Origin of the sequence: Paraburkholderia aspalathi (assembly GCF_900116445.1) — a bacterium.
Taxonomy (GTDB): domain Bacteria; phylum Pseudomonadota; class Gammaproteobacteria; order Burkholderiales; family Burkholderiaceae; genus Paraburkholderia; species Paraburkholderia aspalathi.
Map to the genome: position 1 here is coordinate 1 of NZ_FPBH01000034.1, position 57,671 is coordinate 57,671.

Annotated in this window: 46 protein-coding genes (1 of these 46 running past the window's edge); 24 read left to right on the forward strand and 22 right to left on the reverse strand. The window is 62.4% G+C overall.

Annotation, left to right across the window (positions count from 1 at the left end; all coding sequences use genetic code 11):
• Positions 1–473 precede the first annotated feature (473 nt).
• From bioA to bioB, 4 genes are read left to right on the forward strand one after another with little or no spacing between them, the layout of a single operon-like run.
• The gene (gene bioA / locus BM438_RS36365; RefSeq protein ID WP_093644744.1) at positions 474–1,823 is read left to right on the forward strand and encodes an adenosylmethionine--8-amino-7-oxononanoate transaminase; all 1,350 of its coding nucleotides are present in this window, start codon (positions 474–476) and stop codon (positions 1,821–1,823) included.
• Positions 1,823–3,007, forward strand: a complete 1,185-nt coding sequence (gene bioF / locus BM438_RS36370) for an 8-amino-7-oxononanoate synthase (protein WP_093644746.1) — start codon at positions 1,823–1,825, stop codon at positions 3,005–3,007. Before bioA ends, bioF begins: the two co-directional genes overlap by 1 nt.
• Positions 3,004–3,735 carry a dethiobiotin synthase gene (gene bioD, locus BM438_RS36375; protein WP_093644748.1) on the forward strand — a complete coding sequence of 244 codons (732 nt, stop codon included), beginning with the start codon at positions 3,004–3,006 and terminating at the stop codon, positions 3,733–3,735. The genes bioF and bioD overlap by 4 nt, the downstream gene beginning before the upstream one ends.
• 34 nt (positions 3,736–3,769) lie before the next feature.
• Entirely contained in the window at positions 3,770–4,861 is a 1,092-nt protein-coding gene (gene bioB, locus BM438_RS36380) for a biotin synthase BioB (protein ID WP_093644750.1), read from the forward strand.
• Positions 4,862–4,955: 94 nt separating this feature from the next.
• On the opposite strand, the gene BM438_RS36385 is transcribed toward bioB, so the two are convergent.
• Together BM438_RS36385 and BM438_RS36390 are read right to left on the reverse strand one after the other, a co-directional pair.
• Positions 4,956–5,981: a sulfate ABC transporter substrate-binding protein gene (locus tag BM438_RS36385; protein ID WP_093644752.1), complete on the reverse strand. Its 1,026-nt coding sequence runs from the start codon at positions 5,979–5,981 to the stop codon at positions 4,956–4,958.
• Positions 5,982–6,127: 146 nt separating this feature from the next.
• Complete coding sequence (locus tag BM438_RS36390; RefSeq protein WP_093644754.1) at positions 6,128–6,730, reverse strand: RBBP9/YdeN family alpha/beta hydrolase; 603 nt, start codon at positions 6,728–6,730, stop codon at positions 6,128–6,130.
• Between the two features lie 292 nt (positions 6,731–7,022).
• Between BM438_RS36390 and BM438_RS36395 the strand changes: the two genes are divergently transcribed.
• From BM438_RS36395 to BM438_RS36420, 6 genes are all read left to right on the forward strand, one after another.
• Complete coding sequence (locus BM438_RS36395; RefSeq protein WP_093644756.1) at positions 7,023–7,964, forward strand: 2-hydroxyacid dehydrogenase; 942 nt, start codon at positions 7,023–7,025, stop codon at positions 7,962–7,964.
• Positions 7,965–8,040: 76 nt separating this feature from the next.
• Positions 8,041–8,967 (forward strand): hydroxymethylglutaryl-CoA lyase, encoded by a 927-nt coding sequence (locus BM438_RS36400; RefSeq protein ID WP_093644758.1) that lies wholly within the window; start codon positions 8,041–8,043, stop codon positions 8,965–8,967.
• Between the two features lie 42 nt (positions 8,968–9,009).
• Positions 9,010–9,531, forward strand: a complete 522-nt coding sequence (locus BM438_RS36405; RefSeq protein WP_093644760.1) for a YbaK/EbsC family protein — start codon at positions 9,010–9,012, stop codon at positions 9,529–9,531.
• Positions 9,532–9,535: 4 nt separating this feature from the next.
• Positions 9,536–9,763 carry a DUF1289 domain-containing protein gene (locus BM438_RS36410; protein ID WP_054037809.1) on the forward strand — a complete coding sequence of 76 codons (228 nt, stop codon included), beginning with the start codon at positions 9,536–9,538 and terminating at the stop codon, positions 9,761–9,763.
• Positions 9,760–10,245: a MaoC family dehydratase gene (locus tag BM438_RS36415; protein ID WP_093644762.1), complete on the forward strand. Its 486-nt coding sequence runs from the start codon at positions 9,760–9,762 to the stop codon at positions 10,243–10,245. The genes BM438_RS36410 and BM438_RS36415 overlap by 4 nt, the downstream gene beginning before the upstream one ends.
• Positions 10,242–11,162, forward strand: coding sequence for an MBL fold metallo-hydrolase (locus tag BM438_RS36420; protein WP_093644764.1), 921 nt, complete (start codon positions 10,242–10,244; stop codon positions 11,160–11,162). The genes BM438_RS36415 and BM438_RS36420 overlap by 4 nt, the downstream gene beginning before the upstream one ends.
• A 333-nt stretch (positions 11,163–11,495) precedes the next feature.
• Here the strand turns inward: BM438_RS36420 and BM438_RS36425 are convergent, their stop codons facing one another.
• Positions 11,496–12,395: a DMT family transporter gene (locus BM438_RS36425; RefSeq protein WP_093644766.1), complete on the reverse strand. Its 900-nt coding sequence runs from the start codon at positions 12,393–12,395 to the stop codon at positions 11,496–11,498.
• 114 nt (positions 12,396–12,509) lie between these two features.
• Here BM438_RS36425 and BM438_RS36430 point away from each other — a divergent pair, with 114 nt between their 5' ends.
• Positions 12,510–12,980 (forward strand): Lrp/AsnC family transcriptional regulator, encoded by a 471-nt coding sequence (locus tag BM438_RS36430; protein ID WP_093644768.1) that lies wholly within the window; start codon positions 12,510–12,512, stop codon positions 12,978–12,980.
• Positions 12,981–13,019: 39 nt separating this feature from the next.
• Here the strand turns inward: BM438_RS36430 and BM438_RS36435 are convergent, their stop codons facing one another.
• Positions 13,020–13,910, reverse strand: a complete 891-nt coding sequence (locus tag BM438_RS36435; protein ID WP_093644769.1) for an alpha/beta fold hydrolase — start codon at positions 13,908–13,910, stop codon at positions 13,020–13,022.
• Between the two features lie 323 nt (positions 13,911–14,233).
• On the opposite strand from BM438_RS36435, the gene BM438_RS36440 reads away from it, so the two are divergent.
• A complete protein-coding gene (locus BM438_RS36440; protein WP_093644771.1) occupies positions 14,234–15,193 on the forward strand; it encodes an NAD(P)H-dependent flavin oxidoreductase in 960 nt (319 codons plus the stop codon).
• Between the two features lie 60 nt (positions 15,194–15,253).
• Here BM438_RS36440 and icmF read toward each other — a convergent pair whose 3' ends face one another.
• The 8 genes from icmF to BM438_RS36480 all read right to left on the reverse strand — a co-directional run bounded on the left by icmF (position 15,254) and on the right by BM438_RS36480 (position 27,877).
• Positions 15,254–18,814 (reverse strand): fused isobutyryl-CoA mutase/GTPase IcmF, encoded by a 3,561-nt coding sequence (gene icmF, locus BM438_RS36445; protein ID WP_093644773.1) that lies wholly within the window; start codon positions 18,812–18,814, stop codon positions 15,254–15,256.
• A 78-nt stretch (positions 18,815–18,892) separates the two neighbouring features.
• Positions 18,893–19,831 carry a LysR family transcriptional regulator gene (locus BM438_RS36450; RefSeq protein ID WP_093644775.1) on the reverse strand — a complete coding sequence of 313 codons (939 nt, stop codon included), beginning with the start codon at positions 19,829–19,831 and terminating at the stop codon, positions 18,893–18,895.
• Between the two features lie 332 nt (positions 19,832–20,163).
• Complete coding sequence (gene gmtX, locus BM438_RS36455) at positions 20,164–20,826, reverse strand: gamma-mobile-trio protein GmtX (protein WP_093644777.1); 663 nt, start codon at positions 20,824–20,826, stop codon at positions 20,164–20,166.
• Positions 20,823–23,408 carry a gamma-mobile-trio integrase GmtZ gene (gene gmtZ / locus BM438_RS36460; RefSeq protein ID WP_093644779.1) on the reverse strand — a complete coding sequence of 862 codons (2,586 nt, stop codon included), beginning with the start codon at positions 23,406–23,408 and terminating at the stop codon, positions 20,823–20,825. Before gmtZ ends, gmtX begins: the two co-directional genes overlap by 4 nt.
• 8 nt (positions 23,409–23,416) lie before the next feature.
• A complete protein-coding gene (gene gmtY, locus BM438_RS36465) occupies positions 23,417–24,817 on the reverse strand; it encodes a gamma-mobile-trio recombinase GmtY (protein ID WP_093644781.1) in 1,401 nt (466 codons plus the stop codon).
• Entirely contained in the window at positions 24,817–25,116 is a 300-nt protein-coding gene (locus BM438_RS36470) for a hypothetical protein (protein WP_093644783.1), read from the reverse strand. Before BM438_RS36470 ends, gmtY begins: the two co-directional genes overlap by 1 nt.
• Before the next feature lie 563 nt (positions 25,117–25,679).
• Entirely contained in the window at positions 25,680–26,768 is a 1,089-nt protein-coding gene (locus BM438_RS36475) for a porin (protein ID WP_093644785.1), read from the reverse strand.
• A 563-nt stretch (positions 26,769–27,331) separates the two neighbouring features.
• Positions 27,332–27,877 carry a hypothetical protein gene (locus BM438_RS36480; protein WP_093644887.1) on the reverse strand — a complete coding sequence of 182 codons (546 nt, stop codon included), beginning with the start codon at positions 27,875–27,877 and terminating at the stop codon, positions 27,332–27,334.
• Positions 27,878–28,435: 558 nt separating this feature from the next.
• On the opposite strand from BM438_RS36480, the gene BM438_RS36485 reads away from it, so the two are divergent.
• The 9 genes from BM438_RS36485 (at position 28,436) to BM438_RS36525 (ending at position 40,641) form a co-directional block, all read left to right on the forward strand.
• Positions 28,436–29,464, forward strand: coding sequence for a bile acid:sodium symporter family protein (locus tag BM438_RS36485; RefSeq protein WP_093644787.1), 1,029 nt, complete (start codon positions 28,436–28,438; stop codon positions 29,462–29,464).
• A gap of 276 nt (positions 29,465–29,740) precedes the next feature.
• Positions 29,741–31,594: an EAL domain-containing protein gene (locus BM438_RS36490; RefSeq protein WP_054037824.1), complete on the forward strand. Its 1,854-nt coding sequence runs from the start codon at positions 29,741–29,743 to the stop codon at positions 31,592–31,594.
• A 200-nt stretch (positions 31,595–31,794) separates the two neighbouring features.
• Positions 31,795–32,781 carry a LacI family DNA-binding transcriptional regulator gene (locus BM438_RS36495; protein WP_093644789.1) on the forward strand — a complete coding sequence of 329 codons (987 nt, stop codon included), beginning with the start codon at positions 31,795–31,797 and terminating at the stop codon, positions 32,779–32,781.
• Complete coding sequence (locus BM438_RS36500; RefSeq protein WP_054037828.1) at positions 32,778–34,052, forward strand: AGE family epimerase/isomerase; 1,275 nt, start codon at positions 32,778–32,780, stop codon at positions 34,050–34,052. Before BM438_RS36495 ends, BM438_RS36500 begins: the two co-directional genes overlap by 4 nt.
• A 5-nt stretch (positions 34,053–34,057) precedes the next feature.
• Positions 34,058–34,975: a carbohydrate kinase family protein gene (locus BM438_RS36505; RefSeq protein WP_093644791.1), complete on the forward strand. Its 918-nt coding sequence runs from the start codon at positions 34,058–34,060 to the stop codon at positions 34,973–34,975.
• A gap of 134 nt (positions 34,976–35,109) precedes the next feature.
• Positions 35,110–35,340, forward strand: a complete 231-nt coding sequence (locus BM438_RS36510) for a hypothetical protein (RefSeq protein ID WP_093644793.1) — start codon at positions 35,110–35,112, stop codon at positions 35,338–35,340.
• 61 nt (positions 35,341–35,401) lie between these two features.
• On the forward strand, positions 35,402–35,647 hold the full coding sequence (locus BM438_RS36515) for a hypothetical protein (RefSeq protein WP_093644795.1): 246 nt from the start codon (positions 35,402–35,404) through the stop codon (positions 35,645–35,647).
• Between the two features lie 195 nt (positions 35,648–35,842).
• Entirely contained in the window at positions 35,843–36,826 is a 984-nt protein-coding gene (locus BM438_RS36520; protein WP_093644797.1) for an ion channel, read from the forward strand.
• Positions 36,827–37,053: 227 nt separating this feature from the next.
• Positions 37,054–40,641, forward strand: a complete 3,588-nt coding sequence (locus BM438_RS36525; RefSeq protein ID WP_093644799.1) for an indolepyruvate ferredoxin oxidoreductase family protein — start codon at positions 37,054–37,056, stop codon at positions 40,639–40,641.
• A gap of 81 nt (positions 40,642–40,722) precedes the next feature.
• Here BM438_RS36525 and BM438_RS36530 read toward each other — a convergent pair whose 3' ends face one another.
• Together BM438_RS36530 and BM438_RS36535 are read right to left on the reverse strand one after the other, a co-directional pair.
• Positions 40,723–41,424, reverse strand: a complete 702-nt coding sequence (locus BM438_RS36530; protein ID WP_093644801.1) for a copper homeostasis protein CutC — start codon at positions 41,422–41,424, stop codon at positions 40,723–40,725.
• A 77-nt stretch (positions 41,425–41,501) separates the two neighbouring features.
• Positions 41,502–42,770, reverse strand: a complete 1,269-nt coding sequence (locus BM438_RS36535; protein ID WP_093644803.1) for a sensor domain-containing phosphodiesterase — start codon at positions 42,768–42,770, stop codon at positions 41,502–41,504.
• A gap of 383 nt (positions 42,771–43,153) precedes the next feature.
• On the opposite strand from BM438_RS36535, the gene BM438_RS36540 reads away from it, so the two are divergent.
• Positions 43,154–44,809 (forward strand): Na+/H+ antiporter, encoded by a 1,656-nt coding sequence (locus BM438_RS36540; protein ID WP_093644805.1) that lies wholly within the window; start codon positions 43,154–43,156, stop codon positions 44,807–44,809.
• Between the two features lie 92 nt (positions 44,810–44,901).
• Here the strand turns inward: BM438_RS36540 and BM438_RS36545 are convergent, their stop codons facing one another.
• The 6 genes from BM438_RS36545 to BM438_RS36570 all read right to left on the reverse strand — a co-directional run bounded on the left by BM438_RS36545 (position 44,902) and on the right by BM438_RS36570 (position 52,427).
• A complete protein-coding gene (locus BM438_RS36545) occupies positions 44,902–46,209 on the reverse strand; it encodes a solute carrier family 23 protein (protein ID WP_054037841.1) in 1,308 nt (435 codons plus the stop codon).
• Between the two features lie 127 nt (positions 46,210–46,336).
• Entirely contained in the window at positions 46,337–47,902 is a 1,566-nt protein-coding gene (locus tag BM438_RS36550; RefSeq protein ID WP_093644807.1) for a methyl-accepting chemotaxis protein, read from the reverse strand.
• A gap of 465 nt (positions 47,903–48,367) precedes the next feature.
• A complete protein-coding gene (locus BM438_RS36555; RefSeq protein ID WP_093644809.1) occupies positions 48,368–49,879 on the reverse strand; it encodes a sensor domain-containing diguanylate cyclase in 1,512 nt (503 codons plus the stop codon).
• A gap of 207 nt (positions 49,880–50,086) precedes the next feature.
• Positions 50,087–50,788, reverse strand: a complete 702-nt coding sequence (locus tag BM438_RS36560) for an NAD(P)H-binding protein (RefSeq protein WP_093644811.1) — start codon at positions 50,786–50,788, stop codon at positions 50,087–50,089.
• 134 nt (positions 50,789–50,922) lie between these two features.
• A complete protein-coding gene (locus BM438_RS36565; RefSeq protein ID WP_093644813.1) occupies positions 50,923–51,798 on the reverse strand; it encodes an SDR family NAD(P)-dependent oxidoreductase in 876 nt (291 codons plus the stop codon).
• Between the two features lie 56 nt (positions 51,799–51,854).
• Positions 51,855–52,427, reverse strand: a complete 573-nt coding sequence (locus BM438_RS36570; RefSeq protein ID WP_093644815.1) for a TetR/AcrR family transcriptional regulator — start codon at positions 52,425–52,427, stop codon at positions 51,855–51,857.
• A 516-nt stretch (positions 52,428–52,943) separates the two neighbouring features.
• Between BM438_RS36570 and BM438_RS36575 the strand changes: the two genes are divergently transcribed.
• Positions 52,944–54,617 (forward strand): methyl-accepting chemotaxis protein, encoded by a 1,674-nt coding sequence (locus BM438_RS36575; RefSeq protein WP_244179537.1) that lies wholly within the window; start codon positions 52,944–52,946, stop codon positions 54,615–54,617.
• Between the two features lie 84 nt (positions 54,618–54,701).
• Here BM438_RS36575 and BM438_RS36580 read toward each other — a convergent pair whose 3' ends face one another.
• Both BM438_RS36580 and BM438_RS36585 read right to left on the reverse strand, forming a co-directional pair.
• Positions 54,702–56,912 carry a xanthine dehydrogenase family protein molybdopterin-binding subunit gene (locus BM438_RS36580; protein WP_093644819.1) on the reverse strand — a complete coding sequence of 737 codons (2,211 nt, stop codon included), beginning with the start codon at positions 56,910–56,912 and terminating at the stop codon, positions 54,702–54,704.
• Between the two features lie 2 nt (positions 56,913–56,914).
• Entirely contained in the window at positions 56,915–57,376 is a 462-nt protein-coding gene (locus BM438_RS36585) for a (2Fe-2S)-binding protein (protein WP_093644821.1), read from the reverse strand.
• A gap of 186 nt (positions 57,377–57,562) precedes the next feature.
• Between BM438_RS36585 and BM438_RS36590 the strand changes: the two genes are divergently transcribed.
• Positions 57,563–57,671: the beginning of an AraC family transcriptional regulator gene (locus tag BM438_RS36590; protein ID WP_093644889.1), read on the forward strand. The gene runs 836 nt beyond the window's last position; the window shows 109 of its 945 coding nt (coding positions 1–109); the start codon lies at positions 57,563–57,565; its stop codon lies beyond the right edge, outside the window.

Genomic DNA, 57,671 nt, shown 5'->3' on the forward strand with positions numbered 1-57,671 from the left:
CCCACTTAGCAGGGGCTTCTAGCCGCTTTCTTTGCGGCGGCAAAGAAAGTAAGTGCCGCCCCGCACAGGGGCAACGCTAATAGACCACTAACAATTCAAGGAAAGGCCAAAGCCCTAATAACACGGCCAACAAGCGCCAAGCAGACCAAAACCCTCGCCAAAAATCCGCCGAGCAGGCACCAAACCCCAAATCCCCGCCCATAAAGCGCAACTACTTTGACGTCGTCAACTCCCCCCATCAGCGGCCTTCAAACCAAAACAGAAACCACCTGCCGCGAACAGCACCCAACCCCATCGCCGAAGGCAAAAACCACCCCTCACCCCCTAGTGCACAGCGAGAAATAAACCGCTAATCTCGACCCCGCAAGCCTCCCCAAAGGCCGCACGCAGCGCAAGAAACAACCGCGCCGCGACTGAAATGGCCCTAAAAAAGCCAGCCGTGCAACGGCAAAAAAAGCACCTCGGAGTACCTTTTGGAAAAGTCAGCATCCCCTGAAGACTGGATCACCCGCAGCCTGCGTGCCGTCTGGCACCCCTGCACCCAGATGAAACACCACGAACGTCTGCCGCTCATCCCGGTCGCGCGTGGGCAAGGCGCGTGGCTCTACGACCGCGCAAACAACCGTTATCTGGACGCGATCAGCTCCTGGTGGGTCAACCTGTTCGGCCACGCCAACCCGCGCATCAACGCGGCATTGAAAGATCAGCTCGATACCCTCGAACACGCAATGCTCGCCGGCTGCACGCACGAGCCAGCCATCGAACTCGCGGAGCGCCTCGGCGCGCTCACCAACAACACGCTCGGTCACGCGTTCTTCGCATCAGACGGCGCATCGGCCGTTGAAATCGCGCTGAAGATGAGCTTCCACTCGTGGCGCAATCGCGGCTTCGCGGACAAGCAGGAATTCGTCTGCATCGCCAATAGCTATCACGGCGAAACCATCGGCGCGCTCGGCGTCACCGATGTCGCGCTCTTCAAAGACGCCTACGATCCGCTCATCCGCAACGCGCATGTCGTCGCCTCGCCCGATGCACGCCTCGCACAAGCAGGCGAAACCGCCGCCGACGTCGCGCGCCGCGCGCTCGATCAGGTTCGCTCGTTGTTCGAAGCACGCGCGACGAAAATCTCGGCGCTGATCGTCGAGCCGCTCGTGCAATGCGCGGCCGGCATGGCAATGCACGACGCCTCGTATATCGCCGGTTTGCGCGCGCTGTGCGATCAGTACGGCGTGCATCTGATCGCCGATGAAATCGCTGTGGGTTGCGGTCGCACCGGTACGTTCTTCGCGTGCGAACAGGCCGGCATCTGGCCGGACTTCCTGTGTCTGTCGAAAGGGATCAGCGGCGGCTATCTGCCGCTCTCGATCGTGTTGTCGCGCGATGAAATCTTCGACGCCTTCTATCACGACGATACCGCGCGCGGTTTTCTGCACTCGCATTCGTACACGGGCAATCCGCTCGCCTGCCGCGCGGCGCTCGCCACGCTCGATCTGTTCGCGAGCGACAACGTGCTCGCCGCAAACGTACAGAAATCCGCCAGGCTGAAGGCCGCGCTCGCGCCGCTCGCCGAACATAAGCACGTGCGCAATCTGCGTCAGTGCGGCACGATCTTCGCGTTCGATGCCGTGATCGATGACGCTCAGCAAGCCAAAACATTCTCACGCCGTTTCTTCGAAAACGCGTTGCAGCGCGAACTGCTGCTCCGCCCTATTTCGACCACGGTGTATCTGATGCCCCCCTACATCCTCGACGACGAAGAAATCGCGCTGCTCGCCTCGCGCACACGCGAAACTTTTGAAGCCACGCTCGCGGAGACCCGCTAATGCATCTGCTCGACACACTCACCGAAGGTCTCCAGGAGATCGACGAGCGCGGTCTGCGCCGCCGTCGTCGTACCGCCGACACGCCGTGCGCCGCACACATGACGGTCGACGGCCGCGCGATCATCGGCTTCGCCAGCAACGACTATCTCGGCCTCGCCGCGCATCCGAAACTGATCGCCGCTATTGCTGAAGGCGCGGAACGCTACGGCGCCGGCAGCGGCGGTTCCCATCTGCTCGGCGGCCACTCGCGCGCACACGCGCAACTCGAAGACGATCTGGCCGAATTCGTCGGCGGCTTCGTCGACAATGCGCGCGCGCTCTACTTCAGCACCGGCTACATGGCGAATCTCGCGACGCTCACCGCGCTCGCGGGCCGCGGCACGACGCTCTTCTCCGACGCGTTGAATCACGCGTCGCTGATCGACGGCGCGCGCTTGTCTCGCGCTGACGTGCAGATCTATCCGCACTGCGATACGGAAGCGTTGAGCGCGATGCTCGCTGCCTCGGATGCCGACGTCAAAGTGATCGTCTCCGATACGGTCTTCAGCATGGACGGCGACATCGCGCCCCTGGCGCGTCTGCTTGAACTTGCTGAGCAGCACGGCGCATGGCTGATCGTCGACGACGCGCACGGTTTCGGCGTGCTCGGCCCGCAAGGCCGTGGCGCGATTGCAGAAGCCGCGCTGCGCTCGCCGAATCTGATTTCGATTGGCACGCTCGGCAAGGCCGCGGGTGTGTCGGGCGCATTCGTCGTCGCTCACGGAACTGTGATTGAGTGGCTCGTGCAGCGCGCGCGTCCGTACATCTTCACGACCGCGTCGGTACCCGCTGCGGCACATGCGGTGTCGGCGAGTCTGCGCATCATCGGTGGCGAGGAAGGCGATGCGCGCCGTGCGCATCTCAAGAAACTGATCGAACGCACGCGCGCGATGCTCAAAGCGACGCCGTGGCTGCCGGTCGATTCGCACACTGCCGTGCAGCCGCTGATCATCGGCGCGAACGATGCCACGCTCGACATCGCGGCCACGCTCGATCGTGCAGGTCTCTGGGTGCCGGCGATCCGTCCGCCGACCGTGCCCGCGGGTACGTCGCGGCTGCGTATTTCGCTTTCCGCCGCGCATTCGCAAGCGGATCTGGATCGGCTCGAAGCAGGCTTGCAACAACTCGGGGCGAAGGCGGCATGAGTAGCTCGAGTCAAAGCGCCCTGTCTCTATTCGTCACCGGTACAGATACGGAAATCGGCAAGACCTTCGTCTCCGCTGCGTTGCTGCGCGGTTTCGTCCGTGAAGGCCTGCAAGCCGCCGCGATGAAGCCGATCGCCGCGGGCGCGTTCGAAGTGAACGGCGTGCTGCACAACGAAGACGCCGATCAACTCGACGCCGCGTCGAGCGTTCTGCTGCCGCCGGAGATTCGCACGCCGTATCTGCTGAAGGAACCGGCCGCGCCACACATCGCCGCCGCGCTGGAAAACGTCACGTTCGATATCGACCACATCGTCGATTGCCATGCGCAGGCTTTGAAGCAAGCCGAGATCGTCGTGGTGGAAGGCGTGGGCGGTTTTCGCGTGCCGCTGACTGCAACGCAAGATACCGCCGACCTCGCCGTCGCGCTGAAGCTGCCGGTCGTGCTGGTGGTCGGCATGCGCCTCGGCTGCATCAGCCATGCACTGCTCACCGCCGAAGCGATCGCCGCGCGTGGCTTGACGCTCGCCGGCTGGGTGGCGAACCGTGTCGATCCGGACATGACGTTCCCAGACGAAAACATCGCTTCGATTCGCGAGCATCTTGCGCGTGAATACGACGCCCCCTTGCTCGGCATCGTGCCGCATTTGAGCCCGGCTTCGCCCGAGCTTGCGGCGGATCAACTCGACATCAACCGACTCCTGCAGACGCTGCGCCACGCGCAGCGCTGAAAACCCATTACATCCATCCATGAGGATTGACGACATGACGCAACTGAACATCGCTCCGACGCCAGCCGACACGGCCGCCGCCCATAACAACGCTGCAGCAGGCACCAAGCCGATGGCCAAGTGGCGCGTCGCCGACATCGTCGCGCTGTACGAACTGCCGTTCAACGACCTGATGTTCCGCGCGCAACAAACCCATCGCGAACACTTCGACGCCAACACCGTGCAACTGTCGACGCTGCTGTCGATCAAGACCGGCGGTTGCGAAGAAGATTGCGCGTACTGTCCGCAGTCGGTGCATCACGACACGGGCCTGCAAGCCGACAAGCTGATGCCGGTCGATGAAGTATTGGCCGCCGCCAAGGTCGCCAAGGAAAACGGCGCGACGCGCTTCTGCATGGGCGCGGCGTGGCGCAATCCGAAGGACCGTCACCTCGAGCCGATCAAGGACATGATTCGCGGCGTGAAGGCGATGGGCCTCGAAACCTGCGTGACGCTCGGCATGCTGGAAACGCATCAGGCGCAAGGTCTGCGCGAAGCCGGCCTCGATTACTACAACCACAACCTCGACACGTCGCCGGAGTTTTACGGCCAGATCATTTCGACGCGCACGTATCAGGACCGTCTCGATACGCTGGAACGCGTACGTGATGCAGGCATCAACGTATGCTGCGGCGGGATTGTCGGTTTGGGCGAATCGCGCCGCGAGCGCGCCGGCCTGATCGCGCAATTGGCGAACATGGAGCCGTATCCGGAATCGGTGCCTATCAACAACCTGGTGCAAGTGGAAGGCACGCCGCTGACCGGCACCGAAGCGATCGATCCGTTCGAGTTCGTCCGCACGATCGCAGTTGCGCGTATCACGATGCCGCGCGCGATGGTGCGTCTGTCGGCAGGCCGCGAGCAGATGGACGAAGCGTTGCAGGCGCTGTGCTTCCTCGCCGGTGCGAACTCGATTTTCTACGGCGACCAGTTGCTGACCACCAGCAACCCGCAAGCCGAAGCGGACCGCAAGCTGCTCGAACGCCTTGGCATTCGCGCAGAAGCAGCGCAGCAGATGCCGTTGGATCAGAGCGGCTGTGAGCATGGCTGCGCACATGAGCAAAACGCGCACACTGCGCCGAACTAAAGAACTACGCGTACCAAGCGCGCGCGATAAATCGCACGCAATGAAAAAAGGCCACCTCGTTTCCGAGGTGGCCTTTTGACTTTCAGGCAAAGATTTACTTCTTGTCGACGATGATCTGATCGAACGTCCCGCCGTCGGAGAAATGCGTTTGCTGTGCTTTCTGCCAGCTACCGAACATCTCTTCGACGGTGAAGGTCTTGATCGGCTTGAACTCGCCCGCATGCTTCGCGAGCACGTTCTTGTCACGCGGACGCAAGTGGTGTTGCGCAATGATTTCCTGCGCAGCCGGCGACCACAGATAGTCGAGATACGCCTGCGCTTCCTTGCGCGTGCCACGCTTGTCGACCACCTTGTCGACGATCGACACCGGCGGCGCAGCCAGCAGGCTCACCGACGGATACACCGCTTCGAAATTGCCTGCGCCCACGCCCGTGTCGATCAACGACACTTCGTTTTCGAATGTCACCAGCACGTCGCCGATACCGCGTTGCGTGAAAGTCGTCGTCGCACCGCGGCCGCCTGTGTCGAGAATCGGCACGTTCTTGAAGATGGCCTTTTCGAAGTCGATCGCCTGCGCATCGGTGCCGCCGTGCTGCTTGCGATAACCCCATGCGGCTAGATACGCGTAGCGGCCGTTACCCGAAGTCTTCGGATTCGCGATTACCACTTGCACACCGGGTTTGGCGAGGTCGTCCCAGTCCTTGATGTGCTTCGGATTGCCCTTGCGCACGAGGAACACCATCGTCGTGGTGTACGGGGCGCTGTCGTCCGGCAGGCGCGCACGCCAGTTGGCGGGCACCAGTTGGCCCTTTTCGGCGAGCAGGTCGATGTCGTTCGGCTGGTTCATCGTCACGACGTCAGCCTGCAGTCCTTGCAGCACCGACAACGCCTGCGCGCTCGATGCGCCATGCGACTGGCGAATCGACACGGTCTCGCCGCTCTTCTCTTTGTATGCCGTGATGAAGCCGGCGTTGATGTCCTTGTACAGCTCGCGCGTCACGTCGTACGACACGTTGAGCAGCGACGTGTCCGCGTGCGCCGTCGAGATGCCGCCGAGCGCGAGCGTCATTGCCGTCATGCCGGCTGCCAGCCAGCGCGATGTCCCCGTCTTGCCTGCCATCTTGTCCCCGCCTATCGATGATGAAAACCGGTGGCCGCACAAACGTGCAGCGTGAAGCGGGATTCTAACGGATCGCTTACTGGTTCACTCGCGCTCATCTGCGGGCTCAACTGCGCGCTCAACTACGTGTTCAAGTCCTCCCTCACTCAGACATACGCGTGCTGCGCGACCTCGAACGTCTCTTCACGAAACCGCAGCGGCGCCGCGCAATGCACCAGCGTATCGACGAAATACTTGGCACGTGGCCACGGGCCGAATCCCGCCGCCGTATTGATATGTCCCGCGTCGCCGAGATTGACGAACGCGCTGCCGAAACGCTGCGCGAGATCGCGCGAACCGGCGAGCGGCATCCACGGGTCAGTTTCACTGCCGATCAGAATCGACGGCACGCCGAGACGCCGCGCGTCGAACGGTCCGGCGAAGGCGAATTTCTCCGGGCTTGCAGGCGCGACAAACAGCACACCGACCACATCGTTCGCATATGACGCCTGCTGCAACGCGTGCGCAGTCGCGAGGCAACCGAAGCTGTGGGCAGCCAGCACGAACGGCCCGCGTTCGCGCGCGAGCAGATCGCGCAGCGACTTCGCCCAGACGGCGACGTCCGGGGCGTCCCAGTCGGCCTGTTCGACGCGCAGCGAACGCGCGAATTGCCGTTCGAGCCATGTTTGCCAGTGCGCGCCCTCGCTGCCGTGGAGGCCGGGAACGGTGACGAGCCGCGGCGGCCATGTCGATTTGGTGCATGAAAGCATGTCTGTCCCTCGCTGCCGGAATCCGGGAAATGATTGTCCCGCCGGGCGTCGCAAGGGCGAACCAAGTTTTTGTGCTTTGTTTATGGGGCAAACGCGCGGCCATGTAGTAGCGGCAAATCGCACGCCCGTGCGCAAACGCGCGCGATTCGCGGCGAAAAAGTAGAATGAAGCCTATCCGTAAAAGGAGGAGGCCCATGCCGCAAGCGTCGTGTGAAGTGCCGCGGGCGTTGCAGCCGTTCTACCGGGCCTCTCCCGTCATCCGACTCGACAACGCACGCGCCTTCCGGACCGTATGAAAATCCTCTTCTACATGCCGCATTCCGACGCCGCCGCGTGGCTTCACGACTTCGCCCATGCGCTGCCGGAAGCCGATCTGCGCGAATGGCAGCCGGGCGACACCGACCCAGCCGATTTCGCGGTCGTGTGGCGCCCGCCGCGTGAAATGCTGGCCGGCCGCGACGGTCTGCGCGCAATCTTCAATCTCGGCGCGGGCGTCGACGCGATCCTCGGGCTCGAACACGAACAGCCCGGCACGTTGCCGCGCAGCGCCCAGTTGATCCGGCTCGAAGACACCGGCATGGCCCTGCAGATGGCCGAGTATGTGACGCATGCGGTGCTGCGCTACCTGCGCCGTTTCGACGAATACCAGACGCTGCAAAACGAACGCCGCTGGGAAGTGCTCGATCCGCATCCGCGCGAGACCTTCACGGTTGGCGTGCTCGGCCTCGGCGTCCTCGGTACGCATGTCGCGCAAGCAGTCGCGGCGTTCGGCATGCCGGTGCGCGGGTATAGCCGCAGTGCGCGGCAAATCGACGGCATCACGACCTTCGCCGGCGAAGCACAGTTCGACGCGTTTCTCGACGGCGTGAAAGTGCTGGTCAATTTGCTGCCGCATACGCCGGATACGGGCGACGTGCTGAACACGCGCACCTTCTCGAAGCTCGCCAAGGGTGCCTATCTGATCAACGTCGCACGCGGCGGGCATCTGGTCGAACAGGATCTGCTCGAAGCGCTGGCAAGCGGCCAGGTCGCCGCCGCGACGCTGGACGTGTTCCGCGAAGAACCGTTGCCGCCCGATCATCCGTTCTGGCAGGAGCCACGCATCACGATTACGCCGCATATTTCCGCGCTGACCTTGCGCGAAGAGAGCGTCGCGCAAGTCGCGCGGAAAATGACGGCGCTGATGCGTGGCGAAACGGTGAGCGGCGTGGTTGATATAGAGCGTGGATACTGAGCACGGGGTTTGCACACCACCGAATTCATCTGAAGGAGCGCCGCCACGCGCGGGCTCATTGCATGGGAGACACATCATGGCCTTGCCCCAACGCGTCAAAATCGTCGAAGTCGGCCCGCGTGACGGACTGCAGAACGAGAAAGAATTCGTCCCCACCGCGATCAAGATCGAGTTGATCAATCGCTTGTCGGCAGCCGGCTTTCGCAACGTCGAATCCGCCTCGTTCGTCTCGCCGAAATGGGTGCCGCAGATGGCCGACGGCGCCGAGGTGATGGCCGGCATCGAGCGCCGCGCCGGCACGATCTACTCCGTGCTGACGCCGAATCTGCGCGGTTTCGAAGGCGCACTCGCCGCACGGGCGGACGAGATCGTGATTTTCGGCGCCGCCAGCGAAGCGTTCTCGCAGAAGAACATCAATTGCAGCATCGCGGAAAGCATCGATCGATTCGCGCCCGTCGCGCAGGCGGCGAAGGAACATGGTCTGCGGATTCGCGGCAGCGTGTCGTGTGCGCTCGGCTGTCCGTATCAAGGCGAAGTGCCGGTGGCGTCGGTGGTCGATGTGGTCGAACGTTTCGCGGCGCTCGGTTGCGACGAGATCGATATCGCGGACACCATCGGCGTCGGCACGCCGAAGCGCACGCGCGAAGTGTTCGAGGCAGTGACCAAGGTGTTTCCGCGCGAACGTCTGTCGGGGCACTTCCATGACACCTACGGTCAGGCGCTCGCGAACATCTACGCGGCCTTGCAGGAAGGTATCGAGATCTATCACGCGTCAGTAGCGGGGCTCGGCGGCTGCCCGTATGCGAAGGGCGCAACCGGCAACGTCGCGACCGAAGACGTGCTGTATCTGATGAACGGCCTCGGCATCGAAACCGGCGTCGACCTCGCGCAAGTCGTCGCGATCGGCGATTTCATTTCGACGTCGATCGGCCGGCCCAATGTCTCGCGCGCCGGTAAAGCCTTGCTTGCCAAGGCTCGCAGCGAGCAGGCCAACTGCGTTTGACGCAGGCCACACACTTAGCCAAATCATTCAGGACCTGAAACGATGACGGATCACGCTTCCCTCGACGCCGACGATCTCGCCGCATTGCCTGACTCCGCACGCCGCGTCGCGCTTTTGTTGCGCGAACGCGGTCACGCTGGACGGATCGTGATGTTGCCGGAAACCGGCAAGACTTCCGCCGAAGCCGCAGCCGGCCTTGGCTGCTCGGTTGCGCAGATCGCCAAGTCGATCCTGTTTCGCCGCCGCGAAGACGACGCGCCGGTACTGGTGGTCGCAAGCGGCGCGAATCGCGTCGACGAAAAGAAGGTAGCGGCGCAAGTCGGCGAGATCGGCCGCGCGGATGCGAAATTCGTCCGCGAGAAAACCGGTTATGCGATCGGCGGTGTCTGCCCGATCGGCCACGCCACGGCGCCTGTCACGCTGATCGATGCCGACCTCCTGGAACTCGACAGCCTGTGGGCCGCCGCCGGTCATCCGCATGCGGTGTTCAATCTGACGGCGCAGGAACTGATTGCGTTGACGGGCGCGCCGGCGCTCGACGTGGCGCTGCGCGAGACAGTGTGAAGCAATGACAGCGGGCATCGATAACGAAGACGACGAGGCTGCCGTGCCGTCACCGTGCATCAGCGTGTGCAGGATGGACGCTTCGACCGGCTGGTGCGAAGGCTGCTTGCGCACGATCGACGAGATCGCCAGCTGGTCGTCGTTCGACGACGACGCGAAGCGCGCCGTCTGGGACGCGATCGAGGAACGCCACGCGGAGTTCATGGCCAGGCAAGCGAAGGTGCAGCGGTGAACGCCGCGCCGCGTATCGTGAAGATCGGCGAGACGTTCAGCTCGACGCTCGAACTGTCGGCGGACTCGGTGAAGTCGTTCGCCACGCTCGTCAACGACTTCAACCCGCTGCATCACGACGACGCCTACGCCGCGCAAAGCCGCTTCGGCGGTTTGATCGCGTCCGGCACGCAACCCACCGCACATTTCATGGCGCTACTGGCGACCTATTTTTCGACGTACGCGCAGCCGCTCGGCCTCGAGTTCGATATCAAGCTGAAGAAAGCCGTGCACGCGAACGATACGTTGACGATCACGTGGCGCGTGCGCGACGCGTACTGGAAGCCGAGTCTGAACGGCGATCTGACGCATCTCGAAGGAAGCGTGGTGAATCAGCGCGGCGACACCATGTTGATCGGCACGTCGACAATCCTGGTGATGCCGAAACCCGAAGCATCGGCGAATGCTGACGCAAGCACAAACCCGGACACAGGCGCACCATGATCAACCTACCGGCATCGGTCCGAGTGTTCGAACGCGGCTGGCTTTCGTCGAACAATGTGCTGCTGATCGACGACACATGTGCCGCTCTTGTCGATACCGGCTACGCGACGCACGCGCCGCAAACCGTCGCGCTCGTGCGGCAAGCGCTCGGCGCGCGACCGCTCGATCTGATCGTCAACACGCATCTGCATTCGGATCACTGCGGCGGCAACGCGCTGTTGCAGTCGACGTGGCCGTGCCGTACCGCGATTCCCGCATCCGAAGCCGACGCGGTGCGCGATTGGGACGAAACCCGTCTGACGTTTCGCGCCACCGGCCAGACCTGCGAGCGCTTCACCTTCACGGAGACGATCGCGCCAGGCGCGCAACTGCGGCTCGGTGCGCTCGACTGGCAAGTGCTTGGCGCGCCCGGCCACGATCCGCACTCGTTGATGCTGTACTGCCCGGACGAACGCATCCTGATCAGCGCGGACGCGCTGTGGGAAAACGGCTTTGGCGTGATCTTTCCCGAACTGGAAGGTGAAAGCGGTTTCGCCGAAGAACAGGCGGTGCTCGAGGCCATTGCGAAGCTCGACGTGCGGCTCGTGATTCCTGGCCATGGTGGACCCTTCACGAATGTCGAGCAGGCGCTGGAACGGGCATTTTCACGCGTTGCGTGGCTACGGGCCGATCCGGCACGTAATGCGAAGAATGCGTTGAAGGTGTTGATTGTGTTCAAGCTCCTCGAAGTCCGTGCGATGAGCTTCGACACCTTGCTGCGGATGCTCGACGATGCCGTGGCAATGCGCGCCGCCGCGACCATGCTCAAGCCGCGTGGTGAATGGTCCACATTGGTGCACACGATCGTCGAGGAGTTGGCGGCCAAAAACGGGCCATTGGAGATCGATGGCGAGCGCATCATCGCCCGCCAGGCTTGACGCACAGGGGGCCGGCGGCCGCGCGGCAAGCACAACACCAAAACCGTCGCGCCAAAAAGAAAGCCGCTCGACCATCAAGGCGAGCGGCGGAAATTCTGTCGGACGTGATCAGCGTCGATATGAATGATACGCGTGCCGGTTTTTTGACCGCATCAGTGATTTCCCTACAGAAGCTTGACACTGCCTTTTAAACCCGCATACAGACAGCATTACGAAGCTTCGTAGCCGCGCGCGTTGGGCGTCATTGGTCCGTCCATATGAACAATTGAACGCGCCGATTGCTCCGGAATCCGTACTATTGCCGGCTGATCCATCGGCATCTCAGCCATTCCATCAGGTCGAAGACAGGCGTTTCTGCGGCACGATCCGCCAGCCGAGATTCACACCGGCGGCCGCGAGCAGGATCAGCACCGCACCGAGCACCTGAATCCACGCGAGTGTCTGCCCGAACGCAACCCGGTCGACGATGATCGCCACCACCGGATAGATGAACGACAACGCGCCGGTCATCGAAGTCGGCAGCTTCTGGATCGCGCCGTAGAGCAGCACGTACATGAGCCCCGTATTGACGATACCGAGCACGATCAGTTCGAGCCACTGCACGCCGTTGGTCGGCAACGCATCGAAGCGCACGAACGGCGCCAGCATCACGACGCCGAGCGACACCTGGATCAGCGCAATCAGATGCGGCGGCGTACCCTTCAGGCGCTTCGTGATAATCGACGAGACCGCGTACATTGCCGCTGCGCCCACGGCATAGGCGACTCCGACCAGATACTGGCCCGGCACCGCCAACACCGCCGGCTCGACCTTCACCACGAACACGAGGCCGATGAACGCGACCACCAGCCAGGCCACCGTCGACGCGCTGATGCGCTCGCGAAACACCAGTGCGCCAAGCGCGACCAGCATAAACGGCTGCGTGTTGTAGACGGCGGTCGCCATCGAGATCGACGCGCGTGAATAGGCCGCGAACAGCAGCACCCAGTTAATGACGATCGCCGCGCCGCCCAGCAGCGCGAGGCCGAGCATCTTCCAGGAAAAGAGCTTGCGCCTGAACAGGCCGAGCACGGCGCACACGAGCGCCAGCGTCGCGCCACCAAAAATACAGCGAAAGAACACCACGTTGAACGGACTCTGCTGCGACGACACCACCAGCCAGCCGATGGTGCCGGACATCAGCATGGCCATGGTCATTTCCGCCGCGCCGCGGCGAATCTCATTTGACGCCATGATTCGATCCTCGAATTGATTCCTGCATGAGAAGCAGTGTAATTAATCCGATCGCCCGAATACAGGGCTAAACTTAAGTCTTCCCGCGAAGAAACCTAATAATCGAAGGCCGTCATGACGAAACGCCTTGCTCCTGCCACACCCGCGACACTCGATGAAACCGACCGCGCGCTACTCGCCGCGCTGGCGGCGGACGCCCGCCAGCCGGTCAGCGAACTGGCGCGCCGGGTTGGCCTCTCGGCGCCAAGTACGGCCGAGCGCGTCCGCAGGCTCGAAGCGCAAGGCGTGATCGAGCGCTTCACCGTGCAGATCGATCCGCGCGCGCTCGGCTTCACGCTGCAGGCAATCGTGCGCGTGAAGCCCCTGCCCGGGCAGCTGCATCTGGTGGAAGACGTGATCCGGCGAATTCCGGAGTTTGTCGAATGCGACAAGGTGACCGGCGACGACTGCTTCATCTGCCGCCTCTACCTGCATTCGATCGAGCAGCTCGACGAGATTCTCTCGAAGGTGACCGAGCGCGCGGAGACCAGCACCGCCATCGTCAAGTCGACGCCGGTCGCGCGCCGCTTGCCGCCGCTAGGCTGAGCGAGACGCGCGGCAACGCCGCGAGCTGAAGGAAGCCACTTACTGCTCGACCGCCTCGAAGAACGACAGCATTTCCGTGACCAGTTCGTCCGACGCCTCTTCAGGAATGTAATGCCCGCATGGCAATGAGCGCCCGCTCACGTCCCGCGCGACGTGACGCCATTCCGCGAGCGCGTCGAAGCACTTCTCGATCACCCCCTGCTCGCCCCACAACACACGCAATGGACAGCCGATCTTGTGGCCGCGCTCGATGTCGGCACGGTCGTGTTCAAGATCGATGCTCGCCGACGCCCGGTAGTCCTCGCACATCGCATGCACAGCGCCGGGTTGCGCCAGCGCGCTGCGATACGCGTCAAGCGCTTCGGGCGCGAACGGCGCGAGGCCCGCGTGACGGCTGCCCATCACCGCATCGACGTAGGCGGCCGGGTTCGCACCGATTAGCGTTTCCGGCAGCGGCTCCGGCTGGATCAGGAAGAACCAGTGGAAGTAATGGGTCGCGAAGGCGCGGTCGGTGGCTTCGTACATCGCGAGCGTCGGCGCGATGTCGAGCAGCATCAAACGCTCGACGGCGTCGGGATGATCGAGCGCCATCCGGTGCGCGACGCGGGCGCCGCGATCATGAGCGCACACGAGGAATCGTTCGAAGCCGAAGTGGCGCATCACGGCAACCTGGTCGGCCGCCATCGCGCGTTTGGAATACGGCCTGTGGTCGGCGTCGCTGGGCGGTTTGCCCGAGGCGCCGTAGCCGCGCAGGTCGGTGGCGATGACGGTGAAGTGCTCCGCCAGTTGCGCCGCGCACCGCTGCCAGATCAGATGCGACTGCGGGTGACCGTGCAACAACAGCAGGGGCGGCCCTGACCCGCCCTTCACTCCGAAAATATCGACGTCGCCCACGGCGACACGAAAGGGCGTGAAATCCTCGAAGGCCATAGCGGGTCTCTTGTCGTTTGGGAGTCAAACCATTGTAGAAGCGCAATGTGTCGATGCGGGGTGGGATAGCCCACGCAGGCATAGAACCTGAACACTCCTTCCAACTGTTCTAAACGGACACGATGCGGCTGCTTCGCCTATAATCGAACGATCGTTCTTAAATTTTTGAGCGGTCATGACAAACGCATGGCAAATGCGGAGCGGGGTCGTGGCGGCAGCACGGCTGCTGGCCAGTCTCGACGCACCACAGGTCATGTGCCGCTAAACTCATTATCGCCGGGAGCCCTACACCGCACCGGCCCGCTTATCAGGAGACTCGCACCATGGCATTGCCCGCCGTCCTGCAAAAACTCGCGCTGCCCGTCGTCGCTTCGCCGATGTTCATCGTCAGCTATCCCGAACTCGTGTTGGCTCAATGTAAGGCTGGCATCGTCGGCTCGTTCCCCGCGCTGAACGCTCGCCCGGCCGAACTGCTCGACGAATGGCTCACGCAGATTCAGGCGCAGCTCGCCGAGCACAAGGCGGCCAATCCCGATGCGATCATCGGGCCGATCGCCGTCAACCAGATCGTCCATCAGTCGAATACGCGGCTCGAGCACGACGTGCGTGTGTGCGTCGAACACAAGGTGCCGATTTTCATCACCAGCCTGCGCGCACCGGCGCGCGAGATCGTCGACGCGGTGCATAGCTACGGCGGCATCGTGCTGCACGACGTGATCAACCTGCGGCATGCGCAGAAGGCCCTGGAAGCGGGCGTCGACGGGCTGATCCTGGTGGCGTCGGGCGCCGGCGGCCATGCGGGCACGACCTCGCCGTTCGCGCTGGTCGGCGAAGTGCGGCGCATGTTCGACGGCCCGATCGTGCTGTCCGGTTCGATCGCCAACGGCGGCTCGATCCTCGCCGCGCAGGCCATGGGCGCGGATCTCGCCTACATGGGCACGCGTTTCATCGCGACCAAAGAAGCACATGCGGTCGACAGCTATAAGCAGGCGATCGTCAATTCCACGGCCTCGGACATCATCTACACGAACCTGTTCACCGGCGTGCACGGCAACTACATCCGCGAAAGTATCCTGAACGCGGGGCTGGATCCGGATGCGTTGCCAGAATCGGACAAGACCGCGATGAACTTCGGCAGCGACAAGGCGAAGGCGTGGAAAGACATCTGGGGTGCAGGCCAGGGCGTCGGCCTGATGGACGACGTGCCGAGCGTTGGTGAGCTGGTTCAGCGTCTGACGAAGGAATATGACGACGCGAAAACGCGGCTGGGAATCGCGCGGTAAATGCCCGGTTAAGGTGTTTTGCTGCGGCTCCCGGTTTTGGAGCCGCAGCATGTCCGGCCCCTACATATTGCGGCGGTATTGCCCGCCCACTTCAAACAACGCGTGTGTGATTTGCCCTAGCGAGCAGACGCGCACGACGTCCATCAGCACCGCGAACACGTTGTCATCGTCGATCACTGCGCGCTTCAGGCGTTCAAGCGCCGCGGGTGCGTCGTCACGATGCTGTGCCTGAAAATCGCGCAGACGCTTCAACTGGCTCTGTTTTTCTTCGTCGGTGGAACGGGCGAGCGCGATCGGCTGCGGCGCTTCATGCGGATGCGCGCTCAAGAAAGTATTCACGCCCACGATCGGATACGAGCCGTCGTGCTTGCGATGCTCGTACAGCATCGACTCGTCCTGAATACGCCCACGCTGATAACCGGTTTCCATCGCGCCGAGCACGCCGCCGCGCTCAGTCAGTCGATCGAATTCCGCCAGCACCGCTTCTTCCACCAGATCCGTCAGCTCCTCGATCACGAAGCTGCCCTGATTCGGATTCTGATTCTTCGCCAGGCCCCATTCGCGATTGATGATCAACTGGATCGCCACCGCACGGCGCACCGAATCCTCGGTGGGCGTGGTGATCGCTTCGTCGAATGCGTTGGTGTGCAGTGAATTGCAATTGTCGTAGATCGCGATCAGCGCCTGCAGCGTGGTGCGGATATCGTTGAAGTCGATCTCCTGCGCATGCAGGCTGCGGCCCGAGGTTTGCACGTGGTACTTGAGCTTCTGGCTGCGTTCGTTCGCGCCGTAGCGTTCGCGCATTGCAATGGCCCAGATGCGTCGCGCGACGCGGCCGAGCACCGTGTACTCCGGGTCCATGCCGTTCGAAAAGAAGAACGACAGATTCGGCGCGAAGTCGTCGATCGACATGCCGCGCGCGAGATAGGCCTCGACATAGGTGAAACCATTCGCGAGCGTGTAGGCCAACTGCGAGATCGGATTCGCGCCGGCCTCGGCGATGTGATAGCCGGAGATCGACACCGAGTAGAAATTGCGCACGCCGTGATCGACGAAGTACGCCTGAATATCGCCCATGACTTTCAGGCTGAACTCGGTTGAAAAGATGCACGTGTTCTGGCCTTGGTCTTCCTTCAGGATGTCGGCCTGCACCGTGCCGCGCACGTTTTCCAGCGCTGTGCGGCGCGCGGCGGCGAGTTCTTCGCTGGTGGGTTGGCGTCCTGCCTGTTGCAGCCTGTCATTTAAACGCGCGATCTGCTGATCGATCGCGACGTTGAAGAACATCGCGAGAATCGTCGGCGCCGGGCCATTGATTGTCATCGATACCGACGTCTCTGGCGCGCACAGATCGAAGCCGTCGTAGAGCGTTTTCATGTCGTCGAGCGTTGCGACGGAGACGCCTGAATTGCCCACCTTGCCGTAGATGTCGGGGCGCTCGTGCGGCTCTTCGCCGTAGAGCGTGACCGAATCGAAAGCAGTCGAAAGACGTTTGGCCGGCATGCCTTCGGAGAGCAATTTGAAACGGCGGTTAGTGCGGAACGGATCGCCTTCGCCGGCGAACATCCGTGTCGGGTCTTCGTTTTCGCGGCGGAACGGAAACACGCCGGCGGTGAACGGGAAGTAGCCGGGGAGATTGTCGAGCATCAGCCAGCGCAGGATTTCCCCGTGGTCGACGAATTTCGGCAGCGCGACTTTGCGGACTTCGGATCCGGATAGCGTCGTGACGGTGAGCGCGGTGCGAATTTCGCGGTCGCGTATGCGGACGATGTGTTCGTCGCCGGAATAGGCGGCCACGGTTTGCGGCCAGGCGTCGAGGAGTTTGCGTTCACGTTCGCCGAGGGCGGCGGTGCGTTGGGTGATGAGGGTGTCGAGTTGGGTTTGGGGTGTGTTGGCGGAGTTTGCCGCGACACTTGAGTCTGAACCTGTGGAGGCAGTGGCATCGGCATCAAATGATGCGCCTGTGCCTGCATCACCTTCAGCGAGCATACGGCGCGCTTCTGTAAGTTGCCAGCGCTCACGCGCCACCCGCGCTTGCGCGTCGGCACGCTCACGATACGCGTGAACAGTCTGCGCGACATCGGCCAGATAGCGCACGCGTGCCGGCGGCACGATGGCATTGCGGCCGCTCGAAAAGCGCAACTCATCAAGCACCGGCAGACGGCCACCGCCTGAACGCAGACCATGCGTGCGCAGCGACTCGGCCACATGCTGATACAGCGCGGTCACCCCGTCGTCGTTAAAGCGCGAGGCGATCGTGCCGAACACCGGCATCGCGTCGGGCGCCTTCGCGAAGTCGCCACGGTTGCGCTGCACCTGCTTCGCGACATCGCGCAACGCGTCCGGCGCACCTTTGCGGTCGAACTTGTTGATCGCGACGAAGCTGGCGAAGTCGAGCATGTCGATCTTTTCCAGTTGGCTCGCCGCGCCGAATTCCGGCGTCATCACATACAGCGATTCGTCGACGAACGGCACGATCGCCGCATTGCCCTGCCCGATCCCGGACGTTTCGACGATGATTAGATCGAAACCCGCGGCCTTGCACAACGTGAGCACATCAGGCAACGAATCGGTGATTTCGCTCGATGCGTCACGAGTCGCCATCGAACGCATATAGACGCGCGCGCCGCCGCCCCAATCGCCGATCGCGTTCATGCGGATGCGGTCGCCGAGCAGCGCGCCGCCGGATTTGCGACGCGACGGATCGATGGCCAGCACGGCAATCGTGAGGGCGTCGCCGTAGTCGAGCCGGAAACGGCGGATCAGTTCGTCGGTGAGCGAGGATTTACCGGCGCCGCCGGTGCCGGTGATGCCGAGGACGGGGACATCGATCGCTTCGGCGAGGACCGATAGTATTTCCTGCTCGGCTGATTTGACGCGGCCCGCTTCGTACGCGCTGACCAGTTGCGCGAGTCGGCGGAAGGTGAAGGCGGCAGGATCGGGTTGTTCGGCTGCGTTCGTGGTGCCAGCGATCTCGCTGCCTTGGAGCGCTCCACCTGCCTGCCGCGCCTTCCCGGGAACATCGCGCGCGTTGGCGTGATCATCAGCCCGCGTCTCAACATGCGACGCAGCACGCGGCTCGAAACGCGGCAGCCCATTCGCCGACAGATCGGCCACCCACTCACCAACCGGACTCTCCCGAACGGCGGCAGCGGCGCGCGCCACTTCAGCGCAGCGCGCAATCATGTCGTCGATCATGCCTTGCAGGCCGAGCCGCTGGCCGTCATGCGGCGAGTAGATCTTTTCGACACCATAACGCTCGAGCTCGGCGATTTCGTCAGGAACGATCACACCCCCACCTCCGCCGAACACCTTGATGCGCTCGCCGCCGCGCGCACGCAGCAAGTCGACGAGATAGCGGAAGTATTCGTTATGGCCGCCCTGATAGCTGGACACAGCGACGCCGTCGGCGTCTTCGTGCAGCGCGGCGGTGGCCACTTCATCGACGGAGCGGTTGTGGCCGAGGTGGATCACCTCGACGCCGCTCGCTTGCAGGATGCGCCGCATGATGTTGATCGACGCATCGTGGCCGTCGAACAGGGCAGCAGCGGTGACGAAACGCAGGCGCCGGCCCGCAGGCAGCTTGTGGCCACCGGCGCGCTGCGGCGTGGACAGATCGGTCATGTCTCCCCCAGATCGTTACGCGTATGGGTGCTGGCAACCAGTATAGCTAAACGGGTAGGAGCGACTCGACCGGGCCGCCTATCGCACCGCGAGCGCCTTGATCTGCTCGAGCGAAGGCCACAGCGATTCGTTCGCGAACCGCTCGGCCAGGAAGTCGACAAACGAACGCACCTTGGCCGACAAATGCCGGCGGCTCGCGTAGACGACATGGATTGGCAACTCGCGCGGCGGCACGTCGTCCACCAGCAGCGGCACGAGACGCCCCGTGGCCAGATCGTCGCCGATCACCTCGGTGCCGAGCATCGCGATGCCCGCGCCTTGCAGCACGATCACGCGTTGCGCCTCCAGGTGGTTGACGATCAGATTGCCGGACAGACGCACGCGCGGCGAGCTATCGCCGGTCGTGGGCGCAATTTCGAGCGCGGATACGCCCGCGTACTGCAGGTAATTGTGGCGCGCCAGATCGGCGACGGTCTTCGGCGTACCGTGTCGGCGCAGATAGGCCGGCGACGCGCATAGCACCAGATGGGCGGTCGCAATCTGCCGCGCGATGAGTGAAGACGACTTCAGTCCGTTCGGCGAAGCCCGGATCGCGACATCGAAGCCTTCGTCGATCAGTTCGACCACCCGGTCGGACAGGGTCATGTCGACGGTGACCTGCGGATACTGCGCGGCGTAGTCGGCCACCGCGGCCATCACATGGCTCAAACCGAATGCCGATAGCGACGACACCCGCAAGCGCCCTTGCGGCACGACGCTCGCCGCGCCGACCACCTGCTCAGCTTCTTCGAGTTCGCTGAGCACCTGGCTCAAGCGCTCGTAGTATTCGCGGCCCGCCTCGGTCGGTGCGACACGGCGCGTGGTGCGGTTCAGCAAACGCGCGCCGAGCTGCTGCTCGAGGTGCATCACGTGCTTGCTCGCCATTGCCGCCGACATCTCCATCCGTTCGGCCGCGCCGACGAAGCTGCCGACTTCGACCACATGGCGAAACACTTTCATGCTGACCAGGGTATCCATCTCAATCGCTCGCCTCAGGAATCAATCGACGCCATTTTGCCGGGTTTATCAAAGACTGGGCGGCAAATCGGACGAACGCGGGCACCAGAAACGGACGTCAGAAGCAGCAAAGCCCACCTTCAGATTCGTCTTTTACCCTAACGGTACATAGCTTGCCGGGTAATGAGCTGGAGGTGCTGTCCCGCAACGCTCTGAGGTAATCTTGCTGTCGATGTATCGATACATCAGAGTACATACATAGCAAAGCGCCGACGTCTTTGTCGGCGCTTCTTTTTTAGAATTGTGCTCTGGGATTACGAGCTGACCAGGATTCGGGCTGCGGCCTCTGCCAGTCAATCACTCAGCACCTTGCGAATCGCGCGAGCAAATCCGACATCGAAGAGCGTGCGGCCTCGTTCGTTCACAATTTCCCCATGGCTGCCTTCGCGGAGACCTTGCTCCGTGAGATACACGGCCGACACGGCTTTTTGCAATGCTTCGCGTTCCGACGGTGTGAGTTGCGAGTTCATGGCAAGCACGGTCACCGGCTGCGAACCTGCTCGAGTTGCGTCAGTCGCACCAAGCGGCCGGCGGTCCACGGTCACTTGCGCATTGGTTTTTAGCACGTTGAGTTGCGCTTTCAGCTTGTCGCGTTCGGCGATGATGGCCTGCATGATGGACCGGATAGCGGGGTCACTGATACGCATCAGATATTCATGGCTCGCGAGCACCTTAGCCGGCTTGGGCGCGGGCGGACCGGCGTATGCCCCCCACGCCTCAATCAACGCCTTGTAGTCTGTTGACTGGGCGTTGTAAAGGGCTCTTCCCTTCATGATGCCTTCAGCTTCCGCCAAGCGGCCAACTGCCGACAGCGAGAAGTCGCGAGAGCCGGCTTCGTGATGCTTCCGGCAGAGTTCGTGCATTTTCGCTAAGTTCTTGCGCCTGTTAGACCGGCTTCCCTTGGCTAACAGCGACTCCAACACTGCATCCGGGTGTATGTCTGTCATGCCATTCATGCTTCAACTCCCGTGAGTGTTTGGAGCTTGGTAAAGGTCACTGCAGAGCTGGTGGCGGGCAGCATCGCACTAAGTTCGATGCCAAAGTGCCGGCTGAGGCTTATGCCTGCATCCATAAGGTGAATCACTTCCCGTTGACCCAGTGCGACATTCGTCGGATTCGCCTGTTGAGCGAGGCGCTGGATGAAGGCATTGCCTGCGAGCAGTTGTTCCTGTTCGCTCAGCAGCATGAATACCGGCGGTAGGTCCTCACGATAGAGCGCGGCGTCGAGAAGCTGGCTGCGGCGGAACACCGCTTTGCCTGGCTCTAGGTCTGGGTAGATTTCGACGTTTTCACAGACGCCTGCAAGTTGGAGCAACTCCGATTCTGTTTCCTCAAATGCGATAGTCACGTCACCCAGCGTGCCCGCAGCGACCAACTGCGTCCCATCACCCGGCGGCTCATCAAGTGTTGCTTTGCAACGTTCGATGAGACGCCAGCAGGCCACCAAGTCTTCGGCCGAGTCGCTGAATCGCTTCATGGCGGTCTCCCATACCCGCTCGGCCTGGCGGTAGGCGTCAATCCGGACGAATGGCTGAGCCGCTTCCTCTGCGTCGGCCTTCTGCTTTTTCAGTTCCTGTAAGCTGCGCTCGTGAGTGAAGCACGCATTGCGCGCCTCGTCGAAGTGATAGGCAAGCGTGTTGAAGTGGGCAGCAAGCGCCGGCAGATGGCGCGGCTCGGTGACGAACCAGCGGCAGCGCACGCAGTTGCGGCTGCCGCCGGGTACCGGCGCGTGCTTTAGATTTCCGCCCGACCCGACACTGGGTCCTCCGTTGTAACAGCCGCCAACAGTGCTGTTGCTCTCCGTTTCGCTGGAATTGCCGCCGACTAGGCACAACCCATGGTGCATAGGCATCCATCCCGCTGGATTACGAGCGGCAGGATGTTGAGCGACAGCGACAGCGAGGCTTGAAGCGCTATTGCAGATAGCCTTTTCCACCAGCTCGTCATGCTCTGTATCGAGCAGGAAGTTCTGTATGCTCACCTCCTTGTTCGCGTTAAGTCGCTCGGCTGCCCCAATCAATACCTCCCGAATGTGGGATGCTCCTGGTTTGGTGTAGTACAGGGTCATCAGCAAGCGGCTGTGGCCAGCGAGCTTCTGCAGGATGGGAAAGGGCACCTGCCCCTCTAGGGCCAGCGCTGTAATGAGCGAGACCCGAAGGCTATGCAAAGGGAAGCGGGTTGTTCTTCCGTTGGTTTGCTGGTCCGGCAAGGGCAGAAACCGGATGGGGGTGCCGTTGCGATGAGTTTCTCCCCGGACGGCGAGCCGCTGTTCAAAGGACTCAAGCAGTTTGAACCAAGGTTTGTCCATCGCCACCCCGCTTATCGGTAGGTGACGCTCGCCCGCGGGTGCCTCGCGCAATCGGAAGAGGAAGCATGCGTCGGGGTAACCCGCCAGTTGCACTTCGCTCTTAGCTTTCATGTGACGACCGTCCAACTCTGTCCAAGGCGTGCGTTGTGTGATGGGGTTGTATTTCTCCTGCCAATTGCGGAGCTTCTCTAGCCAATAGAAGACATCCTGATGGACCGGTCCTCCGAAGGACCAAGGCAAGACATAACCCTTTCCCGAGCCTGTTTTAGCTGTGTCGGCAGTTTTGTTGCTGTTGATGTAGAGCACAGCCGAGACGGCATCGCCATCTGTGAGCGGGTCACTTCGGCGAAACACTCCTTGCTGCACAGGCCTCCGTTCGCTGCCCTGCGCGAGTTGCGCCTCGTTTAGCGCCCATGCATCCGACTCGTAGCGCCAAGTGTCGGCTTCGCCAGAGTCGAGCATGCGAACTTGGAAGGTGCGCAGGGGAAGAATTAGCTTTACAAGCAGGGCACACCATCTGACCGGGCTCCACATCTCCAGTCGTGAACGCTTCCCTACCAAGCGTTCGCGCCATACGCAGTCTGGGTCGTCTCGGTCAATTTGGTCTGCCGTCACCTCGAACCAGTCAGGTGCGCCGTGCCCGCGCTGCCCGGGTTCTACCCCCAACGTCCCCTGGGCCCACTTCCAATCACCGAAGTGCCGACCGGCCGCGAGTATCCGCCGCAACTCGTCGATGTACCCATATCGGAGCGGTGGATGCACGCTCTCCTCGCGTTTCAGGAATCCGCCCCTAGACATTCGATGCACCGGGTTATGAAACGCAGGCGAGACCACCGGCCGACCATCATCGGCAAGCGCGCTGAACTTGCGCAGCAACACGAACTGCAAGAACGCATGGATAGCATTGTTGTAAGCAATGCCCGAAGTAGACTCTGGGCACGCCGTCCGGTAAAAGTCGGGTAGCGTCACGCTGCGCGCCAGAAAGAGTTCCGGTTTAAGCGGCAAAGCTTGTTGCACTAGATAGCGCTCGAAGAAGGCCGCCAATGCTTCGAGTCTCACGGCGACGCCTTGCGTTTCGCCTTTCAACCACTCCATCGCTAAAGTGCGCCATGGGGCGAGTTGAGGGTACTCGCGCGCGACCCAGTCGAGCTTGGTATCCGTTGCACGTCTCACGCCCCGTTGTTTGTTTAGAACAACCGGCTTGTACACTCTTTTCTTATCAAGTTCCATGTGATTTCTCATACGTTCACGTTGCTAGCGGGAAGCGAGAACGCTCGCGAAGTGGGCGCAGTGCAGTACTTATCTTGCAGCCGCTGCGCACCTGCTTCGAGCGCCATCCGAACCTCACTATGATTCGGTTGCGTATAGACCTTCTGGCTTTCTAGGGATGCGTGATGCATGAAGCGGCGAATGAACGCCTCGTCGATGTCGGCGTTTTTCAGCCGACGCCCATACGCATGGCGATGTCCGTGCGGGGTTGTCCCGAGGTCCTTTGTGACGACAAGGCCAATGCGGTTGCACGCTGCGGCGTGAGCCTTGTTGTACTGGGTGAGCGTATACATCGCCCCGAATGGCGCGCGGGTTAGGTTGACGAAGGCGAACGGATGGTGACGCTCAAAGTTTGCCACCTGTGCAAGATAGCGCTGCCACAGCTGCAGAAACCACTCTCCGTACTCGGGTGTAAACCAGTGCGCCTGCTTGTAGTAAGCCGCGTCGTGCATGCCACCTTTCCAGCCGGCGTGTCGGCGGTCCATTAACTCCGTTCGGGGCACCAAGCCATACTGGCGCGCGAGATACTCTGCTCGATTGCCTTTTCGTGGACGTCCACGCTCGTCTTTCCAATCGGACGGCGCGGCCCCGTGACTGGGGTGATGGATGAGAACTTTCGCTTGGCGCGGATTAGCTGGGTCCGGAAACACATCCGGAACATATAGATGGAAGGGCTCCGATTCACGGAAGCCCGCCCCGTGCAGCAGGAGCGTAATGAGCATGCCGCGATAGTCATATCGATTCGCCGCGTTGAAGCCTTTGAACAGCAGTTCTTCGAATCGCTCCTCCGGGAAGGCGGGTGGTTCACCCGGTTGCACTTTGGGCAGACGCTGCGCCCGAATACGGTGGCCCGTTGTTGCGGAAGCTGCATTCGTAGCCCACGTATGGCCGAGGAAAGCCTTATTGCGCCGATACTGATAGGCTGCTTCATCCGTGATGCGGTCGAAGGTGCCACCGGCGTAACGTGGATTTACTTTAGCCGCCTCTGGCCGCATTTCACCGAGCCAGTCGAAGAAGTCGGACAGCTGTGTGACGATATGTGACGCGTCCTGCGGCGAGCGCGGCGGCCAGCACAGGCCACTCGGGTCCATCCCCGTTTCGCGGTCAAAAGTGCCCGTGTAAAGCCTCTGAGCGAAGCTCTGGAACAGGTGATAGGTATCGCGCTCAGCCGAATTTGCTTGCAGGTATTCGAGGAATATTGTTACCGAGCGGGTTACCTTTGCCATCCATGCCACGCTTCGGTCATGGCTACGGGACAGAAAGTAGTCGAGCAGCGGCTCGAGAATGCCTGCGGGCGACAACAACGCAGGTATTTCGGTGTAGACGCCGGTCGAGTCGGTGAATACTTTACATGCTACGGAAACGAACATCAGACGCCCCGCTCACGGAGCAGCCCAATTGCATCGTTGAAGCTCAGACCATAAAGATGAATGGCGAGGTCAATGGCACCTCCGCCACCGGTCTTAGCCCGCGCGTCGAAAAACCTCGGACCATTGAGTAACAGCTCAAACTGGAATGCACCGACGGAGGCGTGCCAGCGCTCAGTACCTACTGCTTTGGTGGGGACGAACGTGATGTCGCGCTTCGCATAGGTAGCCAGCGCCAATAAGGCGGTGACCGCGTTAACCTGGCGTAAACGGACGAGTTCTTCAGAAGCAAGACGAGCCAAAGCGAATCTCCTCGATGAGACGAAAGAAATTCGCCCGGCTTGTGATTCGCCCGGGTTCGATTTGCGGGCGCAAGGCAGACGGTTACAACGTGGCCGAGGTGTCGCGACTACAGGGCTTCTTCACCGTGCTCCGGAGGAGCTTCGAACAGTGCAGGATTCACCCTCAACACAACAGCCGAGGAGAATAATACGTCTCGGCGCTCCAATTTGTAAACAGATGATGCAGCGTGGAACCGGAACAGTGGTGCAAAACGCTAGCGACCGCGCCAGCTCAAAAAAATGGCTACTCGTCTTTCAAAGAAAGACGGCTACTCAACTGCCGCTTGATGCATACGATGTCGCATTAGGGTACAGCTTCAAAACCAAGGAAAAAAAGAACACCCCTTCGAGAGGGGTGGGGAGGTGTGCTTTTGGCCTTTATGAGTTCCTTAAACCCCCAACTATGTATCTTTGGCTGGGGGGAAGAACCGGGGAACGTGGGCTTTGCAGGTATTGCCTGGTCCGACAGGGTTGGCATCACGCGGCACCTGCTCAGAGGCGCCGCTCGCCTTGGCTCCAGACGCTTAGAACTTCGCGCGAAGGCCCACGCCGTACGTGTCGCCGCTCGACTGGCTGCTGATCTTGTCGTACATGTAAGCCGCGTAGATGTCCGTGCGCTTGGACAGCGGATAGTCGTAGCCGACTGAAGCCGTTTGACGGGTCTGGTTGAAGCCGCCGCCATCACGCGAATAGGCGTACGACGCCATCACCGAGCCCGGGCCGGCCGGGACCGTCACGCCGCCCTGCCCCGTATTCACGTGCCAGCTCGAAACGGTCTGCTGGTTATACGTGTACATGTACTGGCCATAGAACTTCACGAATTTCAGATCGTACGACGCGCCGACTTGCGCGACGCTCTGGCTCTTCAGGCCCGGAACGCCCGACGTACTGAAGCTGCCGAGGTCGCCCGGCACGCTGTTGAAGTTCACGTACTGGTAGACCGCGGTCGCCGCAAACGGGCCGTGGAAATACAGCACCTGGCCGCTCCACTTCTTCGAGCCGTTCTCGCCGGCCGTGTTGCCGAGCGCGTACATCGCCGTCGCGGACAGGCCGTTGAAGTTCGGCGACGAGTACGACACCGCGTTACTCCAGCCCGAATCGCCCGTCACGCCCATATCGGTCGAGTAGGTCGGGAATGTGCCGAGACCGAGATAGGTGTGCCATACCATCGGCGAGAACTGGTACGAGTCGACGAACGGGTTGAACAGAATCGTCGACACGAACAGCGGCGTGGTCAGACGGCCTGCTGTCACCGTCCCGTACGGCGACTCGATACCGACGTACGCGTTACGCGAGAACATCGTGTCGCCCGTGAAGCGGCCGTACTGGCCGTTCTGCGCGAGGAAGAAGCCTTCAATCGTGAAGATCGCCTTGTAGCCGTTGCCCAGATCCTCAGCCCCCTTCAAGCCCCAGTACGACGTCGACATACCGCCGCCGGAAACCTCAGCAGCCGACTTGCCGCCCGGGAATTTCTGCGCGCCAACCCATTCGTCGACCTGACCGTAGAGTTGTACGCTCGATTGCGCAAAAGCAGACGATGCACTGGCCAGCAGGGCGGCACACGCGGTTACCTTGAGGGTGGTCTTCAGCGCACTGCTGATGCTTGTTTTCATGGGTTCTCCTGTCTTTGTCAAAAAGGTAAGGCTGTGCGAAAGGGGGAGCTCGCGCGAATGATTGTTGTTGTCCGTTCGATCATCGAGCCAATCTGGGCGGGACCATCTTTGCGGACCATTTTTATGGACAAAAATATCGTGGGTTATTGCGGGTATAGCGATCTGATTAGTTTTGTCACTTATCGGCCTGATAAAGCAGAGGCCTTGTACGTCCTCACTGCATCGCCGCGGACTTCGCGGTCCGGCGCAAAGCGTTACTGACATTGCGCCCGACTGGGTGATAACGGTTCAGATGACAGGCGGATGACGCGCCGCGGCGAAAACGACCAAATTTGACGACGGGAGAGGGTTTGCTGCCGAATGTTTTCAAAAAAGTGTGGCGTCGAAACGTCACATTGACAGGGGCTTTTTGGACAGCAGCGACGCGCAATACCGCAGCAATCGATTTGAAAGCCGGCAAAGCGGATTTGACGAAGCGTGGGAGAGGAGTTCGGTGAAACGAGCGGTAAGGCGAGGAGCGATGTCAGACCGCGTTGGGCGGGAGCAAGACTCCCGTACTGCCGTTAGTTACGGTAAGGCGAACCTTCCTGCTGACGCGGGTCGTCCCCCGGGCGCTGCATTGCACGCGAGGCGCCGCGCTCTTCGTTGTAGCGGGCGACATCGGCGCGAATCGAACCGGTGCGAACCGGCGCGTTGGGCGGCGGACGCGGTACCGCGCGCGATTCGGCGCTGACAGGCGTGATAGCGCCAGCGTACTGCATGCCGCCGCGGCCGTCGTTTGGATATCCGGCCGGCCCAGCAGCGCGACGCATGCCTGGGTTGTAAGCGCCAAAGCCGTTGGCGTAGCCGCCGGTAGCGAAGTTCGCGCCGCCACGGGGCAAGCGCGCGTTGTTGTCGGCGACGTTGTTGCGAGCTGGTCTTGTATTGGCGGCGCCGTAGTAATAGCCGTTGTTGCGCGCATCGCCACGCATTGCGTGGCCCGCGGGAGCATGCGAATAACCGCCACCACCACCGTGCGGTACGCCCGGCACTTTTGCATAGGCGAACGAGCACAGCGCAGCGATAACCGCGCCCAACGCCCAGTGCTTCGTTCTCGACAACCCGTCCACCAAGTGACTCACATGCCCGAAGACCTGCCTGAAGCCCACCGTTCGAGCTGCGATGGACTTGTTCTGGGACCGGCGCGAGCGCTGCGTATCTTTCGCGGCGCGGGGCATCCCGATGGCCTTTGAGCAGTAATTTATGGGTCCCGGCAAAGGGTGTCGAGCCAAAAAGTGTTAGGCCCGGACCGCTGTTGTAACACCTTGTTACTGCGACGTTTTTCTGCGACAGAGCCCTTGCGCGAAAGCCTTGAAACAGCTTGGTTGAGCGGCTTTTGCGAGATTAGTTGAAGGCGCTTGCGTATGACAAATCCAGGCCGGTTTTTTCGCTGGATTGTCAAAACGGCAGTGGACCAAACAGATACGGTCGCCAATACTGGAACTGCCTGTGGGGCGCCACGTGAGATCGTCATGGCAGCGAATCTGATGCGTGATGCTCATTAATCGATTCGGCAAATGAATTTGCGTATTTAATCAATTTTCGACAACAATAGGCGTTTTCCATAGCCTGAGTCGGGCGCCTTCGTGCGCGCCCTGCTTTCCGCATCACCGAATCGAGATTCCGCCATGGCTCGCCCGAAACTGCTTCCCGACAATTTCACCTTGTGCCTCGTAGGCACCGTGATCCTTGCCAGCTTCCTGCCGGTTCATGGGCAGGCCGCCGTCGGGTTCAACTGGGTGACGAACGTTGCGGTCGGCCTGCTGTTTTTCCTGCACGGCGCCAAGCTCTCACGCGAAGCGATCGTGGCCGGCGCGACGCACTGGCGTTTGCATCTGGTAGTGCTGCTCAGCACGTTCGCGCTGTTTCCGCTGCTCGGCCTCGCGCTTAAGCCGCTCCTTTCGCCACTTGTCACGCCGGCGCTCTATGCGGGGGTCCTCTTCCTCTGCACGCTGCCGTCGACGGTTCAATCGTCGATCGCGTTCACCTCCATTGCCAAAGGCAACGTGCCGGCCGCCGTATGCAGCGCGTCGGCCTCGAGCCTCTTGGGCATCTTCATCACCCCCGCGCTCGTCAGCCTCGTCGTCACCAATCAGGCGGCGAGCGGCGGCGCCTCGCCGTGGCATACGGTGGGCAACATCGTTTTGCAACTGCTGGTGCCGTTCGTGGCCGGGCAGTTGCTGCGCCCGCTGATCGGCAAATGGATCGAGCGTAATCGCGGCGTGCTGAAGTTCGTCGACCAGGGCTCGATCCTGCTGGTGGTGTACGGCGCGTTCAGCGAGGCCGTTGACGAAGGCCTGTGGCACCAGATCCCGCTGTCCGCGCTTGGCGGCCTGCTGTTGATCAGCATTGTGCTGCTCGCGCTCGCGCTGGCCGTGACGATCCTGGTCAGCAAGCGGCTCGGCTTCAACCGCGCCGACCAGATCACGATCATCTTCTGCGGTTCGAAGAAAAGCCTCGCCGCCGGCGTGCCGATGGCCAAGGTAATTTTCGCCTCGCATGCGGTGGGCGCCGTGGTCTTGCCGCTGATGCTGTTCCACCAGATCCAGCTGATGGTCTGCGCCGCGCTCGCGCAGCGCTGGGGGGCTCGCGATACCAGCGGCGAAACCCGCGTGGCTTCGCGCGAGCGGCCCGCCGCCGCTGTCGCGCGCCGTTGAATACGCGCGCAATGCAAACAGGACATTCATAAGCGCCCTCCCTGAGCGTTATTTGAAGAAAGCCGCCTCGTGCGGCTTTTTTGTTATTTCACGCTCAAACGCCTTTGCTGTCGCCTCAGCCGGATGGCATAGGCAAAGTCCTGGCCGTGGCAACACCCGCCGGCAGCGTGCCCGAGCCGCGACGCACCACCCCGGTGCAACGCTTCACTAAAACTTCACTTAACTCCTGGCTGGATGAGTCGATAAGACGAAGGTCGATCGCTACGCCTAACTGCCATGCAACCTCGTTCGCCCTCCCGATCCGCTACGCCGCGCATCGAGGAGTTGATCGCCCGGCGTGACTTGTCCGCCGTATTCCAGCCGATCATCGATTTCGACGACGGTGCGATCCTCGGCTACGAAGGTCTGATCCGCGGCCCCGCCGGCACACCGCTCGAAACGCCGTTCGCCCTGTTTTCGCAAGCGCTCGCCGAGGGCTGCGCGCTTGAACTCGAGCAGGCCGCCGCGCGCACCTGCATCAACGCGTTCGCGAAGCTCGATTTCGACGGCAAGCTGTTTCTCAATTTCAGCGCGGGCGCGATCCTTCAGTTGGCCGACGCGCAAGAGGACACACTCGCGCTGCTGCGTCATCGCGGCGTCGATCCGCAACGGATCGTGATCGAGCTGACCGAGCAAAGCACGATTCTGGATGTCGCCAGTTTCCTGCCGGTGATTTCGACGTTGCGCGCGGCCGGCGCGCAGTTCGCGCTCGACGATTACGGCACCGCGAACGCCAGCATGAATCTTTGGGTGCGCCTGCAACCGGACGTCGTGAAGATCGATCGCTTCTTCATCCACGGCATCGCCAGCGACTCGCTAAAATTCGAAGCCGTGCGCGCGATGCAGCACTTCGCCAACGCAAGCGGCGCGCGGCTGGTGGCCGAAGGCATTGAAGACGAAGCGGATCTGATCGTGGTGCGCGACATGGGGATCGGCTGCGGGCAGGGGTTTTTCTTCGGCCGGCCGCATGCCCAGCCGGCCAGCAGCGTCACCGACGACGCCCGCGACGCACTACGCGCCGGTCACATCGCCGTATTTCCGGAAACCACGCGCACAGCAAGCAGCGCGTCACCGTCGGGCGGCATGGCATCGGCGAAGATGATGGTGCATGCGCCCGCGCTGCCGCGTCACGCGACCAACAACGACGTGCTCGAACTGTTCAACCGCCTCCCCGATCTGCATGCGGTAGCGGTGGTCGAAAACGACGAGCCGGTTGCACTCATCAACCGCCGCAGCTTCATGGACCGCTACGCGCTGCCTTATCACCGCGAGCTGTTCGGCAAGCGGCCGTGCCTGCAGTTTGCAAACGCGTCGCCGGTGATCATCGAGCAATCGATGACCGTCGAACAGATGGCCAAGCTTCTCGCCAGCGACGACCAGCGCTATCTCGCCGACGGCTTCGTCATCACCGACAACCACGGCAAGTACGCCGGTCTCGGCACCGGCGAGAAGCTGGTGCGCGCGGTGACCGAAGTGCGCATCGAAGCCGCGCGCTACGCGAACCCACTGACCTTCCTGCCGGGCAACATCCCGATCAGCTCGCACATCGCCCGCCTGTTGGGTCACGACGCGGGCTTCTACGCGTGCTATGTCGACCTGAACCACTTCAAGCCCTTCAACGACCAGTACGGCTACTGGCAAGGCGACGAAGTGCTGAAATTCGCCGCCGCCGTCCTCGCCGACGTCTGCGACCCGACCCGCGATTTCCTGGGTCACGTCGGCGGCGACGATTTCCTGATCCTGTTCCAGAGCGAGGACTGGCGGGAACGTGTACTGCGCGCGATTCACCTGTTCAACGAAGGCGCGCAGCGCTTCTACGCGCCCACGGACCGGCTGGCCGGCGGCATCCACGGTGAAGACCGGCGCGGCAATCCGACCTTCTTCGGCTTCGTGACGATGGCGATCGGCTGTGTGCGCGTCGAGTCGGACGGCGGGCCGTCGTTTTACAGCAGTGAGGAAATTGCCTCCGTCGCAGCGCTGGCGAAGCGGCGCGCGAAGCACGAGACAAGCGGCTTCGTGTTGATCGATGCGGATGAGAGCGTGGCGCTGTTACGAGGGCAAGCCGACATGGCGGCGCTGCCCGTCGACTGAGTACGCCGGCGCGCCGAGGGCAGCGTCCACGCCTTGTTTAGTTTATTTTACTAAACAACATAAATCAGGCCAGCAGTGCTTCCTACGGGTATTTCCGGGTACGGATCACACGTTTCCAAGGCTGTTTTAGCGACGTTTTACTATACAATCGGCCGAACCCAAACACCGTGCGGCCGCCCCACTTGCGGCCGCTTCATTCGATGGCCACAACCATCCGCGACGTCGCCCGCGCGGCCAGCGTGTCGATCGGCACCGTCTCACGCGCGTTGAAGAACCAGCCCGGCCTTTCCGAGGCCACCCGCGAACGCGTGGTCGAAGCGGCGCGGCAACTCGGCTATGACGCAGCCCAATTGCGTCCGCGCATCCGCCGCCTGACCTTTCTGTTGCACCGTCAGCACAACAACTTCGCTGTCAGCCCGTTCTTTTCGCACGTGCTGCACGGCGTGGAAGACGCGTGCCGCGAACGCGGCATCGTGCCTTCCGTGCTGACCGCCGGTCCGACCGAAGACGTAATCCAGCAGATGCGCCTGCATGCGCCGGACGCGGTAGCGATCGCCGGTTTCGTGGAGCCCGAGACGCTGACCACGCTGGTGGCGATGCAGCGCCCGCTCGTACTGATCGACCTGTGGGCACCGGGCCTGCGCTCGGTGAATCTCGACAACGCCGCGGGCGCCACGCTCGCCATGCGGCATCTGTTCGAACAGCAGCGCAAGCGCGTCGCCTTCATCGGCGGCTCACTTGCGCACTTCAGCATCGCCCAGCGCGCGCTCGGTTACCGGCGCGCGTTTTTCGAAGCAGGCCTGCTGTTCGACCCCTCGCTGGAACTCACGATCGACGCCGGCCTCGATCCCGACAGCGGCGCCGCGCGCGCGATGCACCGGTTGCTCGACGCGCCCGGCCCGCGACCCGACGCCGTATTCGCCTACAACGACGCCGCCGCGCTCGCCGCGCTACGCGCGTGCCTCGCACGCGGCGTCCGTGTGCCCGAGGACATCGCGATCATCGGCTTCGACGACATTCCCGCCGCCGCTCATGCCACGCCGCCGCTGTCGACCATTTCGGTCGACAAGGAAGCGCTCGGCCGGCGCGGCGTCGAGTTGCTGCTTGAAGACACACCCGCTGAACTCGAAGTCCGCTTGCCCGTCCATCTCATTGCCCGTGCCAGTACTTTGGTAAAAACGCCATGACGCAATCCGATCCGCTTCACCCCGCTAACGGCGCCGCCGCGGCGCCGCCCGTCGACAGCTTTCGCAGCCGCGACTTCCTGCTCTCTCATGTGCAGGACACGCTGAAGTTTTACGCGCCGAACGTGCTCGATCCGAGCGGCGGCTTCTTCCATTTCTTCCGCGACGACGGCTCGGTCTACGACAAGACCACGCGGCATCTGGTGAGCACGTGCCGCTACGTTTTCAACTACGCGATGGCGTATCGCCAGTTCGGCGACCCGCAGCATCTCGAGTACGCGCGCCACGGTTTGCGCTTCCTGCGCGACGCGCATTGGGACGCTGAGCACCAGGGCTACGACTGGGAACTCGAATGGCACGACGGCCGCAAACGCACACTCGACGCGACGCGTCACTGCTACGGCCTCGCGTTCGTGCTGCTCGCGTATTCGCATGCGGCGATGGCCGGTATCGAGGAAGCCAAACCGATGATCGGCGCGACCTTCGAGTTGATGGAACATCGCTTCTGGGACGCCGCCGCCGGCCTCTACGCCGACGAAGCGACGCCCGACTGGCGTGTCAGTTCGTACCGCGGTCAGAACGCGAACATGCACACCACCGAGGCACTGCTGACCGCCCACGAGGCAACCGGACACCTGGTCTATCTCGATCGCGCGGAACGGGTGGCGTCGAACATCACGCTGCGCCAGGCGAAGCTGTCGCAAGGTCTCGTGTGGGAGCACTTTCACGCGGACTGGTCGGTCGACTGGCATTACAACGAGGAAGACAGTTCGAACATCTTCCGTCCGTGGGGTTTCCAGCCGGGACACCAGACCGAGTGGGCCAAGCTGCTGCTGATTCTGGAACGCTATCGCCCGTTGCCGTGGCTGCTGCCGCGCGCGATCGAACTATTCGACGCTGCGATGACGCATGCGTGGGACGAAGACCACGGCGGCCTCTACTACGGCTTCGGCCCCGATGGCACCGTGTGCGACCACGACAAGTATTTCTGGGTTCAGGCAGAGACGTTCGCCACCGCGGCGCTGCTTGCCAAGCGCACTGGCAACGAACGCTTCTGGGACTGGTACGACGAGATCTGGCGCTACAGCTGGGCGCATTTCGTCGATCACAAGTACGGCGCGTGGTACCGCATTCTCACATGCGACAACCGTAAATACAGCGACGAAAAGAGTCCCGCCGGCAAGACCGACTATCACACGATGGGCGCGTGCTACGAAGTGCTGGCGCACGCACTGCCTGACGGCGCGGCCGCTGCGTCCGAATCCGCGGAGTAAGCAAAATGAGCAACTTGAACGCGAACACCGAATTCCCCTTTTTCGTCTCGGCCGGCGACATCCTCACCGATCTCGTGCGGACCGGCGCCTCGCAATGGCTCTCGCGTCCTGGCGGCGCCGGCTGGAACGTCGCGCGCTGCGTGGCGCGGCTCGGTTTGCCGACCGCGTGTGCCGGGTCGCTGGGCGTCGACAATTTTTCCGATGAGTTGTGGAACGCGAGCATCGCCGCAGGACTCGACATGCGCTTCATGCAGCGCGTGGAGCGTCCGCCGCTGCTGGCAATCGTTCATCAAACGCATCCGCCTGCGTACTTTTTCATGGGTGAGAACGGCGCCGATCTGGCGTTCGATCCGGCACGCTTGCCGGCTGGCTGGATCGGCCAGGTGAAGTGGGCGCATTTTGGTTGTATCAGCCTGGTGCGTCAGCCACTTGGCGACACGCTGGCCGCGTTGGCCGCCGAGTTGCGCTCGCGCGGCGTGAAGATCAGTTTCGATCCGAATTACCGGAATCTGATGGAGCACGACTACGAGCCCACGTTGCGGAAGATGGCCGCGCTGGCCGATCTGATCAAGGTGTCGGACGAAGATTTGCGCATGCTGTTCAAGACAGACGACGAGGCCGGCGCGCTTGCACAGCTGCGTGCGATGAATCCGGCCGCCACCGTGCTGGTCACGCGTGGGCCGGAGACGTCCATGTTGATCGACGGCGCCATGGTCGTGGAAGCTCGGCCGCCACGGGTGGAAGTAGTCGATACGGTTGGAGCTGGGGATGCGTCGATTGGCGGTTTGCTGTTCAGCTTGATGACGGCGCCGCAGCGAGCGTGGCCGGAGCACCTGGCCTTTTCTCTGGCCGCCGGCGCCGCGGCGTGCCGCCATGCCGGCGCGCATGCACCTTCTTTGGATGAGGTGGTGGCGCTCCTGTAGTTTTTTTGCCTTGTGCGGCGCGTATTGTTGTCGACACCGGTTGCCAACATCGGGCGCCGCGCAGGCGAAAAACCGAAGCCCGGTCATCGTGCTAGGATGAAAAAATCCAACCCTTTGGAACAAGGAGCGTCGCCATGGATGACATCACCTACACCAAAGGCATCTACACGGCCACCGCGTCGATAAGAGAAGTACAAAGCGACACGTGGCAGGGCACGGTCACCCTTTCCCGCGACGACGGCGACGCAAGCACCGACCAGGAAACCACGGTCTACGAAGTCGAAGCCACTTCGTCCACGCCCGAGGAGGCGCTCGAGGAAGCCAAGGCGCTCGCCCACCGCATCCTCGGGGAAATCGAACTCTAGGCAACCCGGCGCCGCGCCCATCACGCTGCGCCACTCCTGAATCAACCGGCTGGAGGCGATCATGGCTGAACAGCTCTTCCTCTACGGCGTGTATTCGATTCACGTCCGCCCTATCGAACTCAACGGTGCACGCTGGGACGCGGAATACGAGATCCGGCATCGTGAGAAAGCGGTGAAGTCGTGGACTACCGTCGGCGGCGACAACGGCTACGCGGACGAAACCGAAGCCGTCGCCGCAGCGCACCAACAAGCGGCCGACGACATCGAACACGGCGCCGGCATTCCGAAGCCGCGGGCCTTTCCGTAACCGCAAAACAGGCGCATCAGGCGGCGCGCACGCGCGAAGCGTGCTTAGCAGCGGCACACGCTGGGCGCAACCCGAATCGCGCTAAACGCCCGGTCCGGACGCCGCCTTCACCGCCTGCGCGGCACGCCGAAAATCACCTTTAGGACGCGAGGCGGCGTGCTACGCTTTGCGCGTTTTCATCCTCACGAGCACGCGATGGCTACCGAACCGTCAGACCGCTTTTCCGCCATCGGCGACACCGAAACGGAAGCCGAGGCACAAGCGCGAAAACATCGCCCGCGCGGTAGCCGCGAGATGCGCCTGGATGATCGCGTGGTCATTGCCCACGGCATGCCGACGCCGCTCTGGCAGGATCTCTATCACCGTGCGCTCGTCGTCCGCTGGCCGATGTTTTTTATCTCGCTCGGCGTCCTGTTCCTGCTGCTCAATATCTTTTTTGCCGCGCTCTACATGCTCGGCAACGCACCGATCGCCAATCAGTTTCCGTCGGGCTTCGGCGGCGCATTTTTCTTTAGCGTCGAAACGCTCGCGACGGTCGGCTATGGCGACATGCATCCGCAAACCGTCTACGCACACTGGGTCGCGACGTTCGAAATCTTTGTCGGCATGTCCAGCATCGCGTTGGCGACGGGGCTGATTTTCGCGCGTTTCTCCCGACCTCACGCAAAGATCATGTTTGCCCGCTATGCGGTCGTGCGGCCGCTCGACGGCCGTATGACGCTGATGGTGCGCGCGGCCAACGCGCGCCAGAATGTGATCGCCGAAGCGCGTGCGAGGCTGCGCATCATGCGTCTGGACACCACCGTCGAAGGTTTTACGCTGCGCAAGCTCTACGATCTGACGCTGGTGCGCGACCAGCATCCCGTGTTCAAGCTGGGCTGGGTCCTGATGCACGTCATCGACGAAAACAGTCCGCTGTTCGGCGAAAACGCTGAAACGCTCAAAGGGCGCGACGCGTCGCTGCTGCTTACGCTTGAAGGCGTCGACGAATCGACCTCGCAGACCATGCAGGCGCGTCACATGTGGCCCTGTGAGCAGATTCTCTGGCAACACCGCTTCGTCGACGTCATGCGTGAGGAGAACGGCGTGAGCCACATCGACTACTCGCATTTCGACGAGGTCGTACCGCTCGATTCGGCGCCTGTTGCCGCGCCTATGGCGAAGGCGCCCGTGCCGTAAAAACAGGACTGAAACGCACCAGGGCATACCCGAATCCGTCCGTCACGTGGCAGATCCATCTCAAAACTTCATTAAAACGCGCGCGCCGTCGCGCTGTTTCGCTGAACGCCTCGCCAAGTAGAAAAAATTCACTCCAATCGGCGCTAAAAAATAGAGTCTCTTTCGCCGCGCCACCTTTTGTGGCCCCCACCCCACGGCGCGCGGACGCAAAATTAGGAGACTCACCCATGACCGCTCGCCTGCCCATCGACGGCACGCCCGCTCTCGCCGACTACAAGCTGTCCGATAACCTCATCGCCACGCACGGCCGGATCTTCCTGACCGGCACGCAGGCGCTGGTGCGCCTTGCGCTGATGCAGCGCGCCGCGGACCGCGCGCAGGGCCTCAACACGGCCGGCTTCATCAGCGGCTATCGCGGCTCGCCGCTCGGCATGGTCGACCAGCAGTTGTGGAAAGCGAAGAGACTGCTCACGGCGAGTGATATTCGCTTTTTGCCGGCGATCAACGAAGAACTGGGCGGCACCGCGGTGCTCGGTACGCAGCGGGTGGAATCGGACCCGGAGCGCACCGTCGAAGGCGTGTTCGCGATGTGGTACGGCAAAGGCCCCGGCGTGGATCGCGCGGGCGATGCGCTGAAGCATGGCAACGCGTACGGCTCGTCGCCGCACGGCGGCGTGCTGGTGGTGGCGGGCGATGACCACGGCTGCGTATCGTCATCGATGCCGCATCAGAGCGACTTCGCGTTGATGGCGTGGCATATGCCGGTGGTGAATCCGTCGAACATTGCCGACATGCTCGAGTTCGGCCTGTATGGCTGGGCGCTGTCGCGCTTCTCGGGGGCGTGGGTCGGCTACAAGGCGATCTCGGAAACGGTCGAATCCGGCTCGACGGTGGACCTCGATGCGCTGCAAACCGAATGGGCCACCCCACAGGACTTTCAGGAACCGGCTGGCGGCCTGCATAACCGCTGGCCCGATCTGCCGAGTCTCACGATCGAAGCACGGATGCACGCGAAGCTCGACGCGGTTCGTCATTTCGCACGCACCAACAGCATCGACAAATGGATCGCGCCGAGTCCGCATGCGAACGTCGGCATCGTCACGTGCGGCAAAGCGCATCTGGACTTGATGGAAACGCTGCGCCGGCTCGATCTGACGGTCGCCGATCTGGAAGCGGCCGGCGTACGCATCTACAAGGTCGGCTTGTCGTTCCCGCTGGAAATGACACGCATCGACGCGTTCGTGTCCGGTTTGTCCGAAGTGCTGGTGATCGAGGAGAAAGGCCCGGTCATCGAGCAGCAGATCAAAGACTATCTGTACAACCGCACGCAAGGCACGCGGCCGATCGTGATCGGCAAGAACGCCGAAGACGGCACGCTGCTGCTGTCGTCGCTCGGTGAATTGCGCCCGTCGCGCATTCTGCCGGTGTTCGCGAACTGGCTCGCGAGGCACAAGCCGGCGCTCGATCGTCGCGAACGCGTGGTCGATCTGGTGGCGCCGCAAATCCTCTCGAATGCAGCGGATAGCGTGAGACGTACGCCGTATTTCTGCTCGGGCTGCCCGCACAACACGTCGACCAAAGTGCCTGAAGGTTCGATCGCGCATGCGGGGATCGGCTGCCACTTCATGGCGTCGTGGATGGAGCGCGACACCACCGGCCTGATTCAGATGGGCGGCGAAGGCGTCGATTGGGCCTCGCATTCGATGTTCACGAAAACGCGCCACGTTTTCCAGAATCTCGGCGACGGCACCTACTTTCACTCCGGCATTCTCGCGATCCGCCAGGCGGTGGCCGCGAACACCACCATCACCTACAAGATCCTCTATAACGATGCCGTCGCGATGACGGGCGGCCAGCCGGTCGACGGCAGCATCTCGGTGCCGCAGATCGCACGTCAGGTGGAAGCCGAAGGCGTGTCGCGTTTCGTCGTGGTCAGCGACGAGCCGGAGAAATACGACGGCCATCACGACCTCTTCCCGAAAGGCACGACGTTCCACCATCGCAGCGAAATGGACACGGTGCAGCGCGCGTTGCGCGATATCGACGGCGTGACCGTGCTGATCTATGACCAGACCTGTGCGGCTGAAAAACGGCGTCGCCGGAAGAAAGGCGAATTTCCCGATCCGGACAAGCGTCTCTTCATCAACGAAGAAGTTTGCGAAGGCTGCGGCGATTGCGGAGTGCAATCGAATTGCTTGTCGGTCGAGCCGCTTGAGACTGCGTTGGGGCGTAAGCGCCGCATCGATCAATCGTCGTGCAATAAAGACTATTCCTGCGTGAATGGTTTCTGCCCGAGCTTCGTCACAGTGGAAGGCGGCAAATTGAAGAAAGCCGCGGGCGCCGCGTTCGATCCGGCCGCGCTCGCCGCACGCGTCGACGCGTTGCCGATTCCCGCGACGCATCTCGATGCCGCGCCTTACGACATTCTGGTGACGGGTGTTGGCGGCACTGGCGTCGTGACGGTCGGCGCATTGATCAGCATGGCCGCGCATCTGGAAGGCAAGAGCGCGTCGGTGCTCGACTTCATGGGCTTCGCGCAAAAGGGCGGCTCGGTGTTGTCGTTCGTGCGCTTCGCCGCGCGCGACGAGTGGCTCAATCAGGTGCGCATCGACACGCAACAGGCCGACGTTCTACTCGCCTGCGATATGGTGGTGGGCGCGAGCGCCGATGCCTTGCAAACGGTGCGTCATGGCCGCACGCGTATCGTCGTCAACACCCATGCAATCCCGAACGCGACCTTCGTGCAGAACCCTGATGCGACGCTGCATGCCGACGCGTTGATCGACAAGATGCGCCACGCGGCCGGCGACGACCGCATGTCGACGTGCGACGCCCAGGCGCTCGCCACGCGTTTTCTCGGCGATACCATCGGCGCGAACATTCTGATGCTCGGTTATGCCTGGCAACTTGGCCTCGTGCCGGTGTCGTTCGCCGCGATGATGCGCGCGATCGAATTGAACAACGTCGCGGTGCAGATGAATCAACTGGCGTTTTCGATCGGGCGTGTTGCTGCGGAAGATCCCGGTGCACTCGAATCGCTGTGGCAGGCGCGGCATCTGGCGAAGCAGGCGGTGCGCGTCGATACGCTCGACGAACTGATCGCGCACCGCGAGGGCCGTCTGCAAACGTACGGTGGCGCGAGCTATGTGAAGCGGTATCGCGCGCTGGTCGATGCGGCGCGTCGTGCCGAAGCCGCGGTCGATGCAAAGAGCGAGCGCATCACGCGTGCAGTGGCGACGACGTTCTATCGCCTGCTCGCGGTGAAAGATGAATACGAAGTCGCTCGCCTGCATACGGATGCGGCCTTCCGTGAAGCACTGGAAGCGCAATTCGAAGGTGTCGCGGGCAAGGACTTCGGCATCAAGTTCAACCTCGCGCCGCCGACGCTCATGCGTCCTCAACCAGGCGTGAATCCGACCAAGAAGACCTTCGGTCAGTGGATGTGGCCGGTTTTGGGTGTGATGGCGAAATTCAGCGGCTTGCGTGGCACGATGCTCGATCCGTTCGGCCGCACGCTCGAACGCAAGATGGAGCGCGAACTCGCCGGCGACTATGAAACCACGTTGCAACGCGCGTTCGCAAAGCTCAACGCGAACAATCTGGAGGACGTCGCGAAGCTGGCCGATCTGCATGCGCGTGTACGCGGTTATGGTCACGTGAAGCTAGCGAATCTGGCGGGCGTGAAGCGCGGCGAACGCGATCTCGCGGCGCGTTTATTGATCGAAGCAGCGACGAGCGCATCGGTGAAGAAGTCGCTGGAAGAGATGAAGGGCGCCGGGCAGTTGCGCGGGATTCCGGTGGTCGTCGCGAAGTAATTCTTTCACTTTGTGGATGAAAAATGCCGCTTCGGGTTGAACCTCGAAGCGGCATTTTTTTGCCTGGTGGTTTAGCTGCGTTCAGCTACGCGTAGCGTCGAGCAGCGTTCTAACCTGCGCGACTTTCGCCGCATCGACGGGAGCAAGACCATTGCCGCCAACGCGCACCCCCGAACCGAAGTGAACCGCTTGAACTTGCGTCGCACTCACGAAGCCAGCTACTGCATCGATGGTCAAACCCGCGCCTGCCAGCACCGTGCAGTGCGAGCCCGACGCTTGTCGTACCAGATCACGCACGATCGACTCCGCCTGCAGCACAGAAGGTTTTCCGCCCGAGGTCAGCACATTTGTCACGGCGTCGAAACCGAGCAGCACGTCGAGCGCTTTCTGCAGATCCCGCGTCTCGTCGAACGCACGATGGAAGGTGATCGCCAAGCCATCCGCCGCATCGATCGCACGCGCGAGGCCTTCGCGGTCGATCTCGCCATCCGCCTTCAGCATGCCGATCACCACGCCGTTCGCGCCCGCCGCTTTGACTGCGCGCACGTCGCGCAGCATCACGGCGTAGTCGTCGGCGTCGTACACGAACGAGCGGCTATGCGGTCGCACGATCACGTTCACGGGCACGACGCTCGCGGCAACCACTGCTTCGATCAAGCCAAGGCTCGGCGTCAAACCGCCCTCGCCCATCGCGGTGACGAGTTCGAGACGGTTCGCACCGGCCTGCGCGGCAAGCCTGGCGTCGGCAACGGTCGTGGCGATGACTTCGAGTAGGACTGACATGAGCGCGGCCGTAGGTCGTTAAAAACGACATGATCTCAGAACCGCCGCGCGCCCTGCCAATCGAAGCATCCGAATCGCTATTCTTCGACCCAATCGATATCGCCGCACAGCACGCACGTCTGATCACCGACGCGCGTCGCCACCGACAGCGTCACGCACGGCAACGCCTCGTTGATCGACAGATACGGACGCGTCACATGCACGCGCTCCGGCGCATTGATCGCCGCACGGAAATACGGACGACGCAGCCAGTTCGCCCCTTGCGCGTCGGCAAGCGGCAAAAAGCGCGTCTCATGCGCCGCGCGATCGGCACGCAACACGACGTTGCGGCCCGCCTGCTTGCCCTTCGCATCGAGCAGGAAACAGCGCGCGGCATGGTCGAGTGCGAGGAAATTCCAGCACACTTCCTCGAGCGGTTCGCCGGCGGCGAGCCGTTCCGCGGCACGCTCGAACGCCCGCAGATACGGTGTGAGACGGCTCGCATTGCGGCGCTCGCGCGCTTCGGCCTGATCGCGATAACGGTCGGTGACTTCGCTGATGCAAGTCGCGGCGTGCGCCGCGTCGGCTGCCCCTGGATTCGGTCGGCCGAAGAAAAACCCCTGCACGAAGTCCGCATCGCAAGCGAGCGCCATCTGCGCTTCATGCTCCGTCTCGACACCTTCGATCAGCACGAGCTTGCCCGCTTCGTGCAGCAGCGCCACCAGCCCCGGCAGAATCGTCGCCATGTCAGCGCGATGCGCTGCGTGCGACAGCATGATGCGGTCGAGCTTCACGATGTCGGGATTCAATTGCCAGATCCGTTCGACGTTGGAATGGCCCGCGCCGAAGTCGTCGAGTGCAATCAGGAAACCACGCTCGCGGAACTGACGCACCGCGTCGGCAAGACGTTCGAGATCTTCCGCGCGTTGTTCGAGCACCTCGAGCACGATTCGCCGTGGCGAAAGATCGAGCCGCTTGAGATTGGCCAGCAAGGCAGCGGCGAGATACGGATCGGTGAGCGCACCGGGATGGACATTCAGAAACAGCCATTCGCGCTCTGCGCCGAGTACCTTGAAGTTCTCCAGATGCAGGGTCTGGGCGAGCCGGTCGACTTGCAGCACGTCGCCCAGACGCGCCGCCTCGCCGAAGACGTCGAGCGGCGACACGGGCCGGTCGAGCGCATCGTGCGCGCGCAGCAGCCCCTCGTAGCCCACTGCCCGCATATGCGACAGGCTGAAAATGGGTTGAAACACGCTAGTCAACGTCAGCTCGCCATGCTGCACCGAAAAACGTTCGAGCCCCGACGTCACCTCGACGTCGAAGCCGTGCGGCGCGCTGGCCGTCCTTTCCTGTTGCGCAATCGTCATGCAATCCTCTCACGCGAGAGCCGGGCCGGTCCGAACGCGGAAGCGAACAACCTCGGCACCGTTTCTCAAAATGTGCGTCATCGATATTCCTTAAGCAAGCTCCATGCGCACGCTGGCGCACATTCGAATGAAATTTGCATGAAAGATTGCACCGATGAACGAGCCGATGCGCCGCGCGTGGGCGCAGAACGCACCGTTAAGGTGCATTGCCTTACCTGGACGCTTGCCGACCGCTCTCGCGGGACCTTGCGGGGTTAACAATGACGTGACGCTGCAGCGGGCTAAACTTCTGCCTTGTGCCTCACGCGCGCCTCGTGATCGATATGCGGCCGCATCGTCGACGATCGCAGAGGACGGACCGCTATATCTCCAGAAATAGACCGATGGATATTGTCTTTACCGTACTGATTCTTTTGCTCGCCGTCGCCGCGTCCGGCATCGTGACCCGGATGATGCGGGTCGCGTTGCCGCTGCCGCTGGTCCAGATCGCGATTGGCGCATTGCTCGCATGGCCGAAGCTAGGGCTGCACGTCACCTTCGATCCGGAAATTTTCATGATGCTGTTCATTCCGCCGTTGCTGTTCGCGGATGGATGGCGAATTCCGAAGCGCGAATTGTTCATGGCGCGCCGCTCCATCCTGATGCTCGCGCTCGGCCTGGTTTTCATGACGGTGCTGGCGGTCGGCTACTTCATCCACGCGCTGGTGCCGTCGATCTCGCTGCCGGTCGCGTTCGCGCTTGCCGCGGTGCTATCGCCAACCGATGCGGTGGCGCTGAGCGGTATCGCCGGCAAGGGCAAAATTCCCGGTCGGCTGATGCATATCCTCGAAGGTGAGGCGTTGATGAACGACGCGTCGGGCCTTGTCGCGCTGAAGTTCGCGATTGCCGCGGCGCTGACGGGAGTGTTTTCGCTGCGCGACGCGTCGATCAGCTTCGTGATCATCGCGGTGGGCGGTCTCGCGACGGGCGCAGCGGTGAGCTGGCTGTTCAGCTTTGTGTCCGCGCATTTTCTGAGTCTTAACGAAGAAGGTGATCCGGCGCCCGGCGTAGTAATGACGCTGCTGATTCCGTTCGCCGCGTATCTGATCGCCGAGCGCTTCGAGTTCTCGGGCATTCTGGCCGCGGTCTCGGCCGGGATGATGATGAACTACGCGAACATTGCGAACGCCGGCCCGGTGTCGTCGCGCGTGCGTGGGAACAGCACGTGGACGATGATCGAATTCGTCTTCAACGGCATGGTGTTCATTCTGTTGGGGCTGCAGTTTCCGCACATTCTCGGCCGCGCGCTGCTCGACGCGCACGAGACCAGCGATGTGGAGGTGTGGCGCTTGATCGGCTACATCGCTGCGGTGGCGGCGGCGCTCTCCGCAATGCGCTTCGTGTGGGTGTGGTTGCTGCGCTGGTTCGCGAGCCGTGGCGCTGCGAAGCACGGCATGGCGAGTGCCGTGCCGGGGTTGCGCACGGTCACGGTGACGACGGTGGCCGGCGTGCGTGGCGCGGTGACGCTGGCGGGCGTGTTGTCGTTGCCCGAGATGTTGCCGAACGGTACGCCGTTGCCGGGGCGAGACCTGGCGATCTTCATTGCCTCGGGCGTGATTCTGCTATCGCTGCTGGTGGCAGTCGTGGCGTTGCCGCTGTTGTTGAGCGGCTGGCGGCGGGGTAAGGATCCGCATGCCGCGGAGGAGGCGATGGCGCGCACGATGGCGGCGCAAGCCGCGATTCGCGCGGTTGACGAAGTGCACGACAGAGACTGCGCGGATCTGGATGAGTCGGCCTCGGCATACGCCGCGGATGTCACCGCGCGAGTCATGGACATTTATCGACGACGGCTCGCCACGTTAGAGGACGAACAGGAGCCACGTGAAATGGCGCGCCGCGCCGATGCGCTGGAATTCCGGATGAAGTTAGCGGCGATGCGAGCCGAGCGGAAGGTGCTGCTTGCGCTGCGTAATAGTCAGGCAATCAATGACGAGACTTTGAACAAGCTCATGCGCGAAGTGGATCTGTCGGAGACGGCGCTGACCGTGCGGAAGCGATAGAGGTAGCGGTCAGCGTTACAACGTGGCGATGGCCTTTTTCTTGATCGCTTGAACTCTCAATCGCAAAAGAAAAAGACCGTCGCCCAGGCCAATCAGGCCACCGGCCCCTGCGCCGGCTTCCTTCTCAAAAGCGCGTACAAAATGATCGCGCCAAAGGTCGCGGTACCGATCCCGCCGAGTCCAAAACCACCGAGCTTCAACGAAAAATCACCGGCGCCCAGGACAAGCGTCACCGCCGCCACGATCAGATTCCGGTTGTCGGAGAAATCGACTTTATTCACGACCCAGATGCGCGCGCCAGTCACCGCGATCAGACCGAACACAACGATCGATACGCCGCCCAGCACCGGCCCCGGAATGGTCTGAATCACCGCGCCGAACTTTGGCGAAAAGCCCAAAACCAGCGCAATCACCGCGGCAATCACAAACACCAGCGTCGAATAGATTTTGGTCACGGCCATCACGCCGATGTTCTCTGCGTACGTCGTCACCCCGGTGCCGCCAGCGAAGCCAGACAGAATCGTTGCGAGTCCGTCGCCGATAAATGCACGGCCGACATAACGGTCGAGGTTCTGACCGGTCATCGCGCTCACCGCCTTGATGTGCCCAAGATTCTCAGCAACAAGAATCACCGCGATCGGCGCAAGCAGGGTCATCGCCTGCATGTTGAAAACCGGCGCCGTGAACTGCGGCATACCGAACCACGCAGCGTTCGCCACAATCGCAAAGTCGATCGGCTTACCCATGCCGAGACCATTCGTCACGATCGCGTAAATCACGTATGCCATCAGCAAGCCGACCAGAATCAGCAAACGCTGCAGCATGCCGCGCGCAAACACCGCGACCGCGCCGACGCATAGCACCGTCACCAGCGCCATCCACGAGTCGAAGTTGCTGCCGCTCACGCCATGCACTGCGATCGGCGCGAGATTCAAGCCGATCACGCAGACGATCGCGCCTGTCACCACCGGCGGCATCAGCGTTTCAATCCATCGTGTGCCGACCGCCGACACGATCAGGCCAATGATCGCGTACACCACCCCGCACGCGATGATCCCGCCCAACGCCACCGGAATGTTCATGTTCGGACCGTGGCCGCCATACCCCGTCACCGCGATCACCAGACCGATGAACGCGAAGCTCGAACCGAGATAGCTCGGCACGCGCCCGCCCACGAGCACGAAGAACAACAGCGTGCCAATCCCGGACATGAAGATGCACAGGTTCGGATCGAAGCCCATCAACAACGGCGCAAGCACGGTCGAGCCGAACATCGCGACCACGTGCTGGATACCCATTGCAAACATCTGCGGCCACGCGAGACGCTCGTCGGTGCCGACAATGCGGCCCTCGGCAGCGTTGGGCTGGGCGCGCCAGCGTGGGAAATAGGAATCTGCCATGGCGGGGGTTCTCCTCTGTCGGCGTTTTAGTGGACGACGCAGCGGAACTGCGCCATCTGGGAATTACGCGCGAGTGTACGGAGAGCCACCAGGCCTGGCAAGGGCGGTAAAACGCGTGTGAAGAGTGCTACGCGTGCCGCGCGTCCAGCGAGAACACCGTGACCGCCGCTTGCAGTTGCCTCGCCTGGTCCGCCATCGACGCCGCCGCGGCCGCCGCCTGCTCGACCAGCGCCGCGTTCTGCTGGGTCACGTCGTCCATCTGTGCGACCGCGCGGTTCACCTCTTCGATGCCGGTGCTTTGCTCCTGCGACGCCGACGAAATCTCACCCATGATGTCGGTCACGCGTTTCACCGCATGTGTGACTTCCGCCATCGTCTGACCGGCCCGCTCGGCCAGTTCGGCGCCACTGCCCACACGCGCCGTCGAACTTTCGATCAGCTCCTTGATCTCCTTGGCGGACACCGCGCTGCGCTGCGCGAGCGAGCGCACTTCGCCCGCTACCACCGCAAAGCCACGGCCCTGCTCACCAGCGCGCGCCGCTTCTACGGCGGCGTTCAGCGCGAGAATATTGGTCTGGAACGCGATCCCTTCGATCACCGCAATGATGTCGGTCATGCGCTTCGAGCCAGCCGCCAACTCGCGCATCGTTTCAACCACATCGCCGACGAGGTGGCTACCGCGCGCCGCCACTTCCGACGCACCGTGCGCAACACCACCCGCCTGCTGCGCGTTCTCGGCATTCATCTTCACGGTCGATGTCAATTCCTGCATGCTCGATGCCGTTTCCTGCAGCGCGGCAGCCTGCTCTTCGGTGCGTTGCGACAGATCGGTGTTGCCCTGCGCGATCTCGCCGGAAGCCATCAGGATCGATTCGCTCGACTCGCTGATGCCCGAGACAATGCCGGCCAACCGCTCACGCATGTTGCGTAGCGCGAACAGCATGCTTTGGGTATCGCCCGCACGGGTATCGACGCGCACGCTCAGATCGCCATCGGCGATACGGTTGGCGATGTGCATGGCGTAAGCGGGTTCGCCGCCGAGCTGACGCGCGAGGCGCCGTGCGATCACCGTCGCGAGCAACGTGCCCGCCGCGATCGCGCCTAACACCAGCGCGAGCATCGCGATGCGCATGTGCTGATAGTTGGCGCTCGCCTCCTGCTGGGCTTCGTTGGCTTGCTGACGGCGATAGTCGATCAACGCCGTGATGCGATCGCGCAGCGCCTCGCTCGACGCAATCGCGCGGCGCACGAGTTCGTTGTTGTCGACGCCGGCCGGAATCGGTTCGAGACCGATCTGCTGATGCACGATGCCCTCCCACACCGCCGACTTGCGCAGCACCCCGTCGAACATCTCCTGACCCTTGGCTGTAGCAATGGTCGCGCGATACTGATCGTAGGCGCCGTGCATCTCCTTGAGCGAGGCGACGATGCTGTCCTTCAACTTTTGACGGCCGGCGTCGTCAGCGGCGTAGCCGAGATTCGCGGCGGCAAGATCGGAATCGATCTTGTGGCGGTTCGCCTCTTCCATCCAGTAGAGGCCGTTCATGTGCTGGTCGCAGATGGCGTCGGTAATGGCGTGCATCGACGACAACGTCTTCAGCGAAGTCCCGCCGATCACGACGCAGAACCCGATTACGACGGCAAACGCCAACAGCAGCTTCCTGAATACGGTCATGCGGTCGAACCACTTCATCTCACCATCCTTCATAAGTCCTGAGGGGACGCTCGCGTCGCTGCGGCATGGCAAACCGTTTCGCCATTTTTCAGATACTTGGCGACGCCGCCACCTCTTTTACGGCGTGCGTAGCAGAGACTTGATGCGATAAATGGTGGGCATAACCGGGACAGGATGATGTAAGGAATGCCTGGCACACAGGGGCCAGATCGCTACGTCAACGTGCTTTGCCTGTCGGCGCGATGATTGGGATTTGTCTGATATTTGGGGATGAGCCGCGCTTTTAGACTTTGTTTGTTGCGTTCACCCCCCATGAGCGCACGCGAAGTTGATGTAACTCTCCGACTTACCGCTCACGCTCCCCGGCGTGAGCGGCTTTTTTTTGTCTATACGTTTAGTTGGCCGGTGCACTCGCCGCTGTGTCCGGTGCCAACCGAACTCAGCGCGATCCGCGGGCCGGCACACCTGTGAAATTGTCCTGCCTCACTGCGCCGGCGACGCCACGGCACTCCGTCGATCCGCCCGTGCCGCCACCGGGTAGCAAAGCACCTGGTTGCGGCCGGCGTCCTTGGCCTCGTAGAGCGCCTCGTCCGCCGCAATGGCGAGTGCGCGGCTCGTCGCGAATACCTGGCGGCTGGTGCACGCAATGCCGATGCTGACGGTCAGCACATGGTGCGAGCTCGCGACATGGCGAAGCTCAAGCGCCTGAACCGCGGCGCGAATTTTCTCAGCAATGGTCGCCGCCCCGGCTTCGTCGGTATCCGGCAGAAGCACGGCGAATTCCTCGCCACCGTAGCGCGCAGCGGTATCGCCCGGGCGCCGCACGCTCTGCCCGATGCAGCGCGCCACGGCGATGAGCGCATCGTCGCCGGCCGAGTGGCCGTAGAGATCGTTGAAGCCCTTGAACGTATCGACATCGATCAGCAGCATCGACAGCGGCCAGCCATTACGTTGCGCACGGCGCCATTCCTCTTCCGCGTGTTCCTCGAAGGTGCGGCGATTGTTCAGACCGGTCAGCCCGTCGGTACGTGCGAGCACGCGCAACTCTTCTTCGGCCGCGCGACGCTGCCGCAGTTGCTGCGAGAACAGGAGCGCAAGCGCAATGATCACCACGTCGAGCGCCGCAATCAGCGAGCCGATGAGCCACGCGCGATGCCGCCACTCCACGTAGATATCGCGCGTAGAGAGGGCCACGTCGAGAATCAACGGATACATATCGATATGGCGAAACGCGTACCAGCGCTCGACCCCGTCGATCGCCGCCGTGCCGAAGAAGTCCCCGCTCGGCTGCTGGAGGAAGCGCGAATAGTTCGAGGTGCCAGTCAGACTCCGGCCGATGATTTTCGGATCGTAGGGGCGCCGCATCAGCATCGTGCCGTCGTTCAGCATCAGCGCCATCGAGCCGCCCGAGCCGAGATTCATGCCGGCGAAAAGATGTCTGAAGTAAGTAAGGCGCATCGTGCCGACCACCACGCCGCCGAAGCTGCCGTCCGGCCGCGAGATCCGGCGGCTCAACGCAATGCTCACGTCCTTGCCGGTCAGCTTGGGCATGAACGGCTGGCTAACGTACAGGCCGACATCGGGGGAATCGCGCTGAACCTTGAAATAGTCGCGCTCGGCGAGATTGACGGGACGCGGAGGCGAGGATTGCGAATCGAAGATGATGTTGCCGGCTGTGTCGAGTACGAAAATCGAACCCATGTCTTTCGCGCTGGCGGAGCCGTCGAACAGCACCATCTGGCGGATCTTCGGCGGCAGTTCCAGCACGCCGGGTTGTTTCAGCCCGTCGATTACCGCCCGCAGCGACAGATCGTAGATCTCGAGATTGCGTGACACGTCGCGCTCGACCAGCAGCGAGACGTTGAAGACCGAATCCTGGGCGCGCCGCAGCGCATCGTCGCGCATCTGTGCCAATACCCACACCGCGATCGCAAGGATCGCGCTGGCCAGCACGATACTGATGGCAATCACGATGTTCGGTCGGCGCGTCACCATGAACGTTTCATTCGAGCATGCGCTGACCTACGCGCGTGGAGAAGTTGGCGCGTCAGGAAGGCGCGTCTCGTGAAACGGTAGCCTACCAGACGCCGAGGCGCGTCGAATCAGGGAAAAGACAGGTTTTTGGCGGATTAAACGAATTTTTTCGACTAGGGGACGTCTCGGGCCGCGGCGCAGCGCGCGGACGTCACCCCGTCCGGGCGCTCAGCCCGCGTGCAGATCGAGCGCCGGCTCGGCTGCGGCGCGGCTGAGCGCCCTGATGTCCGCGACCTCGAGCACCGCTTTGGCGGCGCCATGGCGCGCGACCTCCAGCATCGCCTGGCCAATGTCTTCGGTGCTCAGAATGTGATTGGGAAAGAGCGCGCGCAGCGTCGACAGAAGCGGCCTCGCCACCGTATAGAACAAACGGTACGAGCGGGTTTTCGAAACGGCGCCGTTCAGCGGCTCGATCACGCCGGGGCGGAACAGATAGACGGCCTTGAACGGCAGCCGTAGCAGCGCATTCTCCGTCCGGCCCTTGACCCGCGCCCACATGGTGCGGCCGTGTTCAGTGCTATCGGTACCCGCGCCCGACACGTAGACGAAAGTCATTTGCGGATTGAGACGGGCCAGCGTCTGCGCGGCGGCCAGCGTCAGGTCGTAGGTAAGGCGCACATACTCGGCCTCCTGCAGACCTGCCGACGAGACGCCCAGACAGAAAAAGCACGCGTCGAAACCCGTCAGCGAGTCTTCCACCGTCCGGTAGTCCATCAAGTCCGGCTGAATCAGTTCGTTCAGACGCGGATCGAGTTGGCCGGTGCGGGTGCGGCCAACTGTCTGGACTACCTCGACGTCAGGCGCGCGCAGGCATTCGCGCAATACGCCCTGCCCGACCATGCCGGTCGCGCCGAAAATCAGAACCTTCATGATGCGTGCTCCATGATTGCGCCCGGCCAGCGCGCATTGGTCGAACCTTCAGATATGTCCTACAAGCGGGCGGCGACCGCTTTGTCCTGAGTGTGGCGGGCGATCTGGGCGACGCCCGGCGGCCGCATGCGTGCTCAGGCTTTCGCCAGTGCACCCGGAAATTCCGGCAGTGGCGTCGGCGCGGAGAAATCGGTGGCCGCGCTGACCGCTCGCCACGCTTCGGCCGCTGCAGCGCGCGCCTTGTCGCCTTCGCCGGCGAAATGCAATGCGTCACTACCGAGCAGAAGATGCGGCGGCAACGAATCGTGATACGCGAGCTTCAGCACCACTTGCGCAACTTTTGCGGGATCGCCGGCTTCCTTGCCGACGTACTGGGACAGCATATCCGTGATGGCGCCCACCGACGGCACATAGTCCGGCAGCAATTCCGGCGCCTCACCCATCGCGCCCGTGCCCCATTCCGTTTTCATACCGCCCGGCTCGAGCGCAGTGACGTGGACGCCAAACGGCGCGAGTTCCTGGCTGATCACCTCAGTGAAGCCGCCAACCGCCCACTTTGCAGCCTGATACGCGCTCAAGCCGGCGATCCCGACACGGCCGCCCACCGACGAAATCTGGATCACGTGGCCGGATCGCTGTTTCCGAAGTACCGGAAGCGCCGCACGCGTGACGTTAACCACACCATAGAAGTTGGTGTCGATCTGCGCACGGAAATCGTCTTCGGTAGTTTGCTCGAACGGCGCCAGATGACCGAAGCCCGCGTTGTTGACGACCACATCGAGTCGGCCGAAAGCATCGACTGCGGCCTGCACGGCCGCGCGTGCCGCCGCCGGATCCGTGACATCTAGCGCGACCGCGCGAACCTGCTCACCGTAGCGTGTCACCAGATCCGCCAACTGCCGCGGATCGCGCGCCGTAGCCACCACCCGCTCACCGGCACGCAACGCCGTTTCGACGATATCGCGCCCAAGCCCGCGGGCGCTTCCCGTAACCAACCAGACCTTCGACATAATGTGCTCCTTTCGATTAATTGAGCGTGTGCGCGCTCATTAATAAGGTAAAAAAATTAGTTCTGGGCAATCGCGCGCCAGAACGCCTCAAAGCCGGCCTTGCGATAACGGTCGGCGTTAGCCGGTTCGCGAGCGATGAAATCCATGGTGGTTTCGGCCAATGCCGCCATGATTGCCGACAGGAAAGCCGGCGGATGATCACGCAAGGCGCCGCTCGCCACGCTTGCCTGAATCATTGTGTTGATGTCTGCGAAAGACTCCATGCCAGTTGCACGTGTACAGTCGGACAGACGCTCCGACACGGACAGTTGCGCCACGGCCCGGCGTTTTTGCGGCTGCGCCACGCCCCAGTCGACAAACCTGTTCCACACGTGCTGAATGCGCTCGCGCACGCTGGCTTGCTTCGGATAGGTCGTCATCATCACTTCGCGCAGCTCTGCCTTGATGTCCAGGTAGAGCTGGTTCAGCAGCTCGTCCTTATTGTCGAAATACGTGAACAACGTTCCTTCAGCCACGCCCGCGAGTTTTGCGATGCGCGCGGTGGGCGCGCTCAAACCCTGCTCGGCAATGACCTCCGTTGCGGCAGCAAGGATGGCGTTGCGTTTGTCTTCGCTTTTCGGACGGGCCATGCAGGTCGTTTCGACTACAAGTAATTAATGAGTGATTGCTCAATCATATCCATGTGTGGCCGCTAGTTCAAGCCATTTTTTGTTGCCTGATGTTCGCCAGTAGGTTATTTGCCCGGACGCACGTCGGAAAATGAAATGAATATGTAAGTTTCATGCTTTCACCGCGCACCTAAATATATTCAAATCAACCGAAAACGATGCGTTCTTCGCGCATCGTGCGCAAGCTTTGTAGAGGAATACCCGGGATTTCTTAAGTCCGTAAGAATTCGATCCGATAACCAGTAAATGGGATACCCATTTATCGCCTGACGTTCGACGCACCTTCGGACGCGTCCTGCGAAAGGCACGAAGGGTAAACCGCGCGGGGCGGCCACGATGATCGGCTGCCAGATAGACGCTCCCATGCCCGGACCTGAGAGTCCACTGCGAACGCTTCAACGTTTCGTTATTGGAGAATAAAAAATCGTGACCCTCAAAAACCTCACCATCAAAACCAAACTCATCGCCGGTTTCGGCATGCTGTCTGTCGTTGTCGTCGCGGTTTCCGGCCTTTCCCTGAAGGCGCTGAGCGATTCGACCGATGGGTTTTCCAACTTCGTACACGGCATCAACGCACGCGCCGATATGGCGGTGCAGGTTCGAACCGCCGTGGATCGTAGAGCAATCGCGGCGCGCAACCTTGTGCTCGTGACCAAACCCCAGGACCTCGAAGTAGAGAAAGCTGACGTAACGCGTGCACACGAGGACGTGCAAACCGACCTGAAAAAGCTCAACGACATGATCGCCAGTGCGACCGATACGTCGGAGAAAGCACGCAGCCTCGTCGCCGAGATCAACCGGGTCGAGTCGGCTTATGGCCCGGTTGCCCTCAACATCGTCAATCTCGCGCTCACTAACAAGCGGGATGAAGCGATCGCCGAGATGGACGAGCATTGCCGGCCGCTGCTCGCCGCGCTGATTCGTGCGACCAACGCGTACGCTGACTACACGCGCTCACGCCAGGAACAACTGGTCAACGAGTACACGGCGCATTACGAAAGCCAGCGCAATCTGCTGATCGCGATCTGCCTTATCGCGCTGGGGCTCGCCGTCGGCGCATGCGTGGTGATCACGCGTGCCGTGACCGGACCGCTGCGTTTTGCGATCGACGTCGCGCGCACGGTGTCGGCAGGCGATCTGCGAACGCGCATCACGGTCGAGGGGCGCGACGAAACCAGCAAACTGCTGACCGCCCTGCGCGAGATGAATGAACGGCTGACGGTGACCGTTGGACGGGTGCGCGACAGCAGCACCAGCATCGCCGGCGCGGCACGTCAGATCGCAGCGGGCAATATGGACCTGAGCCAGCGTACCGAGCAGCAGGCTGCTTCGTTGCAGGAAACGGCTTCCAGCATGGAAGAACTCACCTCCACGGTTAAGCAGAACGCCGACAACGCGCAGCAAGGCAGCATGCTGGCTGCGAATGCATCGTCGGTGGCGCAGAAGGGTAGCGAGGTCGTCGGTCAGGTGGTGAACACGATGCACGACATCAGCGACAGCTCGACGAAGATCGCGGACATCACGGGCATCATCGAAGGCATTGCGTTCCAGACGAACATCCTCGCGTTGAACGCGGCCGTCGAAGCCGCGCGTGCGGGCGAACAGGGGCGGGGTTTCGCGGTGGTGGCAAGCGAAGTCAGAAGCCTGGCTCAACGTTCATCGAGTGCGGCCAAGGAGATCAAGGATCTGATCGCCACTTCCGTGGACAAGATCCGTGACGGGTCCGCGCTTGCCGGCGAGGCGGGCAAGACGATGACCGAGGTGACTCAGGCAGTCGCACGAGTCACCGACATCATGTCGGAAATCGCGGCGGCATCGACCGAACAAAGCCGTGGCATCGAGCAGGTCAATCTTGCGATTACGCAGATGGACAACGTCACGCAGCAGAATGCGGCTTTGGTGGAAGAGGCGGCAGCGGCTTCGCGGTCGATGGAAGATCAGGGGGAACAACTGACTGACGCCGTGGCGTTTTTTCAGGTGAAGGATTCGGCGGCTGCGGTAGCGGCAGCTCCGGTTCCTGCTCGGCGGGAGGCGCAGCGACGCGAGGTTGCGGTTGCTGCTGCTCCTAAGCGCGTTGCGCGGGCTACGGCCGCTGCGCCGGTTGCTGCGCTTGCTACTGCAGTTGCAGATGACGAGTGGGATAAGTTCTGACTCGGAAAAACGCCGCGCTCCCGCATGACAAGCACGCAGGAGCGCAGTCAATCACGACGCGGCGCGTCGTCTTAGGTCAGCCCGTCAGGCGGTCTTTTCCGAAGCAGCAGGAAACGGCAGCGAGTGAATCCGCCTGCCGGTGGCCGCGAAGATCGCATTCGCGACCGCCGGCCCGACCGGTGCGACACCCGGCTCGCCGACGCCCGTCGGCGCTTCGCCTGACTGCACGATATGCACCTCGACCTTGGGCATCTCCGCGAACCGCAGCACCTGGTAGCCGTCGAAGTTGTTCTGCTCGACCTTGCCGTCCTTTAACGTGATCGCGCTGTGCAACGCCGCGCCGAGACCGAAGCCGATGCCGCCTTCCATCTGTGCGGCGATGACGTCCGGATTGATCGGCGTGCCGCAATCCACCGCACACACGACGCGCTCCACTTTCACGTTACCGTCCTTGTCGACGGAGACTTCTGCGACTTGCGCGACGAACGTCTTGAACGCCTCGGCTACCGCGATGCCGCGCCCGCGGCCTTTCGGCAACGGTTTGGCCGGGTCCCAGCCCGCTTTCTGCGCAGCGAGTTCGAGCACGCCCCGCATACGCGGTTCATGCGCGAGCAGATCGCGGCGGAAGACGAACGGGTCCTTGCGCGCGGCGTGCGCGGCTTCGTCCATGAACGCCTCGACCGCGAATGCCGTATGCGAGCTGCCGACCACCCGCCACCACAACACAGGCACGCCGGTCTGCGTGGTCGTCAGTTCGACCGAGACGTTCGGAATCGCGTAGGCCACGTTAGCGGCGCCCTCGACGGACGTCCCGTCGATCCCGTTCTTGACCATCACGCTGGCGAACGGCGTGCCGGCAAGAATCGACTGACCGACGATGCGATGCCGCCAGCCGACGACCTTGCCGTCGGCGCTCAGGCCCGCGTCGAGCTTGTGGAAGTACATCGGCCGGTAGAGGCCGCCGTGGATGTCGTCCTCGCGGGTCCACTGCAGCTTGACCGGCGTGCCGTTCGCACCCAGCGCCTTCGCGATCGACACGGCCTCGACGATATAGTCCGACTGGGTGTTCGCGCGTCTGCCGAAGCTGCCACCCGCATACAGCGTGTGGATCTTGACCTGCTGCGGATCGAGTCCCGCCGTATGGGCGGCGTTGGCCTGATCGACGGTCTGAAACTGGTCGCCGGCCCAGATTTCGCAACTGTCAGCGGTGAGTTTGACAACCGCGTCGAGCGGTTCCATCGGCGCGTGAGCGAGATACGGGAACGCATAGCTGGCGGAGATTTTCTTCACCGCGCCTGCGAGCGCCTTCGTCGCATCACCGTCTTTTCGGGCGGACATGCCGGGCTGCTCGGCGAGCTGCCGGTATTCAGCCATGATCGCGTCCGAGCTGCGCTTTTCGGCCTTTGAATCGTCCCATTCGACCTTCAACGCATCGCGGCCCTGCTTCGCCGCCCAGAAACCCTTTGCGACCACCGCGACGCCACCCGGCACCTGCACGACCGAGACGACGCCGGGCACTGCTTTCGCGGCCGACGCATCGAACGATTTGACCGTCGCGCCGAAGAGCGGCGGACGCTGCAGCAGCGCGACCAGCATGCCGGGGAACGTCACATCGAGCGTGAACTGCGCGGTGCCGTTGGTTTTCGGCGGCACGTCGACACGCGGCAGCTGATGGCCGATCAAACGAAAATCCTTCGGCGACTTGAGCGTGACCGTATCCGGCACCGGCAAGCGGGCCGCGGCCGACGCGAGCGAACCGTAGGTCGCGGTCCGGTTCGTGGCCGCGTGATGAACGCTGCCGTCGAGCGTCGTCAGCTCGGATGCGGGCACCTGCCACTGCGCAGCGGCGGCGGAGACCAGCATCGCGCGCGCTTTCGCGCCGGCTTCGCGCAATTGCATCCACGAGTTGGCCATCGCCGAACTGCCGCCCGTGCCCTGGATCGTGCCGAACGCGAGATTCGCGTAGCGTTTCGCATCGGCGGGCGCGCTTTCGACACGCACGTCCTGCCAGTTCGCATCCAGCTCTTCCGCGACGATCGTCGCGATGCCGGTGTACGCGCCCTGGCCCATCTCGACGTGCTTCGCGATGACCGTGACGCTGTTGTCCGGCGCGACGCGCAGGAACGCGTTGGGTGCGAACGTCGCGTCGGGCATGGTGGCGGCGAGCGCGCGGCGGCCCGTGCCCGCCCATTCGAAGCCGATGGTGAGACCGACTGCCGCGAAGGCGCCGGCTGCTTTCAGAAAGGTTCGGCGCGACGGGCGTACCGCATCCTTGAGATCGAGATCGGTCGTCATGGTCAGGCCTTCAGGGTGGCAGCGGCTTCGTGGATGGCCGCGCGAATGCGGGTATAGGTCGCACAGCGGCAGATGTTGCCGTTCATCGCGGCATCGATGTCGGCGTCGGTGGGCGTGGCGTTATGTTCGAGCAAGGCTGTCGCGGACATGATCTGTCCGGACTGACAGTACCCGCACTGCGGCACCTGCAGCTTGACCCATGCAGCCTGGATGGCTTTCGCGGGCCGGCTTTCGATGCCTTCGATAGTCGTGATGCGCTTACCCGCGATAGCCGCAAGCGGCAGCACGCACGAGCGGGTGGCCTCGCCTTCCAGATGAACCGTGCAGGCGCCGCATTGCGCCATGCCGCAGCCGAACTTCGTGCCGTGCAGGCCCGCGTCTTCGCGGATTGCCCAAAGGAGCGGCGTGGTGGGATCGGCATCGAGCGTAACGTTCTTGCCGTTGAGGACAAACGATGTAGACATGGAACCTCTCCGTGGGGAAAGCCCGGACTTGGCGCCGGGTGTACGCGGCAGTGTGTACCGACTGCCTGCCGTTGCACTTACACAATCCTGCAAATTTATTGAACAATGCTGCAAATCCAGCAGGCCAGCCGCGCTTGTCCGGCAGCGGTTGGGTATGCTCAATTCCGTTCACGGAGTTCCATGCGCATGAAACAGCATTCCTCCCGGCCCGATCCTTCGGCGGAACGCGAAACCGCGCGCCGGGAACTCGCCGCGCTCATCAGCCGCTTCGCGCCGACGGACGGCACCCATCAGA

Excerpts from the sequence above, each read along its gene's own strand:
- BM438_RS36400 (WP_093644758.1), top strand. The coding sequence starts at position 8,041 with ATGGCCTTGCCCCAACGCGTCAAAATCGTCGAAGTCGGCCCGCGTGAC.
- BM438_RS36420 (WP_093644764.1), top strand. The coding sequence starts at position 10,242 with ATGATCAACCTACCGGCATCGGTCCGAGTGTTCGAACGCGGCTGGCTT.
- BM438_RS36485 (WP_093644787.1), top strand. The coding sequence starts at position 28,436 with ATGGCTCGCCCGAAACTGCTTCCCGACAATTTCACCTTGTGCCTCGTA.
- BM438_RS36510 (WP_093644793.1), top strand. The coding sequence starts at position 35,110 with ATGGATGACATCACCTACACCAAAGGCATCTACACGGCCACCGCGTCG.
- BM438_RS36545 (WP_054037841.1), bottom strand. The coding sequence starts at position 46,209 with ATGGCAGATTCCTATTTCCCACGCTGGCGCGCCCAGCCCAACGCTGCC.
- BM438_RS36475 (WP_093644785.1), bottom strand. The coding sequence starts at position 26,768 with ATGAAAACAAGCATCAGCAGTGCGCTGAAGACCACCCTCAAGGTAACC.
- BM438_RS36500 (WP_054037828.1), top strand. The coding sequence starts at position 32,778 with ATGACGCAATCCGATCCGCTTCACCCCGCTAACGGCGCCGCCGCGGCG.
- BM438_RS36410 (WP_054037809.1), top strand. The coding sequence starts at position 9,536 with ATGACAGCGGGCATCGATAACGAAGACGACGAGGCTGCCGTGCCGTCA.
- BM438_RS36585 (WP_093644821.1), bottom strand. The coding sequence starts at position 57,376 with ATGTCTACATCGTTTGTCCTCAACGGCAAGAACGTTACGCTCGATGCC.
- BM438_RS36390 (WP_093644754.1), bottom strand. The coding sequence starts at position 6,730 with ATGCTTTCATGCACCAAATCGACATGGCCGCCGCGGCTCGTCACCGTT.
- icmF (WP_093644773.1), bottom strand. The coding sequence starts at position 18,814 with ATGACCGATCTGTCCACGCCGCAGCGCGCCGGTGGCCACAAGCTGCCT.
- BM438_RS36440 (WP_093644771.1), top strand. The coding sequence starts at position 14,234 with ATGGCATTGCCCGCCGTCCTGCAAAAACTCGCGCTGCCCGTCGTCGCT.
- BM438_RS36495 (WP_093644789.1), top strand. The coding sequence starts at position 31,795 with ATGGCCACAACCATCCGCGACGTCGCCCGCGCGGCCAGCGTGTCGATC.
- BM438_RS36535 (WP_093644803.1), bottom strand. The coding sequence starts at position 42,770 with ATGACGATTGCGCAACAGGAAAGGACGGCCAGCGCGCCGCACGGCTTC.
- BM438_RS36580 (WP_093644819.1), bottom strand. The coding sequence starts at position 56,912 with ATGACGACCGATCTCGATCTCAAGGATGCGGTACGCCCGTCGCGCCGA.
- BM438_RS36395 (WP_093644756.1), top strand. The coding sequence starts at position 7,023 with ATGAAAATCCTCTTCTACATGCCGCATTCCGACGCCGCCGCGTGGCTT.
- BM438_RS36435 (WP_093644769.1), bottom strand. The coding sequence starts at position 13,910 with ATGGCCTTCGAGGATTTCACGCCCTTTCGTGTCGCCGTGGGCGACGTC.
- BM438_RS36520 (WP_093644797.1), top strand. The coding sequence starts at position 35,843 with ATGGCTACCGAACCGTCAGACCGCTTTTCCGCCATCGGCGACACCGAA.
- gmtY (WP_093644781.1), bottom strand. The coding sequence starts at position 24,817 with ATGTTCGTTTCCGTAGCATGTAAAGTATTCACCGACTCGACCGGCGTC.
- BM438_RS36550 (WP_093644807.1), bottom strand. The coding sequence starts at position 47,902 with ATGAAGTGGTTCGACCGCATGACCGTATTCAGGAAGCTGCTGTTGGCG.
- bioF (WP_093644746.1), top strand. The coding sequence starts at position 1,823 with ATGCATCTGCTCGACACACTCACCGAAGGTCTCCAGGAGATCGACGAG.
- BM438_RS36405 (WP_093644760.1), top strand. The coding sequence starts at position 9,010 with ATGACGGATCACGCTTCCCTCGACGCCGACGATCTCGCCGCATTGCCT.
- BM438_RS36540 (WP_093644805.1), top strand. The coding sequence starts at position 43,154 with ATGGATATTGTCTTTACCGTACTGATTCTTTTGCTCGCCGTCGCCGCG.
- BM438_RS36530 (WP_093644801.1), bottom strand. The coding sequence starts at position 41,424 with ATGTCAGTCCTACTCGAAGTCATCGCCACGACCGTTGCCGACGCCAGG.
- bioB (WP_093644750.1), top strand. The coding sequence starts at position 3,770 with ATGACGCAACTGAACATCGCTCCGACGCCAGCCGACACGGCCGCCGCC.
- BM438_RS36555 (WP_093644809.1), bottom strand. The coding sequence starts at position 49,879 with ATGGTGACGCGCCGACCGAACATCGTGATTGCCATCAGTATCGTGCTG.
- BM438_RS36565 (WP_093644813.1), bottom strand. The coding sequence starts at position 51,798 with ATGTCGAAGGTCTGGTTGGTTACGGGAAGCGCCCGCGGGCTTGGGCGC.
- gmtX (WP_093644777.1), bottom strand. The coding sequence starts at position 20,826 with ATGAATGGCATGACAGACATACACCCGGATGCAGTGTTGGAGTCGCTG.
- BM438_RS36450 (WP_093644775.1), bottom strand. The coding sequence starts at position 19,831 with ATGGATACCCTGGTCAGCATGAAAGTGTTTCGCCATGTGGTCGAAGTC.
- gmtZ (WP_093644779.1), bottom strand. The coding sequence starts at position 23,408 with ATGGAACTTGATAAGAAAAGAGTGTACAAGCCGGTTGTTCTAAACAAA.
- BM438_RS36525 (WP_093644799.1), top strand. The coding sequence starts at position 37,054 with ATGACCGCTCGCCTGCCCATCGACGGCACGCCCGCTCTCGCCGACTAC.
- BM438_RS36515 (WP_093644795.1), top strand. The coding sequence starts at position 35,402 with ATGGCTGAACAGCTCTTCCTCTACGGCGTGTATTCGATTCACGTCCGC.
- BM438_RS36385 (WP_093644752.1), bottom strand. The coding sequence starts at position 5,981 with ATGGCAGGCAAGACGGGGACATCGCGCTGGCTGGCAGCCGGCATGACG.
- BM438_RS36575 (WP_244179537.1), top strand. The coding sequence starts at position 52,944 with ATGCTGTCTGTCGTTGTCGTCGCGGTTTCCGGCCTTTCCCTGAAGGCG.
- BM438_RS36505 (WP_093644791.1), top strand. The coding sequence starts at position 34,058 with ATGAGCAACTTGAACGCGAACACCGAATTCCCCTTTTTCGTCTCGGCC.
- BM438_RS36570 (WP_093644815.1), bottom strand. The coding sequence starts at position 52,427 with ATGGCCCGTCCGAAAAGCGAAGACAAACGCAACGCCATCCTTGCTGCC.
- BM438_RS36425 (WP_093644766.1), bottom strand. The coding sequence starts at position 12,395 with ATGGCGTCAAATGAGATTCGCCGCGGCGCGGCGGAAATGACCATGGCC.
- BM438_RS36560 (WP_093644811.1), bottom strand. The coding sequence starts at position 50,788 with ATGAAGGTTCTGATTTTCGGCGCGACCGGCATGGTCGGGCAGGGCGTA.
- bioD (WP_093644748.1), top strand. The coding sequence starts at position 3,004 with ATGAGTAGCTCGAGTCAAAGCGCCCTGTCTCTATTCGTCACCGGTACA.
- BM438_RS36430 (WP_093644768.1), top strand. The coding sequence starts at position 12,510 with ATGACGAAACGCCTTGCTCCTGCCACACCCGCGACACTCGATGAAACC.
- BM438_RS36490 (WP_054037824.1), top strand. The coding sequence starts at position 29,741 with ATGCAACCTCGTTCGCCCTCCCGATCCGCTACGCCGCGCATCGAGGAG.